The organism is Mesorhizobium sp. M0140 (genome assembly GCF_040322475.1).
Lineage (GTDB): Bacteria > Pseudomonadota > Alphaproteobacteria > Rhizobiales > Rhizobiaceae > Mesorhizobium.
This window is the reverse complement of record NZ_JAMYTM010000034.1, coordinates 1-57,377: the sequence shown is the minus strand read 5'-3', so window position 1 is coordinate 57,377 and position 57,377 is coordinate 1. Positions and strand designations below refer to the sequence as shown.

Genomic DNA, 57,377 nt, shown 5'->3' with positions numbered 1-57,377 from the left:
GACATCCTGCGCATCGCCGTCGCCCAGCTCAATCCGACTGTCGGCGACATATCAGGCAATCTCGCCAAGGCCCGCGAGGCGAGGGCGGATGCCGCACGTCAAGGCGCCGATCTCGTGCTCTATACCGAGCTTTTCCTCGCCGGCTATCCGCCGGAGGATCTGGTGCTGAAGCCGGCCTTTTTGAAAGCCTGCGAAAAGGCGGCACAGGATTTTGCCGCCGACACCGCGGATGGAGGTCCCGGCGTCATCATCGGCACGCCGTTGAAGCGCAAGAGCGGCACGCACAATTCGATCGTCTTCGCCGATGGCGGCAAGATCATCGCGGAACGTTACAAGCTCGATCTGCCTAACTACGGCGAGTTCGACGAGAAGCGCGTCTTCCAGGCCGGACCCGAGATCCAGGGGCCGGTCAATTTCCGCGGCGTGCGCATCGGAGTTCCGATCTGCGAGGACATCTGGGGCGATGTCGATATCTGCGAGTCGCTGGCCGAAAGCGGGGCGGAAATCCTGCTGGTGCCGAACGGCTCGCCCTACTACCGCGCCAAGATCGATGTCCGCCACCAGGTCGTCATCCGCCAGGTCATCGAATGCGGGCTGCCGATGATCTATGCCAACCAGCTTGGCGGCCAGGACGAGCTGATCTTCGACGGCGCCTCGTTTGCCATTGGCGCCGACAAGACGCTTGCCTTCCAGATGAGCCAGTTCGAGGAAGCGGTCGACGTCACTACATGGAAACGCCAGGGCGATCACTGGGTCTGTTCCGAAGGGCCGATGTCGAAAATTCCGGACCGGGAGGAGGCCGACTATCGCGCCTGCATGCTAGGCCTGCGGGACTACGTCAACAAGAACGGCTTCAAGAATGTGGTGCTTGGTCTGTCCGGCGGCATCGATTCGGCGATCTGCGCGGCGCTCGCCGTCGATGCGCTCGGCGAGGAACGCCTGCGCGCGGTGATGATGCCCTACCGCTACACCTCGAAGGACTCGCTGAAAGATGCCGAGGATTGCGCGCGGGCGCTCGGCTGCCGCTACGACATCGTGCCGATCTTCGAGCCGGTCGAAGGGTTTCTGCACGCGCTGACGCAGATGTTCGAAGGCACCAAGGAAGGCATCACCGAAGAGAATCTGCAGAGCCGCGCGCGCGGCACCATCCTGATGGCGATCTCCAACAAGTTCGGCTCGATGGTCGTCACCACCGGCAACAAGAGCGAGATGTCGGTCGGCTACGCTACGCTCTATGGCGACATGAATGGCGGCTTCAATCCGATCAAGGATCTCTACAAGATGCAGGTCTACGCGCTGTCGCGCTGGCGCAACAGCCACGTGCCGCCGGGCGCGCTTGGCCCCTCGGGCGAGGTGATCCCGAAAAACATCATCGACAAGGCGCCATCGGCGGAATTGCGCGAGAACCAGACCGACCAGGATTCGCTGCCGCCCTATCCGGTGCTGGACGATATTCTCGAATGCCTGGTTGAGAACGAGATGGGTGTCGACGATATCGTCGCGCGCGGCCATGACCGGGCGACAGCGACGCGCATCGAGCACCTGCTCTACATCGCAGAATACAAGCGACGGCAGGCGGCGCCGGGCGTGAAGATCACCAAAAAGAATTTTGGCCGCGACCGCCGCTATCCCATCACCAATCGTTTCAGGGATCGCAGCTAAGTACCGAAAGCGCGCGGCGGTGCGGCCGGAGACAGCCATGCCCGATTGTGAAATCAGCTTCGACATGTCACGGATCGGTTTCCGTGCGACATCGGACCTGTTGATGGCAAGCTATTGGGGCGCCGGACGCACTGACGAAGTCCATCGCCGCGCCTTTGCCAATTCACTGTGCGTCGGTGCCTATGTCGATGGCAAGCAAGTCGGCTTCGGCCGCGCGATCACCGACCGCACGGTATTCGCCTATCTCGCCGATATCATCGTCTGGCCGGAGAACCGCGGGCAGGGCATAGGCAGCCGGCTCGTCCAGGCCCTGATCGACCATCCGGAGGTCAGGACCGTTTTCCATTGGAGCCTGTCGACCAGCGATGCCCATGGCATGTATGAAAAGCTCGGGTTCAAGCCATCAACCGATGGCCGCTACATGCGCTTCGATCGCGTTTCTGAATGAGGCGCGGCTTGCCCGCCATTGTTGCAAAATAATCGCAGTGGTTGGACCAGATACGCTTTTGGCGTCAGCCCGTCTTGGCGATGCATCGGAGCGTCTCTATAAGGACCCCTCCGCAATTGTCTTGCGGGAGGTCCGAATGGCAGTATTTCACATGGTAATGCGAGGCCGCGAAGCCTAGGTCTCATCCGGCGCTCAGCGAAGGTTTGCCCTTCGTGCTGATGCCGGATCGAGCACAGGCTTATGCCGATGCCGGTCGCCGCCCGATTATGGGCGAGACGCCAAATATGCCACTCCGCTTTCCGGGCACTCATTGGCCCCTTGCGCGGCTTCTTCAATTTTCGACCTACCGGGATCGGGCTCGTTTGTGCCCGAATGACATCATGGCTCGTTTTAAGATCGATTTGCGCGCGAGCGCCTTTCGCAGCGTTCTTGGCTTCACGCTCACCCATTGGCGGCGCCAGCCCTGGCGGCTCTCGCTCATCATGGGCAGCTTCCTGCTGTCGACGCTGGCCGATGTGCTGACGCCGCTCTACTCCGGCCGGCTGGTCGACGCCGTCGCCAGCAGCGCCGGCGCCGACGCGATTGCCTGGAATGCCGCGCTGATGGCGTTCTCGATGCTGATGGCGTTGGCGCTGGCCGGCGTCGTGTTGCGCAACCTTGCGTTCATGGGGATCGTCGAGTTGACGTTGAAGATGATGGCCGACATCGCCGCCGATGCTTTCCATCGCGTCCAGCGCTTTTCCACCGACTGGCATGCCAACAGCTTTGCCGGCTCGACCGTGCGCAAGGTGACGCGCGGCATGTGGGCGCTCGACCTGCTCAACGACACCATCCTCATCGCGCTGCTGCCGTCGGTCGTCATGCTGGTCGGCTCGACGTTGCTGCTCGGCTGGTTCTGGCCGTTGATGGGTGCGGTCGTTGCTGCCGGTTCGGTGTTGTTCATCACGGTGACGGCGCTGCTGTCGCTTGGCTATGTCGCGCCGGCGGCAAGGCTCGCCAACACCTGGGATACCCGCCTCGGCGGCTCGCTGGCCGACGCGGTCAGCTGCAACGCCGTGGTCAAGGGCTTTGGCGCCGAGGAGCGCGAAGAACGCCGACTGGCCAAGGTCGTCGCCAAATGGCGTGCGCGCACACGGCGCACCTGGGTGCGCGGTACCATCAACGGCACCACGCAAGGGGTGCTGCTGCTGGTCATGCGCGCCGCGGTGATCGGCCTGGCGCTGATGCTGTGGTCGTGGGGGCAGGCGAGCGCCGGCGATGTTGCCTTCGTGCTGACCTCGCTCTTCGTGCTGCAGGGCTATCTCAGGGATATCGGCACGCATATCCGCAATCTGCAGCGCTCCATCAACGATATGGAAGAGCTGGTCGATTTCCAGTCCGAACCGCTCGGCATCGAGGACCGGCCCGGTGCCAAGCCGATCCGGATCACCGAAGGACGGATCAGCTTTGACAACGTCACCTTTCACTATGGCCATCACCGATCGGCGCTTTACCGCGACTTTTCGGTCGACATCGCGCCGGGTGAGCGCGTCGGGCTGGTCGGCCATTCCGGGTCGGGCAAGACGACCTTCGTCAAGCTTATCCAGCGGCTCTATGATGTGAATGCGGGGGAAATCCTGGTCGACGGCCAGGACATCTCGCAGGTGGCGCAAGCCTCGTTGCGCGGGCAGATCGCCATCGTCCAGCAGGAGCCGATCCTGTTCCACCGGTCGCTGGCCGAAAACATCGCCTATGCCAGGCCGAGTGCGACGCAGGAGGAGATCGAGCATGCCGCGAAGCTGGCGAGTGCGCATGACTTCATCACCAACCTGCCGAAGGGCTATGGCACGCTGGTCGGCGAACGCGGCGTGAAACTGTCGGGCGGCGAGCGCCAGCGCGTGGCGATCGCGCGCGCCTTCCTTGCCGATGCGCGTATCCTGATCCTCGACGAGGCGACATCGAGCCTCGATTCGGAGTCGGAGGTGCTGATCCAGCAGGCGATGGAGCGGCTGATGGTCGGCCGCACGACGCTGGTCATCGCGCACCGGCTTTCGACGGTGAGGGCGCTGGACCGCCTGCTGGTCTTCGATCGCGGCAACATCGTCGAGGAAGGCTCGCATGACGAACTGATCCGGCTGAAAGGCGGCATCTACCGTCGCCTGTTCGAACGCCAGGCGCTCGAGCTGACCAAGGGACTTGTGAGCTGACCTGAGGCGGCCTCCAGCTTCGGCCGGAGGCCGCCTCTGTCCGGCACGGTCAGCGGACTGGAGCAGGGCATGCGATCGCAGGGCCGCGGCCAACCCGCCGATCAGCGCCGTGATTCTGGCCGACTTGATTTGCCTGTGAAGTCCTGTCCGGATAGTAAGTCTTGAGACCTCTGTTCATCATACCGACCGAGATACGTTGTTTCTACCATTGGTTGATATATATCCGATGGAGGGCAACCTACGGACGTTCTTCACGATGCATCTTTCTGCAAATGCCGAGGAGAAGTTGGCTGCGCCGTCAGTGCTGGAATCTCAGCATGGCTTGGTTCGGCCGCTCGCCGCCGAAGATCTCGAGCGCGTCGCCGCACTCTTCCTGACGAAGTTTCGCCGGCGCCGCCGTCACCTCGTCGATCGCGCGATCGCGGAGACGGCCGCGTATATGAGAGAGATTTATCTCGACCCTGTCGGCCACTCCGGGGAAAGCAACGCTCTTGTCCAGATCAACCGGCACGGTCGTCTGGGTGGGTTCCTCGGCGTTCTGAAAGCCCGCTACGAGCTCAATGGAGCGGCATTGAATGCGGCGATCATCGGGCCGCTCATGGCCGACCCCGGCACCGATGACGGCTCGGCCGGTCCCCAATTGCTGCGTGCCTTGCATCAAGGCGAATTCGATCTGCAGCTGACCGATTCGGCCAACCGGACATCCTTGGCCTTCGCGCGCCCGATGAAGTATCAACTCCTTCCGGTGCATTGTCTGGGATGGACATATGTTTTCCGGCCGGCGGCGATGGCCGCCGCCGCACTGCACCGTAAATGGCCTGGCCTGCCTCGCCTTGTACTCGATCCATGCGCGAGAGCATTCGATGCTCTTGCGAAGAAAAGGTTCGAGCCACCGGTCCTCCATTCATCGTCGCATCGCACCCATCGTGAGCCGATCGATGCCGTTCAATTTGCCGAGAAGCTGCCGACCCTCCTGTCTGGTTACGCTCTTCGGCCGAGTTGGAAGGATGGGGAGCTGCCACGACTGCTTGCGCTGGCGGCCGAGAAGCGGGCCGACGGCCCCCTTCATTTCGGTGGGACCTACGACGAAACGGGCAAAATGCTCGGTTGTTATGCCTTTTATGGTCAAGCCGGCGACATGGCGAACCTGTTGCAGATCCAGGCATCCGGATCGCACTGGGGCGCGACGCTGGATGCGCTTGTCGCCGCCGCATGGGAGATGGGCTGCGTGGGTATCACCGGACAGACGCAGACCAGATTCATACCTCAACTCTTTGGCTACAAGAATGTCTTCTTCCGCTATGCCGGGGGAACGATGGTCCGCTCGCGGATCGCCGAGGTCACGGAAGCGGTCCGCTCCGGCGACATCTTTATCGGTGGATTGGTGGGCGACCGCTGGACCCGCCTCAGTTCCGATGATTTCGGCCGCTGATCGCCTTCAACCGGCAGGATTGCGAACTCGGGTAACGGGTTCCTTCGCCGGCGCGTAGGCTGACGGAGCATTAAACGAAAAAACCGCCTGTGCGGCGGGTCACTGGCGCAAATCAGAACCATACCCAAATATGTATCATAGCTGAGGGCACCGAGTCAAGAAAAAATTCCTATCGTGAAAAGCTGCCGGCACAAAATGGGCACCGCCGGCCTGGGCGCCGTCGGAGGCGTCCACCGTCCGGTCTTTTCATTCCAGCCGCCATGTTCTATGTCTGCCGGCCAGCGCGGGGGCGCGTCTTGTCAACCACAAAAGCATCCGGTACGCCCCGTTCATGACAGTTACCGTTCGTTTCGCCCCGTCGCCGACCGGCCGCATTCACATCGGCAATGCGCGCACGGCTCTGTTCAACTGGCTGTTCGCCATGAACAACAAGGGCCGATTCATCCAGCGCTTCGACGACACCGACATTGCGCGCTCGAAGCAGGAGTTTTCCGACGCCATCCTCTACGACCTGCATTGGTTGGGCATTTTTCCCGACGCCACCGAGTACCAGTCGCGGCGCTTCGAAATCTATGACGCCGCGGTCGAGAGGTTGAAGGCGGCAGGCGTTCTCTATGCCTGCTATGAAACGCCGGAGGAACTCGATCTCAGGCGCAAGGTGCGCCGCACGCGCGGCCTGCCGCCGGTCTATGGCCGCGAGGCGTTGACCCTGACGCACGAGCAGATCGCCGAATACCAGGCCGATGGCCGCCAGCCGCACTGGCGGTTTCTCCTCCCCAATTTCTCAGGCGATCCACAACAGCCGGAACGCACCGAAATCCACTGGAACGACCTGGTGCGCGGCGAGGAAACCGTCGATCTGGCCTCGCTTTCCGATCCGGTCCTGATACGCGAGGACGGCACCTATCTCTACACGCTGCCTTCTGTCGTCGACGACATCGAGATGGGCGTCAGCCATATCATCCGGGGCGACGACCACGTCACCAACACCGGCGTGCAGATCGCCCTGTTCCAGGCGCTGGCTGCCGAGCCGCCACTGTTCGGCCACCATAATCTCCTGACCACCGCATCGGGCGAGGGCTTGTCGAAGCGCACCGGCGCACTCTCCATCGAGAGCCTGCGCGAGGACGGCATCGAGCCGATGGCCGTCACATCATTGGCCGTCCTGGTAGGCACTTCGGAGAATGTCGCGGCGGTGCCGACGATGGGCGAACTCGCCGAACGCTTCGATCCGGCGGCGACATCGAAATCCGCCGCCAAGTTCGATCCGGACGAGCTGTTCGTGCTCAACCGGTCGCTGCTGCACCACATGCCGTTCGCCGAGGCACAAGACCGTCTGATCGTGCTCGGCGTCTCCGGCGATCAGGCCGAACCGTTCTGGCTGGCGGTGCGCGGCAATCTCGACAGGCTGGCCGATGCGGTCAACTGGTGGCGTATCCTGCGTGAAGGACCGCAGGAGAAGCCGGAATTTTCCGATGACGACCGCGATTTCCTTCGACAGGCCTTCGATCTGCTGCCGGAGGAACCTTGGACCGCGACGATCTGGAAGGACTGGACGGGCAACATCAGGGAAGCGACCGGCCGCAAGGGCAAGGCGTTGTTCATGCCGCTCAGAACAGCCCTTACCGGACTGCCTTCGGGGCCGGAGCTTGCAGATCTATTGCCGCTGATGGGTCGGGAAGGAACGTTGGCCCGACGACCCTGACCTTCCGCTGTTCCGGCGGCAAGGCTGATATCGGCGACGTCACCGGCTTGGCGGAAACCCGCTTGATCGTCTCGCGGTCGAGCCCGCCTTCCTGATTGGCCAGCGTTTCGGGATCGGCACCTGGATCCGGTTTGGAGATCGGCACCGGAATGAACGGTGCGGAGTCCGTCTCGGGTTGCAACTGTTCCGGATTCGGCGGATTGCCGGCGATGATCTGAAAACCCTGCGCGGCGGCGTTGCAGCCGCAAGCCGGCGGCCGCGATATATCGGGCTGCTTGTAGAGATAGGCGGTCGGCAATTCGCTGTAGGGCCGGCCGGTGACAGATGACGTCATTGAGGCCGAATCGTCGCCCATGCCGCGCGAGTAGAAAACCTGCATTTCGGTGCCGGGGCAGCTCGATTCGCAATTCTTCTGGTCACGTTCGAAATCGCCAGCCGAGGCTGAGTTCGACATCGGGAAGAAGTAGCCGTCGCAGGTGCGCACACAGGAGGTGTGGAACTCACCGCCGACGCTCGGAAAATCGGGTATGCCGGGCTGGTTGAGCACCCGGCGGACATTGCGCTCCTCGCCTGGATCGCCGGGCGGGCTAGGCTCATCAAGCATATCGAGTTGCTGGCTGTTGCCGCCAAAAAGCTGATTGAACAGGTTTGCGCTGCCGCCGTCGCGGTTGGCTTCCTGCAAAGGCGTCCGCCGAGGCGCTACGATGTCGTCGCGGCAGCCCTTGGCGTCAAGCGCCGCCAGGATGCGTCCGCGGTCGCGGCGAGAGCCGCCGCCAGCCAGCCGCTCGCGCTTGTTCTGCAAGGCGTCGAGATTGGCATTCATGCGGTCGATCGTGGCGTTTAGCCCGGCGCATTGATTGAGGTTGCGGCCAAACAGCGAAAAACCGCACCCGGCCCGGCTCGCCTGGCTGCGAGCCTTCGAAATCTGCTCATGTTGCCTGGCAATTGCGGAATCGTATTTCCGGACTAGCGCCGGACCGCCGCCGCGCGAGGACGCGGCTAGATCGGCTTCCAGCTGGCGGCAGACCCGCGAAGCAGCCTGTGGCTCGGCCACCCCCCAGGTTGCGGACAACAGGAGGCCAAGCAGCACGGCAGCATGCGCCTGCTTCCACCCTCCGCTTGCCATCCGCCCAAACTCCGCCTGCCAAATCCCGACTGTTAGCCCCGCAAGGCTACCGTGTTCGCGGTTAACTGCAGTTTACCGCGAAATCCGTGTTCAGCCCAGATTGACGACCGCCTGTGCCTTGTGGGCGGCTTCGACCACGGCAAGCGCCGTCATGTTGACAACGCCGCGCGAGGTGACCGACGGCGTCAATATGTGCGCCGGCATGTCGGTGCCGAGCAGGATCGGCCCGACGTGTAGCGCATCCGTCATGGTTCTGAGCGCCGTCAGCGTGATGTTGGCCGAATCGAGGTTGGGGAACACCAGCAAATTGGCTTCGCCCTTCAGCCTCGAATGGGGATACACGCGCTGGCGCAGGTGCTCCGACAGAGCAGTGTCCGCATGCATCTCGCCATCGCATTCAAGGTCAGGCGCGATGCGCGCCAGGATCGCCGCTGCTTGCCGCATCTTCAGGGCACTGGGCGAATCGCGCGAGCCGAAATCGGAATGCGACAAGAGCGCTGCCTTAGGCTCGATGCCGAAGCGCTGGATTTCTTCCGCCGCCAGCACGGTCATTTCGGCGATTTCTTCCGCCGTCGGGTCGACGGAGACGTGGGTGTCGGTCAGGAAGATGATGCCGCGCTGCGAGATCAGCATGGAAAGCGTCGACAGGTCGTGGTCCTTGATGCCGGCGCGGGGGCCGATGATCAAGGTGACGTTGCGCAGGTGCCGCTCGAAGCGTCCTTCTAGTCCACAGACCATGGCGTCGGCATCGCCGCGTTTCAGCGCAAGTGCTGCGATCACCGTGTTGTCGGTGCGGACCATGGTGCGCGCGGCTTCCGTCGTGACGCCACGCCGGCCGGCGAGTTCGATCAAAAGGTCGACATAATGGCGATAGCGCGGATCGTCTTCCGGGTTGATCAGGCCGAAATCGACACCGGGCTTGATGCGCAAGCCGTAGCGCTTCAGGCGCACCTCGATGACGTGCGGGCGGCCGATCAGGATCGGCTCGGCGATGCCTTCTTCGAGCACCACCTGGGCGGCGCGCAACACGCGCTCATCCTCGCCGTCGGCATAGATGACGCGCTTGGCGGTCGACGCCTTGGCGGAGGAGAACACCGGCTTCATCACCAGGCCGGAGCGGAAGACGAAGCGGTTCAGCTTGTCGATATAGGCGGCGAAGTCGGTGATCGGCCTTGTCGCGACGCCGGTGTCGCAGGCTGCCTTGGCGACCGCGGGCGCTATGCGCAGGATCAGGCGCGGATCGAACGGCGAAGGAATCAGGAATTCAGGGCCGAAGATCGGCGTCTCGCCGGAATAGGCGCGGGCAGCGACGTCCGAAGGTTCCTCGCGGGCAAGGGCTGCGATGGCGCGGACCGCCGCCATCTTCATCTCCTCGTTGATAGCGCTGGCACCACAGTCGAGCGCGCCGCGAAAAATGTAAGGAAAACAAAGTACGTTGTTGACCTGATTGGGAAAATCGGAACGGCCTGTGCAGATCATCGCATCGGGGCGGGCGGCGCGTGCCGCCTCCGGCATGATCTCCGGATTGGGGTTGGCCAGCGCCAGGATCAGCGGCTTCGGTGCCATGTGCTGGAGCAGTTCCGGCTTCAGCACGCCTGCCGCCGACAAGCCGAGGAAGACATCGGCGCCCGATATGACGTCGGCCAGCGTGCGCGCCTCGGTGTCCTTCACATAAGGGTCTTTCCAGCGGTCCATCTCGTCGGTCCGCCCTTTGTAGGCAACGCCGAAACGGTCGGTGACCCAGATGTTTTCGACCTTGGCGCCGAGCGAGACCAGCAGGTTGAGACAAGCAAGGGCGGCAGCCCCGGCGCCGGAGGTGACGATCTTGATTTCAGATATGGTTTTTCCGGCGAATTCCAGCCCGTTGAGCACGGCGGCGGCGACGATGATGGCGGTGCCGTGCTGGTCGTCGTGAAACACCGGTATCTTCATGCGCGCCTTCAGCTGTTCCTCGACCTCGAAGCATTCCGGTGCCTTGATGTCCTCGAGGTTGATGCCGCCGAAGGTCGGCTCCAGCGCCGAGATCGTCTCGACCATGCGCTCAATACCGGGCGCGTCGATCTCTATGTCGAAGACATCGATGCCGGCGAACTTCTTGAACAGGACGGCCTTGCCTTCCATGACCGGTTTGGAGGCCAGCGGGCCGATATTGCCGAGGCCGAGAACGGCCGATCCGTTGGTGACGACGCCGACCAGATTGGCGCGCGCGGTATAATCGGCGGCGGTCGCCGGGTCGTCGCGGATTTCCAGGCAAGGGGCGGCGACGCCAGGCGAATAGGCGAGCGCGAGGTCGCGCTGATTGCCGAGCGGCTTGGTCGCCTGTATCTCGAGTTTTCCCGGCCTTGGGTGCTTGTGGAAGTAGAGGGCGGCTTCGTCGAGGTCCGAACGTGCCGTCTTTTTGCTCTCGCCTTCCATGCGGCCGCTCCCTCGAATTCTGGCTGGAGATTCCCTTTTAGCATGCAGCCGTGGTTTTTCGCGACGCTAATTGACGCGCCGAGAGCTTTACCCGGCGGCGCGTCGAAAGCCACAATTAATCAGATGCTTATCTTGATTTTCTGACAGACGATTCCTGCAGTTTCACGGACAAGTTGATCAGAATGCGCTGACGTAGAGACCACCATCGACCGGTATGTTCTGCCCGGTCAGATAGCCGGCATGGACCGAGCACAGGAAGGCGCAGATCTGGCCGAATTCCTCCGGCGTACCGAGCCGCTTGGCCGGAACGTCGGCGCTGATGCGGGTCTTGCGCGCGGCTGCGGCCTCAGGGCTTTCGACACTGCCGGCTTCATGCGGGCCGCGCAGCCGGTCGGTGTCGAGCTTGCCCGGCAAAAGACTGTTGATGGTCACGTTGCGGTCGATCACCGTTCTGGCCACGCCGGCAAGAAACGAGGTCAGGCCGGCGCGCGCGCCGGACGAGAGATCAAGGCCGGGAATGGGCACATAGACCGACAGCGAGGTGATGTTGACGATGCGGCCGAAGCCGCGCGCCGCCATGCCGTCGAGGACAGCCTGGACCAGCTCGATCGGCGTCACCATGTTCTGGGTAACGCCTTCGAGGATCTTTTCGCGATCAAGCGTACGGAAATCGCGAAGCGGCGGGCCGCCATTGTTGTTGACGAGGATGTCCGGCTCGGGGCAAGCTGCGAGCAGCGCCTTCTGCACCTCCGGCTTCGAAACGTCGCCAACGACTTCCGTCACCGTGACGCCATAGCGCTCGCGCAACTCAGCGGCGGTTTTCGCCACCAGTTCGGCGTTGCGCCCGTTGACCACGACATCGCAGCCGGCCTCGGCCAGCGCCATGGCGCAACCGAGCCCAAGTCCCTTGCTCGAAGCGCAGACGATGGCCTTCTTTCCGCGGATACCAAGATCCATGACGATTTCTCCTGTGATTTGGCCGGCAAGCTAGTCCTTCGGCTGGACCAATCGCAACCGTCATACGGTTGTTGCATGAATCGGGGCATAGGCTCGCGAAAGCAACGGTGAAATCGCGATGTCCGGCCAAGAGCCCCGCACTTTCCGCAGCATGTTCATTTCCGACGTCCATCTGGGCTCGAAGGCGGCCAAGGCCGAGTTCCTGATCGATTTCCTTCGATATCACGATGCCGATATCATCTATCTGGTGGGCGACATCGTCGACGGCTGGCGGCTGCGACGGAGCTGGCATTGGCCGCAAAGCCACAATGACGTCGTGCAGAAACTGCTGCGCAAGGCGCGCAAGGGCGCCAACATCACCTACATCGCCGGCAACCATGACGAGTTCGCCCGCCAGTTCCAGGGCGTGCATTTCGGCGGCATCGTCGTCGCCGACAGCGCCATCCACGAGACCGCCGACGGCAAGCGCCTGCTCGTCATCCATGGCGACCAGTTCGACACCGTCGTCCACAATGCGCGCTGGCTCGCCTATCTCGGCGACCATGCCTATGACGCGGCCATGCTGGTCAATCGCGTGGTGACGCGGCTGCGGCAACTGCTCGGCCTGCCGTATTGGTCGTTTTCGTCCTGGGCCAAGCACAACGTCAAGAAGGCGGTGAACTTCATCGGCTCGTTCCAGACCATGCTTGCGGACGAGGCGCGCCGCTCGCATGTCGACGGCGTCATCTGCGGCCACATCCATCATGCCGTCATCGAGAATTTTGGCGATGTCCAGTACATCAACACCGGCGACTGGGTGGAAAGTTGTACGGCCGTGGTCGAGCATTTTGACGGCCGCATGGAAATCCTGACCTGGGCGCAGGTGCTGCCCGAAGCGCCGGACGAGCCCTTTATCCCGTTGCTCATCGAAGATCGGGTAGGGCAGGCGGCATAGTCCGAAGTCTTTTCGGGCTTCGGAATCAATCAATTAGTCCAAACGGTTTCGCCCGGTTTTCGTCCGTGTTAAGGGATCGACACGCGTTGCCGTCCGGTCGAATACAGCGCGATTGGATCGATTCATGGCCCTGCCGCAGCTCTCGCCCGAACAACTCGTCAAGCCGCGCCATTTCGAACTGCGCATGAGCCTGATCTTCGCGACGCTGTACGTGCCGCTCGGAACGCATTTGCCTTATTTTCCACTGTGGCTGCAGGCCAAGGGTTTTCACGCCGAGCAGATCGCCGTCATTCTGGCGGCGCCGATGTTCCTGCGCGTGGTGACGACGCCGTTACTGACCGCGCTGGCCGACCGTGCCAGGGACCGCGCCGATGTCTATGTCGCGCTGATGGCTGCATCACTGCTCTTGTCGGCAGGTTATTTCCTGCCGCCGACCTATGCGATGGTGCTGGCGGTCTCATTGGCGCTGACCATTGTCTGGACGCCGCATTCGCCGATCGCCGATTCGCTGGCGCTTTCGGGTGTCCGCCGCTTCGGTTCGAACTACACAAGCATGCGCAAATGGGGCTCGATCTCCTATCTATGCGCCAATGTCGCCGGCGGCTTCATTCTGTCGGCAACCGGCTCGCAGGCCGTTCCGGTTGTCATTCTGGCGGCGTTTGCCGCGGCCCTTGCCGCCGGCCTGCTGGCGCCGCGTCTAGGCCGTCCGCGGCGCGCCTCACCGCTGTCGGCCGCCGACATCCAGCATTCGGCGCCGAAGCTTCTCAACCCGTATTTCCTGTATTTTTCCGTCGGCGTCGGCGTCATCACCGCCAGCCACGCATTCCTCTACGGTTTCGTCTCCATCTATTGGAAATCGATCGGCATCAGTGATTCGGTTGTCGGTCTCTTATGGGCTTGGGGTGTGGTGTCGGAAGTCTGCATGTTCATGATGTTCACCCGCTTTTTTGACCGGTTCTCCGTCGTGTCGATCATGGTGATGGCGGGTATCGGCTCCATCGTGCGCTGGATCGCCTTTCCGCTGGTCTGGCCGCTCGGCCTCGGCATTCCCGGTTTCTTCGGTGTCCAGTCGCTGCACTCGGTCTCGGTGGCGCTTGGGCTGATCGGCCTGCAGAAGATGATCGGCGAAACCGTCTCCGAGGAGCGGACAGGTGCCGCGCAAGGCATTGCCTATTTCTCCAACGGCTTCTTCATGGCGGTGGTGACGCTGGCGTCCGGCCCGCTCTACGACCGTCTCGGCGTGGACGGCTTCTTTGCCATGATCCCGATCGCCTTGATCGGGCTGGTGCTCATCGGGCTTGCTGCGCGCTCAGCCCCACAGCGCCACATCGGGCGGTGACACCAGCGATCCCTGGTAGATAAGGCCCGGTACCCGGTCGCGGGCAAGCAGCAGCGGACCGTCGAGGTCGACGAAATCGGCATGCTGGGCAAGCAGCACCGCTGGCGCCATCGCCAGTGACGTGCCGACCATGCAGCCGACCATCACGCCGAAACCGAGTTCGCGGGCGCGATCGCGCAGCACCAGTGCCGCAGTCAGGCCTCCCGACTTGTCGAGCTTGATGTTGACGGCATCGTAGAGACCGACAAGCGCTTCGAGATTCTCAGCCTCATGCACGCTTTCATCGGCGCAGATCGGCACGGGATGGGCGATATGGCGCAGGATCTCGTCACGACCGGCCGGCAGCGGCTGTTCGATCAGCGCGATGCCTTGTTCGGCGGCAAAGGCGAGGTTCGCAACGATGTTGTCGTCGCTCCAGCCCTCATTGGCGTCGAGGATGATGCGGCTGTCTGGCGCTGCCTGCCTGACCGCGCGGATGCGGGCAATGTCGTTGTCGCCACCGATCTTGACCTTGAGCAGCGGCCGCGCGGCATTGGCGCGGGCCTGCGCCGCCATCGCCTCCGGCTCGCCCAGCGACAGCGTGTAGGCGGTTTCGAGCGCCTGCAAGGGAAGAGCACCTATCGCGACTGCTACCGAGGTTCCGCTGAGCTTTGCCTCCAGATCCCACAGGGCGCAGTCTATGGCGTTGCGGGCGGCTCCGGCCGGCATAGCATCGAGCAAGGCTGTCCGGCTGATGCCAGCGGCGATTCGGCCGCGCATGGCCTCGATCGCGTCGCGCACGCCCTCCATGGTCTCGCCATAGCGCTTGTAGGGGACACATTCGCCGCGGCCGAAGTGGCCGCCGTCGCCGATCGTGCAGGAGATCACCTCGGCTTCGGTCTTGGAACCGCGCGAAATGGTGAAGGTTCCGGCGATGGGAAAACGCTCGGCCTCGACCGAAATGACACGCGCCATATTTTTCTGCTCCTGCTATGCGACAACCGTTGTCGGCAAATCGACAGGTCAGACCCGTCAGGCTAAACAGGACGCCATGTTGACCATCGGCAAGCGCGACGCAAGCGGCACGACCGCAGGGGAGGCTGACCACGAACCGCGCGTGGCGATCGGCGAGGAGGATGGCGTTCTTGGCTGCGCTTTCTCCGGAATCTGGACCACAAGGACCGTCGCGCTCATCGACGCCGACATGCGCAAGATCGAAAAGCGAAGCGGCTTCAAAACCTTGGCGCTCGATGTTTCCAAGATCGAGAAGATGGACACCGCCGGCGCCTGGCTGATCGACCGGCTGGTCAGCGCCTTCGAGAAGAAGGGCGTCGAGATCCAGATGCAAGGCCAGAGCGAGATCGCTTCGATCCTGCTCGAAGCTGTCGGCGAGGCCGTGCGGCGCGAACCCGAATCCGGCCCGGCGCGACCGCCCAACATCGTCATTCGCGCGCTGGAGGCGGTTGGCCGCCGGGTCTACGAGATGCGCGACGATTTTCTCGCCTCGATGAACATCCTCGGCGCCACCATCCGTGGCGCGCAGATGAAGCTCGGCCGTGGCCATGCCGTCAACCCGGCGGCGATTTTCAACCAGATCGACCGCATGGGCGTCGGCGCCATTCCGGTGGTGGTGCTGATGTCGGCGATCGTCGGCGCCATCGTTGCCCAGCAAGGCGCCTATCAGCTCAGCTATTTCGGCGCCGATATCTTCGTCGTCGATCTGGTCGGCGTGCTGATCCTGCGCGAGCTTGGCGTGCTGATGACGGCGATCATGATCGCCGGCCGCTCCGGCAGTGCGATCACCGCCGAGATCGGCTCGATGAAGATGCGCGAGGAGGTCGACGCGCTGAAGGTCATCGGGCTCAACCCGATCGGCGTCCTGGTCTTTCCGCGGCTCGTGGCGCTGGTCATCGCCTTGCCGTGCCTGACCATCATCGCCAATTTCGCCGCACTCGGCGGCGGCATACTGGCTGCCTGGCTCTATTCCGACATCCCGCCCGCCGCCTTCATCGACCGGCTGCGCGTCGCCATCGATCTCAGCACCATCTTTGCCGGCCTGATCAAGGCGCCGTTCATGGCCATGATCATCGGCACGATTGCCTCGGTCGAAGGCATGAAGGTCGGCGGCAGCGCCGAATCGCTCGGCCAGCATGTTACCGCTTCGGTTGTGAAGTCGATCTTCGTCGTCATCATCCTCGACGGACTTTTCGCCATGTTCTACGCAGCGATCGAGTTCTGAGATGAAGCTGCGAAACAGGAAAAGGGCAGGCGCATTGGCTGAGGACGCGGGTGAGGGCGACATCGTGCTATCCGCGCATGACATCAGCGTGTCCTTCGCCGACAAGCTTATCCTCGACAGACTGTCGCTCGACATAAGGCGCGGCGAAATCCTTGGATTTGTCGGCGCCTCGGGTGCTGGTAAATCCGTTCTGCTGCGCACCATTCTCGGCCTGACGCGCAAGCAGTCGGGTACGATCAAGCTGTTCGGCGTCGATATCGAGAAAGCTGATGATGCGGAGCGTCTGCGCATCGACATGCGGCTTGGCGTGCTGTTCCAGCACGGCGCGCTGTTCTCGGCGCTGACAGTGCTGGAAAACGTCCAGGTGCCGATGCGCGAATATCTCGACCTGCCGCGAAAGCTGATGGACGAACTGGCGATGCTCAAGATCGAGCTGGTCGGGCTGCCGCCCGATGCAGCGCAGAAATTCCCGTCCGAACTGTCCGGCGGCATGATCAAGCGCGCCGCGCTGGCCCGGGCGCTCGCGCTCGATCCCGACATCGTCTTCCTCGACGAGCCGACATCGGGCCTCGATCCGATCAGCGCGGCGGAGTTCGACGAGCTGGTGGTCAAGCTGCGCGATACGATGGATCTGACCGTCTACATGGTGACGCACGATCTCGACACGCTGTTCACCGCTTGCGACCGGGTGGCCGTGCTCGGCAAGAAAAAAGTGCTGGTCGAAGGCACCATCGGCGACATGCTGAAGAGCGAGGAACCGTGGGTAAAGTCCTATTTCCGCGGAAAACGCGCCCGGCAACTTGATCTTGCGGCGCGCGCATAGCCATAAGTGGGACAATGGAAACCAGAGCCAACTACGTCATTGTCGGCATCTTCACGCTGGCCGCGATCCTGGCGGCGTTTGCCTTCGTCTACTGGACGGCGGCCATCGGCGACAAGGGCGAGACGACGTTGCTGCGCGTGCGCATTCCGGGCTCTGCGTCCGGGCTTGGCCGCGGCAGTTTCGTGCTGTTCAACGGGGTCAAGGTCGGCGACGTCAAGCGCGTCTATATCGACGTCGACAATCCGACGGTTGCCATCGCCGATACCGAGATCGACCGCATGACGCCGATCACCAAATCGACGCAAGCCGATATCGGGCTTGCCGGCCTGACCGGGCAGGCCAACATCGAGCTCAAGGGCGCCGACCCCAAGGAAGTGAAACTCCTCGACCAGGCGGAAAAGGAAGGCAAGGTCGCCGAGATCGTCGCCAACCCGTCGGCGGTGACCAACCTCTTGCAGACGGCGCAGAATATCTTCACCCGCGCCGACAAGGTGCTGACCGAGCTCGAAGGCTTCACCAGGGACGTTCGCGGGCCGCTGACGCAGACCGTCCAGAATGTCCAGACCTTCTCCGATGCGCTGGCCAAGAATTCGGACGGCATCGACAAGTTCCTGTCCGCCGCCAGCACGCTGGCGGATGAGCTGAAAGGCGTTTCCGGCAAACTCGACGGCACGCTGAAAGCAGCCGAAGGCCTTCTCAACGCCGTCGACAAGGACAAGATCAAGAGCATCGTCGCCAATGTCGACGCGGTAACCGGTAACCTCAAGGAGACGTCGAAACAGCTCGACGGCGTGATCAAGAACGTCGATACGGCCCTGGGGTCGGTCAACGATTTTACCAAACGGACGCAAGGCACGCTGGCCAAGGTCGACAACGTGCTCGACGGTATCGATCCCGCACAAGTGCGCTCGGCGCTCGCCAACATCCAAAAGGCCAGCGAGAGCGCCGACAAGGCCGCCGCCGACATCGCTGAGGTTACCCACAAGTTCGCCAACCGGGCCGACGACATCGACCAGACGATCAAGGATGCAAAGCAGCTCGCGCAACGGCTCAACGATGCCTCGGTGCGCGTCGATGGCATTCTTGCCAAGGTCGATACCTTGCTCGGGTCGGGCCAGGCCGACGGCGTGATGGCGGATGCCAGGGCGACGCTGAAGTCGTTCAAGCAGGTTGCCGACACGCTGAATGCCCGCCTTGGCGTCATCACCGACAATCTGGCGCGCTTCTCGGGACAGGGGCTTTCGAATGTCGAGGCTTTGGTGCAGGACAGCCGCCGTTCGATCAGCCGCATCGAAGAGGCGGTGACCGATCTCAGCCGCAATCCGCAGCGCATCCTTTCGGGTGGCGACGGCGAGGTTCGGCAATTCGATGGCAGGGCGCGGCGTTGACTTCGGCGACGGCGCGCCCCAGAAACATGAGCCGCGAAAGCGGGTCGATCTTACGATCCGGGGACAACGGGGATCGCGCGTGAAGTCTGTGTGGGTGAAAACGGGCGGGTTGACTTCGGCTGCGGCACTGCTTGCCTTGACGTTGGCCGGCTGCGCGGCGTTGGGCGGCAAGCCCGCGCCGCTCGATACGTTCGAGTTGTCGGCGCCTTCGGTCGACGCGCATGGCCACAGCCGCCGGCAGATCCTGATCGCGCAGCCGTCGGCGCTCAAGGCGCTGGACAGCCAGAACATCGTCATCAAGCCGTCGGATCGCTCGATCCAGTATCTCAAGGGCGCGCAATGGGCCGACCGGCTGCCGCTGATCGTGCAGGCGCGGCTGGCCGAGACGTTCCAGCGCTCGGGCAGCTTTGCCGGCGTCGGCAAGCCGGGCGAGGGCCTGGCGATCGACTATCAGGTGATCGTCGAAATCCGGTCCTTCGAGGTGCGCGTCGAAGGCGGCGAGCATGCCGAGGTCGACCTGTTCGTGCGCATCCTGAACGATCGCAACGGCGAGGTCCGTGCCTCCAAGAGCTTCACCGCAGCCGCACCCGTCTCGGGCAGCGGCAATCCTGCCTATGTCAGCGCGCTCGACAAGGCGTTCGGCGACGCCGCCGGGCAGATCGTGAGCTGGACGGATTCGGTGATCTGAGCGCGGGGGCGCCGGAATCCCACAAAGCTTCATCCCCCCAGGCTTCTCTACCTACAAGCGGTCGAAGATTTCCGGGCGGAGCTTTCCGGTCTTCATCAGGTACTGCAGGGTATAGGTGACGGACAGCGCGTCACCGAGCGCGTCGTGCCCCTGCAATGGCGGGTGTTCGACGCCGTAGTAATCGGCGAGCTTGTTGCTCGGCGTTCTCGCCAGATCCTCGATCGGCATTCCGGCCGCGATCAGCAGCTTGACGGCATTGTCAAACCGGGTGGCCGGGACCGGAGGCTGAATGCCCGCGACATAGCAACTGATGGCGATCATGTTCAATTCGTCCTTGCCCCAGGACCAGAATCGCGACCCGTCGGAAAAACGATCGACGTCGGCGAGCGCATCTCCTAGCGCCACGCCTTCGGTCTCCAGATCTTCCTCGGTGATGCCGGTCAGTTTGGTGACGAACGGGTCGAGGGCGTATCTCTGACCAAACCGGTCGACCGGTCTGATATAGGCCTTGTGTGTGCCGAGCAGGGGGAAGTCGCCTTCAAGTCCAAGCCTGACCGCGCCGATCTGCGCGATCACCGGGTCGGGGTCGTGTGCCGCGCACCAGAATCGGCGTTGCGAGCCCTCCAGGCAAAGAAACTCGCAGTCGAATATGATTGCCGTCTTCACGATCACACCCTTCGAGCGTCAGGGCAGCGGGTATTGTCGGTGGACTTCAGTGCGTCGGAAATCCGACTTGGGCAAGTCCCGAACGCGTCGATCGGCTTGCAAACGTGCTGCGGGCAGGTTCGGCGCGTGCCGGAGGTTCAGCACAGTCACAGGCGGGACCATGGCCCCGCCTGTTCAATTCCTGTCTCAATGCAGGCGGCCGCTCGCATGGGCCAGCATGGTGTAGACCTTGCCGGTGTCCGACGTCAGGTAGGTCTGCGCCATGATGTTGTCACGGTCGTTGCGCGAGACATCCTTGAGCAGCTTCTCGAAATCGTCGCAGTAGCGGTCGACGGCGGCGCGGAACTCGGCCTCGGCCTGATACTTGCGACGAATCTCGTCGAACGTCTGCTGTCCCTTCAGCGTGTAGAGCCGCCGCGTGAACACGTCACGCTCGCCGCGTCGGTAGCGGTTCCACAGCTCGATCGAAGCATCGTGGTCGATGGCACGTGCGATATCGACGGAGAGCGAGTTCAGCGATTCCACGACATGCAGGGGCGAGCGCTGGGCAGGGGTAGCGCGCTGCGCTTCCACGGGGGCCGTAGGGCCTGCCGACCTGAGGTCCTCATCGTTCGATGCCGCGGTAAGCAGATCGCGCACCCATCCGCCCTGAGGCGTGCGGGCGCTGGCATCGCCGCGCGGACGCGGTGCCGCCTCGCCAGGACGCTCAAGGTCGAGCGTGCCTCGCAATGCAGGGCCGCCCAAGGGCGCCTGAGGCGTGCGCAGGTCCGGCTGCGGTGCCGGTGCGCGGCGCGGCGGCTCGGCAGCGCGTGCGGCCGGCGCTTGCGGCGCCGGGCGCAGGTTGCGTGGTTCTGATCCGTCACCGCCGCCGCGGCCGGACTTGGCCACGATGTCCGAAAGCTCCTTGAGGGCGTTGATCTGCTCGGAAACGGCGCGGCGGATGGCCGAGGTCGATTCCTTTGCCTCTTCCGGCATTTCGATGACGCCCTTCTTGAGCTCGGCCCGGGTCAGGTCGAGTTCGCTCTTGATCGAGCCCGCGGTGCGCCGCATCTCTTCGGTCGCATCGGCAAAGCGCTTGGTTGCCGAATCGACGACGTCGGTGATGGCATTGCGGATCTTGTCGGCCGACTCCATCGTCTTGCCTTCGGCGTTCTGCAGCGTCTGGCCGACGAGATTTTCGAACGAGCGCATGACCCTTTCGAGATCTTCCGACTTCTTGACCAGGCCGACGGCGAGGTCTTCGAGCGACGATTGCCTCTCGAGCGTGTGTTCGAGATTGCTCTGGGCCGAGCTCAGCAGGTCCGAAGCGCTGGACAGCAGGCGGCTGTGTTCGTCGAACTTGGTGGCGATCGACGCCACCTCGCGCAAGGTGGACGACGACAGTTCCGTCAGCCTTGTCGTGTTCGAATCGACCAGTCGCGCCGAGCTGGCGAAGGTCTGCGCGGCTTTCTCGGTGGTGGCGGCGAAGCTTTGCGTGCTGCCGCTCAGGCGTTCATCGACCTGGCCGAGATTGACCGCGGCCTGCTCGATCAGCTGGCCGAGCTGCGAACTAGACTTGGTCATCCGGCCGATGAGATCGGCGACGCTGTCGGACAGCGACGAGCGGGCGCCCTCGACCGCCGACAAGGTTTCGGCGGTGCGGTTCGCGAGTGCGTCGACAAGCGCGGCATTCTCGCTGCGCAGCTTCTCGGTGGCGCGTTCGGTGACCTCTTCCATGCTCTTTTGCAGGTCCGAGCCGCCCTGGGCGAAACGCTCGACCAAGGGCCGTGCGGTTTCGTCGAGGATCTTCGACATTTCGGCCGAACGTGCGGCGAGCATGGTGTTGAGTTCGCGGGTGTTGGCGCCGATCGTCTTGGCGGCATCGTTGGTGCTCTGGCCGATATGCTGGCCGACCGCGGTGAAGGTCTCGGCGATCACATTGGCGCGCGAGACGAGTTGCGCCTCGGCATTCGACACCTGCTCGTTGAGCTTCTGGCCCATCGTCTCGGCTGTGAAGGCGAGGCGGTTCTCGACGCCTGAGACCTGCTCTTCGACACGGGCGGCCGCGGCCGCGGCGCTCGAGGCGAGCCGCTCGTCGGCGCCGGCAAGCGCCTGCTCGATTTCGCGGGCGTGCACGGCCATGTCCTGGCCGGTCCGCCTGGCGCGTTCGGCGACCCTTTGCTCGGTATCGGCAAAGGCACCGACGATGGTCTCGGCATGCTCGCCGATCGTGGTGGTGCTGCTGGCGATGCGCGACACCAGGCGCTGATCCGCGTCGTCGAAGATACGGCCGATTTCCGAAGCACGGCTCGACAGCGCTTCCGAACCTTCGGCGATGCGCGAGACGAGCTGCTGGTCGGCGGCATCGAAGATGCGGCCAAGGTCCGATGCGCGTGCGGCAAGCGCTTCGGCCGATTCGCCGATGCGCATGCCGAGCCGCTGGTCGGCGCCTTCGAAGTTGCGCAGGATGTCGCCGGCGCGCGCGGCCAGCGACTGGGCCGTTTCGATGGCGCGGGCGACCAGCTTCTGGTCGGCGGCATCGAACGTGCCTGCAATCTCGCTTGCACGAGCTGCCAGATGATCGGCGGTGTCCTGAGCCCGGGCGGTCAGCTGATCGGCGGTTTCCTGGGCGCGGGCGGCGAGCTTCTGGTCCGCCGCTTCGAAGGTGCCGGCGATCTCGCTTGCGCGAGCAGCCAGTTGATCGGCGGTTTCATGGGCGCGGGCCAGCAGCGAGCTGGACGTGTCGTCCGCACGGGCAAGCAAGGCGCTCGACGTATCTTCCGCACGGGCGTGCAGGCGACGGTCTGCATCCTCGAAGGTGCGGGCGATGTCTTCGGCCCGCGCCAAAAGGGCGGCGGAGGTCTGCTCGGCGCGCTCGGCGATCTTGCGGTCGGCGTCGCTGAACGCGGCACCGGCCTGCTCGTGCAGGGTGCTGGTGACTTCCAGCACCTTCTCGCGCAGGGCGCCGGCGACAAACACGGCGCTCTTCTCGAGGACGGCGCGGACGTTGTCGACGCCTGTCGAGAGCGCACGCTCCATGGTGCCGGCGCGCTCCTCGATGATGCCGGTCTGACGGCTGAACGCCTGCTCGATCTTCTCGACATCTCCCGCAATCGCGGCAGAGATGTCCGAGCTTCTGGCGGCGATCTGGTCGATGTGGCCCGACAGCGAGCGGTCGACGTCCTTGCGGGTCTCGGCGAGCTTGCCGAGATCGTCTTCCAGCGCGCGGGTCAGCATATTGCGGCCTTCGGACAGCTTGCCGACATGTCCGGCGATGACGTCGTCGATATCGCTGCGGCTTTCGGTCAGCTTCTGCAGGTCAGCTTCGAGGGCGCGTTTGAGAATGTCGCGGCCCTCGGCCAGTTTCTCGACCTGGCCCGCGACCAGGCCGTCGATGCTGGAGCGGCTTTCGGCCAGCTTGGCCAGATCGGCTTCCAGCGCACGCTTGAGAACATCGCGGCCTTCGGCGAGCTTCTCGACCTGGCCGGCGACCAGGCCATCGATGCTGGAGCGGCTCTCGGCCAGCTTGGCGAGATCGTCCTCGAGCGCCTTCGACAGGGTCGAGCGCTCCTGGACAAGCCTTTCCGCGTGGCTGTTGACGAGGCCGCCGACATTTTCGAGGTCGGCTTCAAGCGCTTTCGACAGCGTTGAACGATCCTGGACGAGCCTTTCGGAATGGCTGTTGACCAGGCCGTTGACGCTTTCGAGATCGGCCTCGAGTGCCCGGGCGAACTGTGCCCGGTCATCGACCAGCTTCTGCGACTGGTCGGCAATGGTGCCCTTGATTGCATTGAGGTCGGATTCAAGGGCACGCCGCAGGATGTCGCGACCCTCGGACAACTTCTCGACCTGACCGGCAACCAGCCCGTCGATGCTGGAGCGGCTGTCGGCCAGCTTGGCGAGATCGTCCTCAAGGGCCCTGGACAGGGCGGAGCGGTCTTGGACAAGCTTGTTCATGTGATCGGCGATGACGCTGTTCACATTCTGCAGGTCGGCTTCCAGGACCCGGGAAAGCTGACCGCGGTCCTCGGCCAGCTTTTCCGACTGACTTGAGATAACGCCCTTGATCGTGTTCAGGTCGGATTCCAGGGCGCGCTTGAGAATGTCGCGGCCTTCGGCCAGCTTTTCGACCTGACCGGCGACCAGACCGTCGATGCTCGAGCGGCTCTCGGCCAGCTTGGCAAGGTCGGCTTCGAGCGTCTGCGACAGCAGGCCGCGGTCCTCGGCCAACCGTCCCGAATGGCTTTCGATCAGGCCGCGTATGCCGGACAGATCATTGTCGAGCGAATGGGAAAGCTGCGTGCGGTCTTCCGCCAGTTTGGCGGAATGGGTTTCGATGAGGCTCTTGATGCCGACGATGTCGTTTTCCAACGCCCTGGCGAGCACGGCGCGGCCTTCGGCGATCTTTTCCACCTGACCGGCGACCAGACCGTCAATGTCGGCGCGGCTGTCGGACAGTTTGCCGAGGTCGGCTTCCAAGGCGCGCGACAGGATGTTGCGGCCCTCGGCGAGCTTGCCGACATGGCCAGCGACCATTTCATCAATGATCGTACGGGCTTGCACCAGTTTACCGGAGTCTTCGTTTAGGGCAGTGGAGAGCCTGTTGCGGCCTTCTTCCAACCTTTCGAGATGGCTGCCGAGCGACGCATCGATGGCCGCCCGCGATTCATTGACCTTGCGCAGATCCTCTTCGAGAGCGCGCGAGATCAGGCTGCGGCCTTCGGCCAGCTTCTGCACCTGGTTGGTCACCGCCGCATCGATGCCGGCGCGGCCCTCGGCGAACTTCGCCAGGTCGGCCTCCATGGCCGCGGCCATGCGTTCGCGGCTTTCGGACAGTTTCCTGCTGTGGTTCTCGACAGCTTCCTCGATGCCGACGCGGGCGTCGGCGAGCCGCTGGATGTCGCTGTCGAACGAACGCGACACGACGTGGCGGGCGGCTTCCATGCGTCCGGCGAAGTCGCTGGCGCGGGCTTCGAGCATGGAGGAGGTCGAGGTGACGATGTCGGCCATGTCGGCGCCGATCTGGGTCTTGCCCTGATCGATCATCGCCGACAGCGTGTCCTTGCTCTCGGCGAAGGTGTGCGCGATTTCACGGGCGCGCTCGACCAGCGTTTCGTTGATCTGGCGGGCGCGGGCCTCGAGTGCCGCATTGAGCTTCTGCGTTCCGGTGTCGAGCGCCTCGGCGCGGGTCTGGAACTCGCTGATCAGTGCCTGGCCGCGTTCGGCGAGCGTGCGCTCGATGCCGTTGAGGCTGGCCTCGAATTCGGAATTGAGGGTGCGTGCGGCGCCGCCGAGCAGTGACACCATGCCGGTGGTGCGATCGTCCAGCAGATCGGTCAAGGACCGCGTCAGGCCGTCCGTGGTGTCCGTCAGCTTGGCAATGCGGGTGTCGAGCAGGCTGGCGAAGGCCTCGCCCGAGGTCGACAGCCGGTCGGTGATCGAATCGAGCCGGCCTTCTACCGAATCGAAGATCGACATCGAGCTTTCGTTGATGCGGTCGATGAGCGTGTCGCCGGAATTGGTGATCGTCATCGACAATTTGGTCGATGCATTGAGGATCGAGTCGCGGATGATGTCGGAGGCGGCGCCGATCTCGTCCTTCAGCGTCTCATGCGCGCCGGTGATCGAGGCGCGGACGCGCTCGGCATGGGTGACGACGGCTTCGCGCTCGCTGCCGAGCCCGTCGACCAGCGAACGGATGCGGGATTCATTCTCGGAATAGGAGCGTTCGATCTGGTTGACTTCGCTGTGGACAAGCGTTTCCAGTTCGACGGCGCGGGCAAGTGTGCGTTCGATGCCTTCGCCCATGGCCGCGACCTCGCGACGAACGGCCTGGCCGATCATCATGACGCGATCCTGGGCAAGGTTTTCCGGCTCGGTCAGGCGGAAGGCCACTTCGGTCATGGACTGTGCGGCGATGCGCATTTCCTGGGCGCGGCGAATCATGGCGGCGAAGGCCCAGAACAGGATGACGGGCACGATGGCCGCGACGGCGAGGCCGATCAGTTCCGGACGGGCAAGGAACTGGTCGAGCGTACGGATTCTCCAGATGCTCGGTCCGAAAAGCAGATTGGCCAAACCGCCGGCGCCGGCGAACCAGGCGAGCGAAACGAAGGCGACGACCCAGTAAATGGTGTTCGAGGCACGCCTGTTGAGGCTGTGCAGAAGCGTCTTGTAGTCCTTCTGGCGATCGTCATTGGCCGGCGCGAAACCCGCGGGCTGGGCGCCATTGCGCGGTTCCACGGGGCGCAATTCGGCAGGCTTGGCCTTGGGCGCGGGTTTCGCGGCGTGGTTCTGATTGACCACAGGCTCCGGGTTTTGTTCCGGCTTATGATTGCGTCCCTCGCGCGCCAGCTCGTCGGCCGCCTGGGATATCTGAGCTTCCAGATCCTCCATCGAAGCCGCGATGTCGAGGTCGCCGCTGCCGATCTCGTTGCTGAGGTCGAGATCGAGCGCCTTTTCCAGTTCCCTGGCCACGTCGCTGTCGAGAGTTCTCGTCGTCGTTGGTTTCTTTGCCATGCCTTCGCTACCCTGTACTAGCTGCCGCGGGCTTATAATTCTGTTTGTCTTGCCCCGCGCAGGAGGCTGAAAATGGACCCCTCGTATCGTAATGACACAGGGGGGTAAAGAAAACATGCATTCCGCGGGATACGTAAAACTTTAAATATAAGGTTAACGGAACTGTGATTTGGGCGCCGCTTTGGCAACATTTTTCCCGGCCATTCATTAACCCGTTGTCCATTGGATTCGCCTAGGTTTTTGGGCGAATCGAAGAAACGGAGTTCGAGTTTATGCGTGGCGAAAGCGGCATTGCCTTCTCAATGCCCGGGGGCGACGTATCCGGACCAAGGCGGTCACGGCCGGTCGATTTGGCACACCTTGCCCGCCAGACGATGGGCGACCGCAGCCTTGAGCAAGAGGTGCTGGCGCTGTTTGTACAGCAGGCGCTGTCCGTGCGCGACAGAATAGTCGACGCCGACATCAAGGACCGGCTTCTGCTCGCCCATGGATTAAAGGGTTCGGCACGGGGCGTCGGCGCCTTTGCCATCGCCGATTGCGCCACCGAGATCGAGCACCGGCCGGAAGACGGCCAGACGCTCAAGCGGCTTGGCACGCTGATCGACGAAGTGCGCGATTTCATCGCCGCCATCAACCGCTGAATCCGCGCCGAACCCGATTTGCGGAAAAACGTCATCGGGCGGCGCTTTCATGCGGCAGTTGACTTGTCAGCCGGAGTGATTATCTCGGCTGGAACTCCCTTCAGGTGACAAATGACCAAGCTGACTTTCATTGCCCATGACGGCACGCATTTCGACATGGACGCCGAGAACGGCTCTACGGTCATGGAAAACGCGATCCGCAACGCCGTGCCCGGGATCGAAGCCGAATGCGGCGGTGCCTGCGCCTGTGCCACCTGTCACGTCTATGTCGACGAAGCCTGGACGGCTGAAGTCGGCGAGCCGGAAGCGATGGAAGAGGACATGCTGGACTTCGCCTACGACGTCCAGCCCAACTCGCGCCTGTCATGCCAGATCAAGGTCCGCGATGCGCTTGACGGCCTGGTTGTCCGCGTGCCCGCCCGCCAGGGATAAGCGCAGGATCTTTGCCAACTGATTTTTCCCGCTGCGGCTTGGCAGCGGAGCATTGGTCATGCAGTGTCCTGCTCTCTTCGCAGCGAGGCACATCGCATGACCGAGACCACCAGGACAGACGTGCTTATTGTCGGGGCAGGGCCGGTCGGCCTGTTTGCCGTGTTCGAGCTCGGCTTGTTCGACATGAAGTGCCACCTGATCGACATTCTGGATCGGCCGGGCGGCCAGTGCGCGGAGCTCTATCCGGAAAAGCCGATCTACGACATTCCAGGCTGGCCTTCGATCTCGGCGCAGGGGCTGGTCGACAAATTGCTCGAGCAGATCGCGCCGTTCAAGCCTGATTTCAGCTACAACCGAATGGTTTCCAGCCTGGAAAAACTGGAGGACGGCAGTTTTCGCGTCACCACCGACGAAAATGAGGTGTTCGAGGCCAAGGTGGTGGTGATTGCCGCCGGCGGCGGCTCCTTCCAGCCCAAGCGTCCGCCGATCCCCGGCATAGAGCCCTATGAAGGCAAGAGTGTCTTCTATTCGGTGCGCCGGATGGAGGATTTTCGCGGCCATGACCTCGTTATCGTCGGCGGCGGCGACTCGGCACTCGACTGGACGCTGAACCTGCAGCCAGTGGCAAAGAGCGTGACGCTGGTGCACCGGCGGCCCGAGTTCCGTGCCGCCCCCGACAGCGTCAACAAGATGTATGCCATGCAGGAAATGAGGCAGCTGGAATTCCAGGTCGGGCAGGTGACCGGATTGACCGGTGCCGACGGCCAACTGTCATCGGCCACCATCAAGGGACCGGACGGCGATGTCGAGGTGCCTTGCACGCGCATGCTGCCGTTCTTCGGCCTGACCATGAAGCTCGGACCGATCGCGGAATGGGGTCTCAACCTTCACGAGAACCTTATTCCGGTCGATACCGAGAAGTTCCAGACATCGGTGCCTGGTATCTTCGCGGTCGGCGACATCAACTGGTATCCGGGCAAGCTGAAGCTGATCCTGTCGGGCTTCCACGAAGTGGCGCTGATGGCGCAGGCCGCCAAGCGCATCATCAGCCCCGGCGAGCGCATCGTTTTCCAGTACACGACCTCCTCGACCAGCCTGCAGAAGAAGCTCGGCGTCTCCGGCTGAAGCTTACTCGGCGAGGATGGGCGCCGCATTGTCGGCGTAACCGCGAAGCTCCTTTTCGGGCATCAGCGTCAGCGTGATCAGCCCCAGCAGCAATGTAGCGGCGGCGACGGCAAAGATCATCACGAACGGCTCGACCGTCGCGCTATGGCCCACGATCCGCACGCCTTCACCGGCAAGCGGCAGGCCGTAGCCCAGAGCGACCGCGCCGAGCATCGCGACACCAAGCGCACTGCCAAGCGAACGCAGGAATGTCAGCACGCCCGTCGCGACGCCGAGATGCACGCGATCGACGGCGTTCTGGACCGACACGGTGGTGACCGGAAACGTCGTTCCGGTTCCAAACCCGATGCAGATCGTCAAGACCTCTACCTCCAGCAGCGTTGCATATCCTGCGACGACGGCCAGCAGGCAGAGGCACAGCATGCTGAAGACGACGCCCACCATTGCAATGCGCTTGTAGTGGGTGAAATGCGGTATCATGCGCCCGCTGAATGCCGCGCCGCCGACGGTCCCCAGCAGAAGCCCAAGCATCGCGATGCCCGACTCTGCTGCCGACAGGCCGAGCACCGCCTGAAGATAGACGGGCAGGTACACAGCCATGCCGACGCTTGCGGCCTGAAGCAGGAACATCGAAAGCGTGCCTGCCAGAACGATTGGATTGCCAAGCACTTCAAGCGAGATGAGCGGCTCGGCGGCTCGCATAAGCCGCAAGGCAAAAGCGCCCCAGAAAATCGCCGAACCGCAGAGAACGCCGATGACTTCAAGCGAAATCCAGGGATAGGCGCTGCCGCCCCAGTTCAATGCGAGCAGCAGCAGCGCCGTGGCAATGATCAGAAGCAACGCGCCCAGGGCGTCGATACGATGGCGCTTTGCGGCAACGGGCAGTTTCTTGAGCGGCTTGTTGATGATCGCCATCGCAAGAACACCAAGCGGAATGTTGATCCAGAAGATCAGTGACCAGTGCAGGTGCTCGGCGAAAGTGCCGCCGAGCAACGGACCGGCAACGCTGGCGACGGCCCATGTGCCGGAGAACCAGGCGGCATAGCGTGCCCGCTCGCGCGGCGGAACGAGATCGCCGACGACGGTCTGCGTCAAAGCGAACAAGCCGCCGCCGCCGGCGCCCTGGATCGCCCGCCCGACAACCAGCACAAACATGTTGGGAGCCATCGCACTGACCAGCGATCCCGCCAAAAAGATCAGGATCGCGGCATAGACGGTTGGCCGGCGTCCGTAGACATCGGAAATCTTGCCGTAGAGCGGGGCCACGGCGGTAGCGGTCAGGAGATAACCGGTGACGATCCATGGCAGATAGTGTGCGTTTCCGAGCGCATGCCCGATGGTCGGCATGGCCGGCGCGACAATGGTCTGATCGAGTGCCGCCAACAGCATCGACAACAGCACGCCGCCGATAATGGCGTTCTTTTCGCTCTCTGTTATCGGCGTGCCGGTTTCCGCCATCGTTTTGTTATCGACAGCCTGGTCCATGATCGTTCATCCATAAGCTTGCGATTTGACCGGCGCTGTTCAGCCGTTCCGGTTTCTCGACCGTTCGGATCGCATTGGTGTTTTATGCTCGCGTCTGGCGAGCCTGATATATGTCGTCCCATATAGGCCGGTTTCGACAGCGGCTCGAAAGTTTTTCGAATCTGGCACTACGCTTCGGCGAATTTGGCTTCAGTTCGGGTGCGTTCAGGCCGGCGGCAGTCGGCCGTTGCCGATGCGCTCCATGCGGTAGCGCAGCAGCCGCAGGATGCGGCTTTCGAAATTGACGCTTTCGACGCGGTCGAACTGAAGCTGGGCGCGGTCGTGCCTGGCCAGGACAGCCGCGGTGATCGCGGCCGCCTTGGCCTTGGCGGCGTCGCAGTTCTTTTGCGGGTAGGTGGCCTTCAAGGCCTCTTCGAGTTCGCCGCCATGGTTCTTGGCGATTTCGACATGGCGCTCCTCATGGCGCTTGATGTCGGCGGACAGCGTATCCCAGAACAGCCTGACATCGGCATCGGCCTTGCGCGGGCGGCGCCACTCGGGAAGGATCACCTTCACCTTGACGGTCACCACCGCGTCGGCGATTCGGCAGGAACTCGGTGTCTGCGCATAGCTGATACGGGTGGTGAAGGCCATTTGCGTGGCGCCCGGGTGCCGGGTGCCGGTGCTTTTCACCTCCGGCCCGCGTTTGGAGAGTTGTGCCTCGATGTCGTCGAGCGTGCTGCCGCCGATGGCGAAATAGCTGTACGTCTTGACGAGATTGGCGGCAGCCGCCGGAAGCGGGGTCATGGCGAGCAGCAGCGCGCAAGCCAAGGATTGTTTCACGCACAGGGACGGTTTTTTCATGCCAAGCATGGATCGTTTCATCATGTTGCCTCTTCGACCACCTTGCTTTACGGCCGTTGCCGGCGCAATGAAATTGATCCGCCAGGGATCACACATGATTGATGAACTCCATGGTCGATGAGCAATGACGGCCAGGCGATGGCAGTTGGCGCATGGACGCCATCTCGACCTTGGCGGCAAGGCCGTGGTCGTCGGCATCCTCAATGTCACGCCCGACAGCTTTTCCGATGGCGGCCAGTTCGACGCCCCTGAAAAGGCGCTGGCCCAGGCGCGCCGCATGATCGGGGAAGGGGCACTGGTCGTCGATGTCGGCGGAGAATCGACGCGCCCAGGTGCTGCCGCGGTATCGGCCAGTCAGGAACAGGACCGCATCCTGCCTGTGATCGAAGCGCTGGCGGGCGTGAGTGAGGTGCTGATTTCGGTCGACACCTATCGCGCCGACACGGCGCGGCTGGCGGTTGCCGCCGGCGCTCATATCGTCAACGATGTATGGGGTTTGCAGCGCGAGCCCGATATTGCGCGTGTCGCCGCCGACACCGGCGCCGGGCTTGTCATCATGCATACCGGGCGGGATCGCCAGAAACTGCCGGATGTGATTGCCGATCAATTGACGTTCCTGCGAAAGTCGCTGGAAATCGTCCGCCAGAACGGCATCGCCGACGATCATATCGTGCTCGATCCCGGTTTCGGATTCGCCAAGGAGACGGCGAAGGAAAATCTCGACCTAATGGCACGCTTTTCGGAATTGCATGCACTCGGCTTGCCGCTGATGGTCGGTACGTCGCGAAAACGCTTCATCGGCACGGTCACCGGCCGTGATGCCGCCGACAGAGGGGTCGGAACAGCGGCGACCAGCGTTATATTGAGGCTCCAGGGCGCCGATCTGTTTCGCGTCCACGATGTCGCATTCAACGTGGACGCTTTGGCGCTTGCGGATGCTATGCTGGCGCGTCAGACGGACCGGGCGAGAAACTGAGCGATGTATGTCATCCGCATGAAGAACTGCGCTTTCTTTGCCCGGCACGGCGTGCTGGACGAGGAGGAAAGGCTCGGCCAGCGCTTCTATGTCGATGCCGTTCTCACCGTCGATCCGGGCCGGGCGCTTGCCGAGGATTCCATCGAGGATACGGTCCATTACGGCATTGCATTCACCGTCATTGAAAAGATCATCACCGGGCAGCGCCGTTTTCTGATCGAGTCGCTGGCGCTCGAAGTGGCCCGTGCGCTGACGGCGCGTTTTCCGCAGATAAAGAAAGCCGAGATCACGGTGCGCAAGCCGAACGCACCGGTGCCCGGCGTGCTCGATTATGTCGAGGTGACCGTTGTCTGGCCCGAATAGTACCGTTTATCTCAGCCTTGGCGGCAATCTTGGCGATCCGGCGAAATCCATGGGCGCGGCGCTGCGAATGCTGGATGCCGACGCGGATACGCGCGTCACCGGCGTCTCGTCGCTTTATCGCACGCCGCCCTGGGGCAAGCTCGATCAGCCGGATTTTCTCAATGCGGCCGCCGAGATTTCCACCGTGCTTGCACCGCGTGCCTTGCTCGACCTCTGCCTCGATGCGGAGCGCAAGCTGAAGCGGGTGCGCGAGGAGCGCTGGGGGCCGCGGCTGATCGACATCGACATTCTGGTGTTCGGCGACCGCGTCATCCACGAGACCGGGCTGGAGGTGCCGCATCCGCGCATGCTGGAGCGCGCCTTCGTGCTGGCGCCGCTGGCCGAGATCGCGCCCAGCCTGGTTGTCAGCGGCCGCAGCATCACCGACCGCCTGGTCGCCGTCGATACCTCAGGCATCGAGCGATTGTCGTCCGGCCGGGATTGGTGGCTGGCCTGAGGTCCGGACGAGGCAGTAGCCGGATCTTCAGCCAGAGAAGCCGCCACCATCCAGGAACGCCTGCTCCTGCACCGTGGTTTCGCGGCCAAGCATCTTGTTTCGATGCGGAAAACGGCCGAAATGCTGAATGATATCGCGGTGTTCGACAGCGTATTTCAGGTAGGGCTCGGCCCTGGCCTGCGTCAGCTCGACCGAAATGTCCTGGTCGGCCAGCAGTTCCGAATGCTCGTACGGCAGGTAGAGGAAAACGCGGAGTTCTTCCTCGAGTGCCAGGTCATGGCCGGCCGCGACCGCCCTCTCTGCGAAATATCTGGCGAGCGGATCGGTCGCGTACATATGGCCGGTGCCGCGAAAACAGTTCCGCGGAAACTGATCGAGCAGGATCATCAGCGCCAGCGCGCCTTCGGCATGTTCCAGCCAGTCGTCGCATTCACGCCGAGCGGCGGCATAGTGCAGGCCGAGAAAGCGGTCGCGGAACTCGGCATCGAATGCTTCGTTCTTCTCGAACCAGGCATCCTCGCCGGCATCGCGCCAGAATTTGGTGACCGATAGGGCCCGGCTGTCCAATTCCATGCATAGTTCCTTGCTCAATCGGCGGGTTCGGACTTGTGCAGCACACCCGCGGTTTCTTCATTGAGTGCCTGACCAGGCCGGCGCGGCGTGGAGAGCGGTGTCGGAATCGGCGTGCCGATATTGCCTCTCAGGAAGCGCTGTCCGGCGCGAATGCCTTCGGCAAGCTGGGTTTCGAAGCGATCGGTGTCGCGGCGCCTGACGTCTTCGATCGTTTCAGCCACGTCTTCGGGGTCGACGCCCAGCGATTCCAGTGCCGAGCCACCGAAAACAAGTGCGGATTCGAAGGTTTCGCGCAGTTGGTAGTCGACGCCGGCACGAATGAGCTGCAGCGCCGTTCCACGGTCGAATGCGCGGGCCAGCACTGTGAGCAGTGGGAATTCGGCCTTGATCAGCTGGGCGATGCGAACACCCACATCGGCCTTGTCGACGCAGATCAGCACGGCGCGCGCCCGGCCGGCACCGGCGGCATGCAGGATGTCCAGTCGCGTGCCGTCGCCATAGTAGACCTTGAAGCCGAAATCGGCCGCCGCCTGGATCATTTCGACATCATTGTCGATGATCGAGACGTCGATGCCGCGCAGCAGCAGCGGCTGGCTCGCGATCTGGCCGAAGCGGCCGAAGCCGATGACCAGCACGCTGCCGGTCAGGCCATCGGCGACATCGACGCCGTCGAGCGACTGCTCGTCGCGCGGCGTCAGATAGCGCAAGGCGATGATCGCCAGCGGCGTCAGCACCATGGAGATGATGACGATCGCCGTCAGCGTCGCGTTGGCGTTGCCGTCGATGATGCCGACCGCCGCGGCCGCCGAGTAGAGGACAAAGGCGAATTCGCCGCCTTGTGCCATGAAGACCGCGCGCTCCAGCGCTTCGCGGTGGCCTGATTTCAGGATGCGGGCGACGATGTAGATACCGAACGCCTTCATCACCATGTAGGCGACGACATAGACGGCGATCAGCCGCCAGTTCGCCGCGACCACATGCAGGTCGAGCGACATGCCCACCGCGAGAAAGAACAGACCGAGCAGGATGCCGCGGAAGGGTTCGATGTCAGCTTCGAGCTGATGGCGGAAGGTCGATTCGGACAAAAGCACGCCGGCCAGGAAGGCACCCATCGCCATCGACAGGCCGCTGAGCTGCATGGCGAGGGCGGATCCGAGAACGACCAGGAGCGCTGCCGCCGTCATCACCTCGCGGGCACGGGCATCCGCCAGGATGCGGAAGAACGGATTGAGCAGATAGCGGCCTGCCACCACCAGGCCGACGATCGCGGCGAGCCCGATGCCGACCTCGGTCAGCCGCTCCGACAGGCTGGTGTCGGCCCCACCGGGCGCCAGGAACGCGATCAGGGCCAGCAGCGGTACGATGGCTAGGTCTTCAAACAGCAGGACCGATACGATGCGCTGGCCTTTCGGGGCGGCGATTTCACCGCGTTCCTCGAGAAGTTGCATGACGATCGCTGTCGAAGTCAGCACGAAGCCGGCGCCGGCGACGAAGGATTGTGCGATCGGAAACCCTCCAGCCATGCCGACACCGGTCAGCAGCAGCGCGCAGACGCCGACCTGCAGGGCGCCGAGGCCGAATATCTCACGGCGCAGGCCCCAGAGCCGCGATGGCTGCATTTCCAGCCCGATGATGAACAGGAACATCACAACGCCGAGTTCGGCGACATGAAGAATGGCTTCCGATTCGGAAAAGACGCCGAGGCCGAACGGGCCGATCACCACGCCGGCGGCCAGATAGCCGAGGATCGAGCCGAGGCCCATGCGCTTGAAAATGGGAACGGCGACGACACCGGCAGCAAGCAGCGCCACCACCTGAACCAGATCACTGCCCGATGCTTCCGCCGCCATGCCTCTTGTCCCTGTGTCTCACAGCACTCCTTGCATGCAGTTGGAGCGGGAGGCAAGGCGAGAAATCTGCCGGGAAAGGTAGGGTGCCGTTGCAGCGATTCCCCTGGTGGAACAACGGTCCCCGCTTGCCTGTCGGACGTTCGGCATCTATATCTCGTATATGCCTGACTATTCGTCCCGGCCGTCTTCGACGCCACATATCCCGATGGATGCGCTCAGCGAAGTTTTACAAGACTTTCGCTTGAGTGGTGTCAACTATGGTCGCTGCGAGCTCCGGCACCCATGGAGCATAGACTTTCCGCAACAACAGCTGCTTCGGTTTCACTTTGTCGGCCAGGGCCCGTGCTGGATTCATACTGAATCGCAAGGCTGGCAGGAGTTGCGCGATGGCGATCTGGTGCTGCTGCCGCAAGGCATCGCCCATCGGCTGGCCAGCGCGCCGGACGTTGCAGGGGACTCGCTCGAAGGTTGCCAGGTGATCAAGTTGGGGGGCAACGTCTGCGAAGTGGTACGGCAAGGAACGGGAGCGACGAGCACCCTTTTCTGCGGCTCCATGGCCTTGGACTCCTATGCGCTCAACCCATTGATCACGTTGATGCCGCCTGTCATCAAGGGTTGCGACGTGGCCGGCAATGACCCGGTCGTCGGTCCTTTGCTGGCGGCCATGACGGTGGAGGCCTCGCAACCGCAGATGGGCAGCGCCACGATTCTGTCGCGTATGGCCGACTTGCTAACGGCCCGGCTCATACGCTGCTGGGTCAATTGCAACGGAGCCTCGACCACCGGTTGGCTCGCAGCCATCCGCGACCCCCATATAGGCCGCGCTTTGGCGGCCATGCACCGCGACCCCGGCCACAACTGGACGCTGGGAAGCCTGGCCGGCGTGGCAGGCCAATCGCGTTCGATTTTCGCCGAGCGTTTCAGTGCGGTATTGGGAGAGGGTGCCGCACACTATCTCGCCCGCCTGCGTATGCAGCTTGCCCGCGAATTGCTGGGCCAAAACGGCTTGTCGGTTGCCGAAGTCGCTACCCGTTTGGGCTATGATTCCGAGGCATCCTTCGCGCGCGCGTTCAAGCGCATCACCAATGTCTCGCCTGGCGTTGTGCGTCGCACAATTCCCGGACGAATGGATATGAATTTCGGATTCTAAGATACATATCATCCGAGCGGACTCGCCTATTTAAGACCTCCAAGCTTTGGAGATCTTTCCGTGACTGACACAACATTACAGCTTGAAGACGCCGCGATTAGCCTTGATGCCGATGCACCAGCCGCGTGGAGCGCAGCCACTTGGTTCGCGGTCATTTCATTGGCGGCCACCAGCTTTGCCCTGGTGTCTGCCGAATTCCTGCCCGCAGGTCTGCTGACGCCAATGGCACGCGATCTCGGCATCAGCGAGGGGACGGCCGGCCAGGTCGTCACCGCCACCGCTTCCGTCGGCGCCGTGACGGCCATGTTGAGCAATGTTCTCATCGGCCGCTTGAACCGCAAGGCGGTGCTGGTTGGTCTCAGCGCCCTTGCGGTCGGTTCCAATATCCTGGCGGCGCTGGCGACCGATTTCTGGCTGTTGCTGTTGGGCCGGGCCGGGCTGGGCATCGCTCTCAGCGCTTTCTGGGCACTTTCGGTCGCCGTCGTGGCGAGGCTGGTTGGCGCCAATGCGACAGGTCGGGGCATGGCGATCGTCACCCTCGGCGTCTCGCTTGCCACCATTGCCGCACCGTCGATGGGCGCGCTGATCAGTGACTGGATAGGGTGGCGCAGTGCCATGGCCATGACGGCGGGGCTGGCCGCGCTTGCCATGCTGCTGCAGTTTCTCAGCCTGCCGACCTTGCCTGCAACGGCAAGCAACAGCCTTGCAGATGTATTTCGGCTGACCCGGCGGCGCGGCATCCAACTCGGCATGCTGGCTATTGTTTTGCTGATGACGGGGCATTTTGCCGGCTCGGTCTATGTGCGTCCCTTCCTCGAACAGGTGACACTCCTTACAACCGGACCGATTGCCCTGGCTCTGCTCGGGTTTGGCATCGCTGCCGTGATCGGTAATGTTGCCGGCGGCCGCATGGCCGACACCAACATCCACATGGCCCTCGCAGTCACCGCAGCGTTGATGGCGGTTGCGGCACTTACTTTGGTGCTTTGGGGCTCGCATATCGGCGTTGCCTTCGGCTTCGTTACGCTGTGGGGTTTCGCCTTTGGCATGGCGCCGGTGGTGCTGCCGACCAATATGTCGCGCGCGGCGCCTGATGCGCTGGAGGCAGCGGGCAGCCTGATGGTCACCTCTTTCCAAATTGCCATCACCATCGGCGCGGTTGTCGGCGGCTATGTCGTGGACACCTATGGCGCGACTGGGCCTTTGACTCTGACTGCTATCCTTGCCGCATCGACCGCCGTCTTGGCGCTGCTGCAGCCGCGCAGCTGAACTTTGCTGCCGCTGATAAAATAGCCTGAATCCGGGCCGCCGCCGATGTTGCAGGCGCGATACACAAGTTGAGGCCGGGAACACGTTGCACCTTGCCGCAATCGAAGGCTAAGGACGCTCGGCTTCGGCCATTGGAGGGTGATCGACGATCAAGTCGCGCCCTTTTTGAGGAGATGACTGACATGAAGAAGTTTTTGTTTGTTGCCGTCGGCCTGGCGGTGCTTGCCGGTTCGGCTTGCTCGAAGGCGCCCGAGTGCACGGCGGAAATCGCGACCAAGAAGGCGCAGGACATGGCTGCAGCACTTCAGGAAGCGATTACCAAGGACCCGTCCAAAGCGGCTGATCTGACGGCCAAGGTCCAGGCGGTGACAACCAAGTATCAGGGCGCTACGACATTGGCCGACGCCTGCAAGGCCTATGACGAACTGACGGCCACGATCAAAGGCTAACGCCCTGATTCGATTGGATCAAACGAGGCGGCGACCGTTGGGTCGCCGCCTTTTCTTTTGAATTGTTCAGTTCGGCGCGATGGAGCCGACTTCGACCGCGTCGACGCGCTTCAGGCTCATGCCGATCACCGGCACCAGCTGGTCGTCGACGCGCACGGCAATAGTCACCGTCATCGAATTGTCGTCAGGGATGCGAGCCTGCATGACGCCGCGCAGCTGGTTGCGGTTGATGGTGAAGACCACCTTGCGGGGATCGACGACGTTGCCGCCGATGATGTCGAGGCCGGAACCGGTCGCGCCACCCATGAAGCTGCCCTTGTAGCCCTCACGGCCCTTGCGCTCGATCTTGGCCGACATCGGTTGGGTGAACATGCCGACCCGACAGCCGCCGTCGAGCGACATGCCGACCTTGCCGTCGGGCGTCGAGCCGGTGAAGCTGCAGTTGAACTTCGTGCCTTTGTATTTGCCGGCGACGATTTCGCCGGGACCGATCCACTTGCCTTCGGCGGACTGGAAGAACTGCTTGTCCGGCTCCGCCGCAGAGGCCACTCCGGCAATGCCGACGACTGCCGTAATCACCGTTGCCAAGGGCAGGACGCTGGATAGAATTACGCTTTTCATCGACGACACCCGGCAACAAAGATGCTGTTTGGAACCCGTCTGACCATGAACAAGATTGGTTAATGCTTCGTCACCGCGGGGCCGCCGCAAAGCAGTCCGGTAACAATTCCGAAGATCCAGACACTTCAGCCCGGCTCACTTGCCGGATGGGGTCGTTTCACCGTCTTTCCTGGTTGCGAACGATGTCAGCGCCGAGAGGAAGTCGCCCAATCCGGGACGCTTGGCGGCGCTGAAGGGCAGGGGTCGCGCCGTCTCCATCGCGGCGATGCCGATGCGCGCCGTCATCATGCCGTTGACGACGCCCTCGCCAAGCTTGGCCGAAAGGCGCGCGGCCAGGCCGTGGCCGACGATCTGCTGGACGAAACTGTCACCGACCGCGATCGAGCCGGTAACCGCCAGATGCGCCAGCACGCTGCGCGCCAGGCGGAAGAAACCCAGCGTTCCGGGCCGTCCGCCATAGAGTTCCGACAGGCGGCGAATGAGCCGCCCCGCCTCGAACACCACATAGGCCACATCGACCAGTGCGCGGGGACTGACCGCCGTCACCAGCGAAACGCGTTTGGCGGCTTCGAGAATCATCACCTTCGCCCTGGCATCGAGTGGTCCGAGAATTTCAGCCTCGGCCAGACGCACGAGATTGCCGCCGTCGATGATTTCGCCGCGCAGTTCGGCCAACGTGCGCCGGCCGGCCGCGGTTTCGGGTTTGGCCGCGACAAAGGCCGACAATTCGTCGACGACCGATCGTGCCGCCTTGGGATCGTCGCGGGCGATCGCGTCGAGCGCACGCTTCTGCAGCTTTTCGACCTCGGCGAGGCGGGCGATCGCCAGGAATTCGCGAATCAGGATAACCACAAGCGCCAGCACGGCAATGGCGGCCATGCCCGCCGCCAGCCAGCCCAGCCATTCGGCGCGCGCGAAGAGGTCGCGTATGAGTTGGTCGGTCCATAGGCCGACCGCCAGCGAAACCAGCACGCCAAAGGCGCCGAAGAAGATGCTGCCGAGCAGCGAACGCTTCCTGGGGGCGATGGCCGGCGGCGGCTCCGCGGCAATGATGTCAGGCTCGTCGAAGACATCGACTTCCGCCGGGATGACCATCGCGACATCGGCCTTCATCGCGCGGGGTTTGCGCTGGGCATCGGCCTGGGCACGGCGCGCCTGCGGCGCCTCTTGCCTTGGTTCGGCTTCCGGCTCGATGCGGAACGCTGCCGGCTTGCGGGGCGCAGTCATGCCAGATGATCTCCGATCAGGAACTGCAAGGCACGGTCGAGCCTGATATGCGGCAGCGACAGGGTGATACCTTCGGCCGTGCGTTCTAGCTTTGGGGGACGGAAACGGACGAAGCGGATTGCAGGGTCCGCGGCATCCTGCTTGTGATCGGCTCCCGAAAGATCAAAAACCGCATCAATTTTCTCCGGTAAATCACCGGGAAATATGGCTGTTTCAGTCTTTCCATCGAAGGTTGCGCCATTGATCTTCTCGCCGGCGATCGGCGTGCCGATAATGACTGGCAACGTCTCTCGGCCTTGCTTGACGGTGCCTTCGCGCGTCGCGCGCACCGCCGCCATGGCGACCACATCGACATCGGCGCCGGTGAAATTCGCCCGTGCCACGGCGCGGTCGGCAAGCCGCCGCACGATCGCCTGCAGCCGGTCATGGCTTTCGTGATGCAGATGGTCGGCCTTGGTCGCGGCAACCAGGATGCGGTCGATGCGCCGCGAGAACAGATCGGTGAGGAAGCTGCCCCGGCCGGGTCGGAAACAGCTGAGGATCTCGGTTACCGCGCGTTCCAGGTCGGCCATGGCGCCGGGGCCGGCGTTCAGCGCCTGCATGGCGTCGATCAGCACGATCTGGCGATCGAGGCGGGTGATGTGTTCGCGGAAGAAGGGTTTGACGACATGCGTCTTGTAGGCCTCATAGCGCCTGTCCATCATGGCGTGCAGCGACCCCGGGCGCGGACGCCTGTCGCCGATCCCGGCCAAGGGCGCGAAGGTCAGTGCCGGCGAGCCTTCGAGATCGCCCGGCATCAGGAAGCGGCCGGGCGGCAAGGTCGAAAGCGCCCGCTCGTCGAGCTTGCAGGCCTTCAGATAGGCGGCGAAGCTTTCGGCCAGGCGGCGCGCCGTCATCTCGTCGGCATCGGCGTTCGGGTCGACCCCGGCTGACAGCGCCCGCCAACTCTGCGAAAGATCCTCGCGCACCGGCAGAACGGCCATTTCGAAGGCTTCGTGCGAAAAATCGGCAAAGGATTTGCCGAGCAGCGGCAGATCGAGCAGCCATTCGCCGGGATAGTCGACGATATCGACCGACAATCTGCCGGAGGAAAACATGCGGCTCCAGCCGGAAGCCGATTCATATTCGATGGTCAGCCGCAGTTCCGAAATGGCACGCGTCGAATCGGGCCAGGCGCGGTCGTTGACCAGGGCGGCGATGTGGTCCTCGTACTGGAAACGCGGCACCGCGTCGTCGGGCTGCTGCTCGAGGAAGGCGCGGGCGATGCGCCCAGATTTCTGCGCCTCGAACAGCGGCAGGCGGCCGCCATGGATCAAATTGTGGACAAGGGCCGATATGAACACCGTTTTGCCGGCGCGGGACAATCCCGTCACGCCGAGGCGCAGCGATGGGGAAAAAAGCCCGGTGGCGCGGCCCGACAGCGTGTCGAGGGCAATCCTCGCCTCGTCGGTGAAGGTGGTCAGCGATGATGCCAAAATTTGCTCTCTCGGACTTCGGTCCGTCCGATATAGGCTCTGCAACCTGGCTTTGAAATGGCTTCAGAGATCGGCCGGCGTCAGGAACGCTTCGAGATAACCGGTGCCTTGGGCGGCGCCGGCAAGATCGCCGTCGAAGCGGACGGCCGCCAGGCCCGCGGTCGGGAACCCATGGTTCAGCGTGGCCCGCGCGGTCTCGTCGCCGTCGCCCGAAACTGCCATGGTGAGGTCTTCCATCATCGGGTTGTGGCCAATGACCAGCAATGAGCCTGATCCGCCATTGTCGCGGATAAGGTGGAGGTACCCGGCCGCGTCCGCGCTGTAGAGCGCGTCGAAGAACAGAACCCGGCCGGTGTCGGTCTGGCCGGCCAGGCCTTCCAGCATCTCCTTGGCGCGCTTGGCATTGGAGCAGAGCGTCCGGTCCGGAACATAGAGGCGGGAGCGCATGGCGGCCCCCACCATTTCGGCATCGGCGCGGCCGGAGGCATCGAGCGGGCGATCGAAATCCCGCATGCCGGGCAGTGCCCAGCCAGCCTTTGCATGTCGCAACAGATAAAGCCTGCTCACCCAACCTCCGAATGCTGAAGCCTCCCGGGATTAGCCACGAGAACGGCGTTGCGCACAATGGCCCGTGCTCTTCAACACGGCGAATCACCCAATGCTGCTTGCTGCAAAGGTCTCTTGCGTATCGGCCCCCGGGGTCACGGCAATCTCGGAAAGCATGTGCCACCGGATCGAACGTGTCTCGGCGAATTTTGTACCAAAGCGACCGTACGCGGCCGCAGAGACGCGTGACGGGTACTTTAACAATTGCGTGAGACAGCGGCCGATTGCGCTTGTGCAGGCGTCGGACGACGAATATATAGGCGCCAAAATTGGGGCAGTTTGGGTGAGTCGAATGAACGACATCGTTACCGCCGATTACGTACCCTCCGAAGACGAGCCGTTCATGAACGAGCGGCAGAAATCCTACTTCCGCTCAAAGCTCGTCACCTGGAAGAATGACATATTGCGCGAAGCGCGCGAAACACTGGAAATCCTGCAGCAAGAGAACGCCAACCACCCCGATCTGGCCGATCGCGCCTCTTCGGAAACCGACCGCGCCATCGAACTCAGGGCCCGCGACCGTCAGCGCAAGCTCATTGCAAAGATCGACTCCGCCCTGCAGCGCATCGACGAAGGCACTTACGGCTATTGCGAAGAGACCGGCGAGCCGATCGCGCTGAAGCGGCTCGATGCGCGTCCGATCGCGACATTGTCGATCGAAGCGCAGGAGCGGCATGAGCGCCGCGAAAAAGTCTATCGCGACGACTGAGGTCAAGGCCGGCGGCGCACGGCCGGCTGTCATCGAACGAACTCGATTCTGAAATGGCCGGTTTTCCGGCCATTTTATTGGTGCGGCATCCACCGCTCAGGGCGGGCGAAGGCAGTAAACCCTTGATATTTGGCGCTTCGGACGAGGTGGTTCGGCAGTAGACCAGTAGACCGGCGACGATGTTTTCCGCGGGGATAGCGACCCGGCGGTTGCTCATCTCTTCTGACTGGAGAGTTCGCCGAGAAGCTTGGTCATCTCGTCGTCGAGCGACTGCGGCGCCGCCGGCTTGCCCACCGGGCCGCCCGAACGGGGCTGATCCAGCGACACTTCGAGTTCCCTCATCAGCGTGTCGTCGATGCTGTCCTGCACCGGCTGCGGTGGTGGCGGCGCGTGCCGGGCGGTGTTGGCGTTGGCGGAGCCGTAGGCAGGCAACGGCGTGACATTGGTCGGCTGATAGCTTTGCGTTGCCGGCTTCGGTGCAGGTGCCGGCGGCGCTGTTGTACGCGGGCGGGCGGGTGGCGTCGTGTTCACCGGCTGTGGAGCGGGAGCCTGTCTCGCCGGCGGCGGAGCGGGTTGCGGCGGACGCGGTCTTGCCGGGGCCGCGGCGGCCGGAACCGGCTGCAAGCCGCCATCTCCGGTCAATGCCGGCCGGCGTAGCGCCGAAAGTCGGATATCGCGCTCGACGACGACGTCGGTCGGGCCGCCGATCAGAAGCAGGTGCTCGATATCGTCACGGCGTATCAGTACCAGCCGGCGATGGCTGTCGACGGCGGTGGCATCCATGACGGCCAGTCGCGTCTTGCGGTTCCGGCCACCGGCGACGAAGGTTCCGAATGTCAGGTTGCGCACCAGCTTGATGATAACGAGAACGATAACCAGCAGGACAAGCGCTGCAAACGTCCACAACAATGCTGCGGCATAACCGGGACCTGCCACGCTATCGAGCCATTGCATTGGGTTCCCCTGATCGCCCTTGGAAGTGACGAGACACTAGACCGTTGCAGCGGGCCACCGCAAGTTGCGTTTCACGCTGGTGAACAGCTAGAAAAACTCCGAAGCCCGGAAGACATCATTTTTATCCGACATTTGCCGCCCAGGCCTTTTCCGGACTAGGAGAATGTGATTCAACCCGCTAGGGGCGGGTGTCGGAACACCGGAATTCACGAGCAGGGGGCACATGGCCAAGGAAGCGCGCGGCGATTTCTATCCGGTACCGATCGTCGACCAGAATACGCGACCCGGCGCGGTCACCCGGCTTATCATTTTCATCGTCGTTCTGACGGGGGCGGCGATCGTCTTCGGGCTTTTCCGCGAGCGCCTCGGCGATCCTTTCCTGCTCGGCATGCTCGGCGTGCTGGCGATGATCGGCGTCGGCTTCCTGTTCGCGACGGCGATCGGCTTCGTGCAGGTCACGCCACGCTCGACAGGCGACGAACTGTCGAAATCCTTCGTCGATTCGATGTCGCAGGGGCTTCTCGTCACCGACACCAAGGGCCGCGTCGTCTACGCCAATCGCGCCTATGCGGATATGACCGGAGCATCGTCCGCTGCCGACCTGAAGACCGTCGAGGGATTGCTCTCGGATGTCCCCGAAGCCTCGGTGACGATCTATCGCCTGGCATCCGGCCTGCGCGACGGCCAGCCGGGCGACGGCGAGTTTAGGCTCGCACAGTCCATTCGGCCCGGTGCCGAGCCTGGCGCCCGCTGGTACCGGGCACGCGCCCGCGCCTTCAGCGTTCCAGGCCAGCGGCTGCCGATGCTGGCCTGGCAGCTTGCCGACATCTCGCAGGAGCGGGCCGAGCAGGAGCGCTTCTTCCTCGATCTGCAGAAGGCGATCGATCATCTCGACCACGCGCCGGCCGGCTTCTTTTCGGCCGACCAGGAGGGCCGCGTCACCTATATCAACGCCACGCTCGCCGAATGGCTGGGCATCGACCTCACCAGCTTCACGCCCGGCGCCGTGTCTCTGTCGGAGATCGTGGCTGGCGACGGCATGGCGCTGGTCCGCTCGGTCAAGGCCGACCCCGGCACCACACGCAACGCGGTGATAGATCTCGACCTGACGACCACGACGGGCGAAGCGCTGCCGGTGCGCTTCATGCACCGCGTTTCGGCCAGCCGCGAAGGATTGAACGGGCCGACACGCACGATCGTGCTCAACCGCACGCAAGGCGAGGATGCCTCTGCCGATTTGCGGGCTTCGGAAGTGCGCTTCACCCGCTTCTTCAACTCGACACCGATGGCGATCGCCGGCGTCGACCACAATGGGCGCATCCTGCGTACCAATGCGCCGTTCCTGTCGCTGTTTTCGTCTGTCGTCGATCGCGACGCCGTCGACCGTCGCGTAAGGCTCGACACGGTGATCCACGAACGCGACCGGCCGGCCTTCGCGGCTGCCTTCGAGAAAGCGCAGCAGCGGCAGGCCGACATCGAGCCGATCGACACGCTTTTGCCTGGCAACGACGAACGGCACATCCGCTTCTACGTCAACGCCGTCGCCGACGGCACCGGCGGCGAGGGGGCCGAGGAGTCGGCCATCGTCTACGCCGTCGAGACAACGGAGCAAAAAGCGCTCGAAGGGCAGATGGCGCAAAGCCAGAAGATGCAGGCGGTCGGCCAGCTTGCCGGCGGCATCGCGCATGATTTCAACAATGTGCTGACCGCCATCATCATGGCGTCCGACCTTTTGTTGACCAACCACCGTCCGTCGGACCCCTCCTTCCCCGACATCATGAACATCAAGCAGAACGCCAACCGGGCGGCTTCGCTGGTGCGGCAGCTTCTGGCCTTCTCGCGCAAGCAGACGTTGCGGCCGGAAGTGCTCAATCTGACCGACGTGCTCGCCGATCTCAGGATGCTGCTCGCCCGCCTGGTCGGCAACGACATCAAGCTGAAGGTCGACCATGGCCGCGACCTGTGGCCGGTCAAGGTCGATATCGGGCAGTTCGAGCAGGTGGTGGTCAACCTTGCGGTCAACGCGCGCGACGCAATGCCGGCGGGCGGCGATCTCACCGTGCGCACCCGCAATGTGACCGCCGAGGAGTGCAAGGCCTTTTCCTACCGCGAACTCGCCCCGGCGGACTATGTCGTGGTCGAAGTCGAGGACACCGGCAGCGGCATCGCGCCCGACGTGCTGAAGAAGATTTTCGAGCCTTTCTTCACCACCAAGGAAGTCGGCAAGGGCACCGGCCTTGGCCTGTCGATGGTCTACGGCATCATCAAGCAGACCGGCGGCTTCATCTTCTGCGATTCCGAAGTCGGCAAAGGCTCGACTTTCCGCATTTTCCTGCCGCGTCACATCGCCGAAGCGAAAAAAGCAGGCGAGCCCGGCGATGCGCCGGCAGCGCCGGCAAAGGTCGCCGATCCGGCCAAGGATCTGTCGGGCTCGGCCACGGTGCTGCTCGTCGAGGACGAGGATGCCGTGCGCATGGGCGGCATGCGGGCGCTGACCTCGCGTGGCTACACCGTGCACGAGGCATCGTCGGGCGTCGAGGCGCTGGAAGTGTTCGAGGCGCTGGGCGGCAAGGTCGATATCGTCGTTTCCGACGTGGTCATGCCGGAAATGGACGGACCGACACTGCTTGGTGAATTGCGCAAGCGCCAGCCGGACATCAAGTTCGTCTTCGTGTCCGGCTACGCCGAGGACGCATTCGCCAGAAACCTCCCGGCAGATGCGCATTTCGGCTTTCTGCCCAAGCCGTTTTCGCTCAAGCAACTGGCGACGATCGTCAAGGACGTGCTGGAGTCTTAGAGCCTTTCCCATGTTCCTCCTTGCACAACGCCGTGACAACGCCATGATTGCGGGTGAAACGGCAGGAAGGCTTAGGGGAGCAACTTGTGACGCCGCACAACGAAGCGGACAAGGACGACTACGCCGACACGGTGTTGTTGCCGGGTGATCCGCAGCGTGCCGAGTGGATGGCGCAAACGTTCCTGGAAGCGCCGCGCTGCATCAATCGCCGCCGCGGCACGCTTGGCTTCACCGGGCTGTTTCGTGGCAAGTCCATCAGCATTCAGGCGACGGGCATCGGCGTTTCATCATTTCTGATCTATGCGCATGAACTGCTGGACCATTATGGCGCCCGGACCTTGATCCGCACCGGCACCTGCGGCAGCCTGACCGCAAAGGCAAAACTGCGCAGCCTTGTCATCTCACAATCGGCACAGGCGGAAAGCGCCCAGAGCGGCCAGGTTTTCGGCCTTTATGGACCCGCTGGCCCCGACCCGGCGCTCCTCGCATCGTCACTGGCCAAGGCGGTAGAATTCGGCATCGACCATCATGCCGGCCTGACGGTGTGCAGCGACATCTTCTATCACCCGGAAGGGCGCGCCCGTTTTGCCGTTGCGCGGGCGGAAGGAGCCCTGGCCGTGGATATGGAAACCAGCGCGCTCTATCGCATATCGGAGCATTTCGGAGCGCGTGCGCTGTCGATGTGTGTCGTGGTCGACAACATCGAGACCGGCGAACAGACCGACTATTCCGAGCGCCAGGAATTGTTCGCAGACATGAGCCGTCTGGCGCTCGCTGTCGCAGCAGAGAGCTAGAGTACGGGTCTACCGGGTCAGCCCCTTGCGTACGGCAGCGACATCGTCAGAGGAGACCGCCGGGGCGGCGTTGCCCCAGCTGGCGCGCACATAGGTCAGGACGTCGGCGACCTCCTGGTCCTTCAGGCGCCAGGCCAGGGAGGGCATGGCGGGCGTAGTCGGTGCATCAGCCGTGTGCACGGCCTGGCTGCCGGCAAGGACGAGCCGGGCCAATGTTTCGGAACTGCCCTGCGCGACGATCGAATTGCCGGCAAGGGAAGGGAAAAGCACGCCTGACCCGGCACCATCTCCACCATGGCAAGCCGAGCAATTGTCGCGATAGATTGCCTCGCCCGTTGCCATCCGTGTCGCGTCAGGCTTTGCCGGTTGGACGCTGTCGACATCCGAGCCCAGGCTCTTGAGGTAGACTGCAACCGCCTTGAGATCGGGATCGGTCATTTTCGACGTGGAGTTCTCGATGGCCTCCGCCATCGGACCTGATGCAATCGAATGCGCGTTGACGCCGGTCTTGAGGTATTGGACCAGATCCTCCTGAGACCATTTTCCAAGGCCCGATTGCGCGTTGTTGGTGATGTCGGGGGCAAACCAGCCTTGCAGGGAGGCACCTTGCAGGAACTCGCTGTCCTTGTCGGCGCCAAGGAAAGATTTGGGCGAGTGGCAGGTGCCGCAATGTCCTGCGCCCTGGACGATATAGGCGCCGCGATTCCACTCCGCCGACTTGGAGGAATCCGGCTGAAAGCTTGCCTCGGTAAAGTTGAGGACATTCCAGCCCAGCATCGCCAGCCGGATGTTCAACGGGAAGGGCAGCTGATTGGCCTCGACCTTATTCGATACCGGTTCAACCGTCGTCAGATAGGCCCACAGGTCGGAAATGTCCCGATCGTTCATCCTGGTATAGGCGGGGTAGGGCATTGCGGGGTAGAGCCGCACGCCATTGTGGCCGACGCCTGACTTCATCATGCTGCGGAAATCGGCTTCCGACCAATTGCCGATGCCCGTTTCGCCGTCGGGGGTTATGTTGGGCGGGACAAGCATGCCGAACGGCGTCTCGAGCGGCAGTCCGCCAGCCAGCGGTTTGCCCCCGGCCTGCGTATGACAGCCTGCGCAGTCGCCGAGCACGGCCTGATACTGTCCACGTATGATCTGGTCCGCCTGGTCGGCACTCCGTGCCGGGCCCGCGTTGAGGGCCGCGGCGCCGATGGCGAGCGTGAAAACGAGCTTGTTCATGCCTGCACCAGGGGTGCACCGGGATTGCGCAGATATTGATTGCGGATGGCATCGGCGGCACGGAAGGCGAGCGCGCCGACGGTTCCTGTCGGGTTCTTGCCGGCATTCTGCGGGAAGGCCGACGCGCCGATGACGAAGACATTGGGGACGTCCCAGCTTTGGAGGAAGGTGTTGACCGCGCTCTTCTTCGGGTCCGTTCCCATGATGGCGCCGCCCGTATTGTGGGTGCTCTGGTAGGGGACGCTGTCCCAGCCCTTCTTGCGGCGGCCGACGGCGTACTGCTTGCCGCCGAGCGCCTTGGCGATTTCCTCCATCCGGTCGCAGACATAGTTCGACATGCGAATGTCGTTGTCGGGAAAATCAAACGTCATGCGCATCAGCGGACGACCGAAACGGTCCTTGTAGGTCGGGTCGAGGTCGAGGTAGTTGTTGCGCGTCGCGTAGCTGCTTCCCTGGGACGAGTAGCCAAGCGTGCTCTTGTAACCCTCGACCGTTGCCTTCTTCCAGGCGCTGCCCCATTTCGGCGTGCCGGGCAAGGTCGGCCTGGTTCCGATCGGGCGCCCGTTGGTGGGAATGCAGTTGATGCCCGCGCCGCCGACGAAGTCCAGCGCGCCGTGGTCGAACGCGTCACCATTGTAATCGTCGATCGTCTGACCGAGCGCGCCGGCGGCGATGAACGGGTTGAAGTTCTTGTCGTCGAAGAACACCTGCACGCCGGCATTTGTCTGGTAGCAGTAATTGCGCCCAACCGTTCCTTCGCCACTGCCGGGATCGTAGATCTTGCCGATACCGGACAGCATCATCAGCCGGGCATTGTGCAGGCCGTAGGCGCACAGCAGCACCAGATCGGCCGGCTGGAAATATTCCTCGCCTGACGTGTCGACATAGGTGACGCCGCGCGCCGACTTGCCTCCGGGAGCCAGATCGACATGCAGAACCTCGCTGTCGGTGCGAACCTCGAAATTCGACTTCTTCATCAGCACGGGAAGGACGGTGGTCTGGGCGCTCGACTTCGAATAGTTGGCACAGCCGAAGCGTTCGCAGAACCCGCAATAGGTGCATTGACCCATGGCGATGCCGAGCGGGTTGACATAGGCCCGCGACATGTTGGCGGATGGGGTCGGGAAGGGATGCAGGCCGATCGACCGGCCAACCTCGGCGAACAGGGTTGGCGCGTAGGTCATCTGCATCGGCGGGTTCGGATAATCCCGCGACCTTGGATCCTCGAACGGATTGCCGCCTTCCTGCAACTGCCCCTTGATATTGCCGGCCTTGCCCGAGATGCCTGCCAGATACTCGAACTGGTCGTAATAGGTCTCCATCTCCGCGCCGGTCACGCCCCAGTCCTCGACCTGGAGATCGGCGATTCTCGATGCACCATATTTCTTCGTCAGATTGGTCTTTATCTGAAAGTCCGAATCCCAGAACCGCCAGGTGTGGCCGTTCCAGTGGACGCCGGCGCCGCCGACGCCGTTGCCGGGGAGAAAGGAGCCGAAATCGCGCATCGGCAGCGCCTTCTGCGAGGGGTCATTGCGCACCGTCATGGTTTCCACGGTCGGCTGCAGGAAGAGGTCGCGCCGGATGCTGTAGCGCAACTCGTCCTGCGCATAGCCGATGTTGAAATCGGTTGCCGTGTCGCGCCAGGGGCCGCGCTCTATGGCCACCACGTCCAGGCCCTGATCGGTCAATTCGTGGGCCAGAATGGATCCCGTCCAGCCGAGGCCGACGATCACGACGTCTTTGCGAGGCAGTATCTTGGTCATGATCAGGCGCCTTTGCCGAGCCATTCGGGACGCCCGATGATCGAGACAGGCGGCTGCGGATATGGCTGATTGTGTTTGCTGACATGGTCGCGGTAGTCGTAGCGGGCACCTGGAAAACCAAGCATGCGCCACGAGACCATGTCCTTGTTGCCGCCATAGACGGGGTCGGCAAAAAACCCTTCCATGGTGTTCTGCAGCAGAAGCCCGAAGAAACCGGGACCCTTGACGCCATTGGGCAGGTCGACTTTCCCGGCCTCCATTGCCGTCAGGAAGGCATCCTGTTCGGCCGATGCGAGCTCGACGAATGTCTTGCCGTCCCGCTGTTTCAGGAAGGCGTCGATGGCGGCAAGCCCGGTGCGGTAACGCTGCGCCGGATTGGCCTCGCCCTGATAGCCCTGGGTGGAGTCCAGGCAGAAACGGGCCTTGCGTGTAAAGCCGGCTCGACACTCCGACCCCCCCCATCAACTGCCTGTCGATATAGACGGCGCAACCGGCTTCCTTGCCGCCCATGCTGAGCTCGTCGGCCGGAATGATGCGGTCGACGATCGCCTCGACAAGGGCTGCTTCCTGGGCTGAGAAAAAGTGCCAGCCGCCGGCCACGACCTGCGCGGGTGGATCGGATGCCATTGGCGTCCAGGGCAAAGTGCCCGAGAACGATCGCGCAAAACCGGCCGATGTCGCGGTTGCCGTAAATATTGCGACCGAGGACAGGAAAAGACGCCGATTCATTCGAACAGGATTGCGATGGTTCATATTAGGAATCTCGAAAATAAGAGAACGCACCCGGGAAGTGACGCCCAAGTAATCATGACAACGATAGTTAGTTTAATCCGCAGATCGAATGCCGATAGACTGCGAGATGAAAATGACCTCGTCAACCACATCACAAAATCGTTAGCGAGGGTTCGGTCGACTGCCGATCGGGTCTGGGTGTGTTGTTGAAGCCGGATGGCTGCCCGGAAGTCGGGCCACGATCCCGCGAAGCATCCGGCCTACCTGCCCGGATCCTGGACCGATAGAAACAGCGTCGTGCCATCAGGCATGAATCAGGAACCAGCCACTGACCGGGTGGCGTTCGAGGTCGCGGTCAATGCCAGGCCCTACCGCGACGCATCACCAGGCTCTCAAGGTCCCTTGATCATACTTGCTCAGCTGGCAAGCAGGCTAATGAGTTTACGACCTGGACGACACCTTGTAGACTGAACACCATGGCGCTCAAACGGATGGACAACATAGGAATCGTCGTCGATGACCTTGAAGAGACGATTGGTTTCTTTGGCGAGCTCGGCCTTGAGCTCGAAGGGCGGGCAACGATCGAAGGAGAATGGGCCGGACGTGTCACGGGACTGGGCGATCAGCGCGTCGAGATTGCCATGATGCGGACGCCGGACGGCCACAGCCGGCTCGAACTGTCCCGTTTCCTCACGCCGCCTGTCGTCGCCGATCACCGCAACGCCCCGGTAAACGCCCTGGGCTACCTCCGCGTCATGTTCACTGTGGACGACATTGACGGGACGCTCGAAAGGCTCCGCAATCGCGGTGCGCGGCTCGAAGGCGAAGTCGTCCAGTATAGAGACGTGTATCGGCTATGTTACATTCGAGGGCCTGGAGGGCTTCTCATCGGGCTCGCCCAAGAACTCAGCTGAGCGCAATACGCTAAGCGGCCTCCCGCTTCGGCACCATCTGCTCATTCATCCCTGGCCGATGGCCGCGCAGATAGAGCGCGCAGGTGGTGCGCAGCATCGACGCAAAGTTCGGGATGGCGCCGTTGATCTCTATGGCTTCGTCATAGAGCTTGGAGATGAATTTCGGCGTCGTCAGGTTCTGGTTCTCGGCGATCTCGTCGAGCAACGCCCAGAATGTTCCTTCAAGCTGGATGCTGGTCGAGTGGCCGTCGATGCGAATCGACCGGTTGATCTGGCGATAGCCTTCGGGATCCTGGCCCGCAAACACCCTGCACATCCGACAAACCTCCCATGATTGTTGGTCTTGGGTGGACGGGCGTGCAGTTTGATACTGCTTGACCTGTCCCCACATGCATTCTCGGGTAAAATCGCCGCCACGGCAATCGGACTTTTGTCCTTGTTGGCGATGGAGGACGGTTCACGGCTTCGGGCGTGGTAACCGGCTGCCACCACCTTTTGTCCGTGCCGCGCATAATCGTCTCCACACCAGAGCGGAGACTGATTTGGCCAAGGCGATCCACAGCATGATCCGGGTTCTCGAAGAGGCCCGGTCCGTCGATTTCTACAGAAACGCCTTCGGGCTCGATGTCGCCGACAGGCTGGATTTCGAGACATTCACGCTCCTTTACCTCAGCAATGCCGAGGCAGGGTTCGAGCTCGAACTGACCGTGAACAAGGATCGGCAGGAGCCTTACGGGCTCGGCGACGGCTACGGTCACCTTGCGGTCTCGGTCGCCGATCTCGACGGCGAACATGATCGTCTCGGTGCGCTTGGCCTCAATCCGAAGAAGATCGTCGAGTTCAACCGCGACGGGTCGCTGATCGCGCGTTTCTTCTTCATCGAGGACCCCGACGGCTACAAGATCGAGGTTCTGCAACGCACAGGTCGCTTTCAATAGGAGACATTGCAGCCGCACCGGCAGGTAGCGCCAGCAACGGCACTCTCAAGGGTGCAAATAGCAAGCAGGGAGGAATAAAAATGGTCACGATCTATGACGCGAAGCCTGGGCTTTCCCGTCGAGAGCTTCTCAGACGCGGCGGCATCGGCGCGCTGCTCGTCATCTCCGGCAGCGCCGTCATCAGCCCCGAACATGCCTGGGGGCTCGAGACATCGGCACTCAAGCCCGAAACCATGGCGACACTGATCCAGATGGCGCGTGACATCTATCCGCACGATCAGGTTCCGGACAAATATTACGCCATTGCCGTGAAAGGTCATGACGAGCAGGCCGGCAAGGACGCCGCCTACAAGGCGATGCTCGAGGACGGCATCGCCGACCTCGACAAGAAGTCCGGTGGCGGCGGCTATCGCGGCCTTGGCTGGGAGGAGCAGCGGGTCGCCGTGCTGAAGCAAATCGAGGTGACGCCATTCTTCCAGGCCATCAGAGGCGGCCTCGTCGTCAGCCTCTACAACCAGAAAGAGGTGTGGCCGATCTTCGGTTACGAGGGCGAGTCCTATTCCAAGGGCGGCTACATCGCGCGCGGTTTCGACGACATCGAGTGGCTCTGAGCCCCGTCGTTCCTGAACCCGCAAACAGAAATCATGGGAGGAAACCATGGCAGCTTCATTTGATCTGAACAACGACGGCGTGGTCGTCATCATCGGCTCGGGCGCCGGCGGCGGCACGCTCGGCAACGAACTCGCCCAGAAGGGTGTCGACGTCGTCATCCTGGAAGCCGGCGCGCGCCACGAATACGAAGACTTCATCAATGACGAGTGGGGTTCGTTCAGCCAGCTCGCCTGGACGGACAAGCGCACCACGTCGGGTGACTGGCGTGTGGCCAAGGACTTTCCCAACCTGCCGGCCTGGATCGTCAAGTCGGTCGGCGGTTCGACCACGCATTGGGCCGGAGCTTCGCTGCGCATCCAGGAGCATGAGTTCAAGACGCTGTCGACCTACGGCAAATTGGAAGGCGCCAACCTGCTCGATTGGCCGATCACGCTGGCCGAGCTGGAGCCCTACTATGCCAAGGCTGAAGCCAAGATGGGCGTCACCGGCACCAATGACTGGCCGCGGCTGCCGGGCAACAACAATTTCAAGGTGCTGAAGGCCGGCGCCGACAAGCTCGGCTATAAGGAATGCCACACCGGCAACATGGCGATCAATTCGGTCGATCGTGACGACCGCATGTCTTGCCAGCAGACCGGCTTCTGCTTCCAGGGCTGCAAATGGGGCGCCAAATGGTCGACGCTCTACACCGAGATCCCCAAGGGCGAGGCGACAGGCCATCTCGAAGTCAGGCCGAACGCCATGGCGATCAAGATCAACCACGACGCTAGCGGAAAGGTGACCGGCGTCGTCTACGCCGACAAGGACGGCAAGCTGCAGGAGCAGAAGGCGCGCATCGTCGCGGTTGCCGGCAATTCGATCGAGAGCCCGCGGCTGCTGCTCAATTCGGCATCGGGAAAATTCCCCGATGGGCTTGCCAACTCGTCGGGTCAGGTCGGCAAGAACTACATGCGTCACACCACCGGCTCGGTCTATGCCATCTTCGACAGACCGGTGCACATGTATCGCGGCACGACCATGGCCGGCATCATCCGCGACGAGGCGCGGCATGATCCATCGCGCGGTTTCGTGGGTGGTTACGAGTTCGAGACGCTGTCGCTCGGCCTGCCGTTCATGGCGGCGTTCCTCGATCCGGGTGCCTGGGGGCGCTCGTTCACCGCCGCACTCGATCATTACGACCACATGGCCGGCCTGTGGATCGTCGGTGAGGACATGCCGCGTGCGGAGAACCGCATCACGCTGCATACCGACGAAAAGGACGCGCACGGCATGCCGATCGCCGACGTGCATTTCGACGACCATCCGAACGACACCGCGATGCGCAACCACGCCTACAAGCAGGCTACGGCACTTTACGATGCGGTCGGCGCCACCCGCACCTTCCCGACGCCGCCCTATCCGTCGACCCACAATCTCGGCACCAACCGGATGAGCGAGAAAGCGGAAGACGGCGTCGTCAACAAGCACGGCCAGGCGCACGACATCAAGAACCTGTTCGTGTCCGACGGCAGCCAGTTCACCACCGGGGCCGCCGAAAACCCGACCCTGACGATCGTGTCGCTCGCGATCCGCCAAGCCGACTACATCGCCGCGCAGATGTCGGCAAAGACGATCTAGTCAAATCCTCCCGACAGACTGCTGGCGCGGAACCCGCAAGGCTCCGCGCCTTTTTTCCTTGCCGCCTCATTGCTTGGTGCAGGTCGAGGCGGTGAAGGCGCCGTCGGGCTGCTTCATGATGATGTCGAAGGAAGGCGCGGTTTCACCGTCCAGCGTCGCCTGGGTCAGCGACAGTGAATTGCCGCCGGCGGTATATCCGCCCAGCGGCCCCAGCCACGAGATCACGCCGTTTGCGTCCATTTGGTAGTTATAGCCCTGCCGCGCGGTGCCGAAGACGCCGAGGCTGGTGTAGACGGGGCCGCTGTAGACGTTCCCCTTGATGGTGATGTCGCCGAGGCTGAGGAACATGCCAAGCAGGTACACTTCGCAATGATAGGCGCCGTCAGGCATCTTGCCGTCGCTGAAATCGGCTCGCGCTGCCCCGGTTGCTGCCGTCAGAAGTACTATGCCGATGAAAATACGTAAAATACCTGTAACCATGACGTCGCTCGCTTGAAGAGCGAGCTTGCCCTATTTTTGCACCGCGCCGCAACATCGGTCGCCTGAGGCACTGGTGAGATCAAAATCTAGGCAGATTGGGCAAATGATCGAAAAATAGGCAGCAGCTGCGCAAGCTGCGCAAATTTCCCTCAATCGATTTCTGGCCACCTCTCTTTGTTTTGTAAGCTCTATATTCCAAGGTGCTGATATCTCTAATTTATTTGTGCCCTTTCGGGATTGCCAGAGCGGTTGGCATGGGGGTTGCTTTGTAGTGTTGCGGTGCAATCAACCAGCTTGGGAGTCCGTCATATGAGGGGTAATTTCTCGACAATAACAAAAATGTTTTCGGCGAGCGTGGTCGCCGCCGGCCTGTTGATCTCCGCTCCGGCGAAGGCCGCCGACGACACGATCAAGGTCGGCATTCTCCATTCGCTGTCGGGGACCATGGCGATTTCGGAGACGACGCTGAAGGACGCCATGCTGATGCTCATCGACGAGCAGAACGCCAAGGGCGGCCTGCTCGGCAAGAAGCTCGAGGCGGTCGTTGTCGATCCGGCTTCCAACTGGCCGCTGTTTGCCGAAAAGGCGCGCGAGCTGATCTCCAAGGACAAGGTCGCGGCGGTGTTCGGCTGCTGGACCTCGGTGTCGCGCAAATCGGTGCTGCCGGTGTTCTCGGAACTCGACAACATCCTGTTCTACCCCGTCCAGTATGAGGGCGAGGAAAGTGAGCGCAACGTGTTCTACACCGGTGCGGCGCCAAACCAGCAGGCCATTCCGGCCGTCGACTATCTGATGAGCGAGGATGGCGGTTCGGTGAAGCGCTGGGTGCTGGAAGGCACCGACTACGTCTATCCGCGCACCACCAACAAGATCCTCGAAGCCTATCTGAAGGCCAAGGGCGTGGCTGCGGAAGACATCATGGTCAATTACACGCCGTTCGGCTTCTCCGACTGGCAGACCGAGGTTTCGGCGATCAAGAAGTTCGGTTCGGCCGGCAAGAAGACCGCCGTCGTCTCGACCGTCAACGGCGACGCCAACGTGCCGTTCTACAAGGAACTCGGCAACCAAGGCATCAAGGCCGAGGACATTCCGGTCATGGCCTTCTCGGTCGGCGAGGAAGAGCTTGCCGGTCTCGACACCGCGCCGCTGGTCGGCCATCTCGCTGCCTGGAACTATTTCGAGAGCATCGATACGCCCGAGAACAAGAAGTTCATCGCCGACTGGCACAAGTTCATCAAGAACGACAAGCGCACCACCAACGACCCGATGGAGGCCCATTATATCGGCTTCAACATGTGGGTGAAGGCGGTCGAGAAGGCCGGCACCACCGATCCGGACAAGGTCATCGACGCCATGATCGGCGTCTCGGTGCCGAACCTGACCGGCGGCTATTCGACGATGATGCCGAACCACCACATCACCAAGCCGGTGCTGATCGGCGAAATCCAGGCCGACGGCCAGTTCGAAACCGTGTCGCGCACGCCGGGCCTGGTGATGGGCGACGAATGGTCCGACTATCTGCCTGATTCCAAGGACCTGATCTCCGATTGGCGCGCGCCTCTGTCCTGCGGCAACTTCAATGTTGCCACCGGCAAGTGCGGCGGCAAGGGCACGAACTGATCCCTCCCAGGGCTGACCTAGTCAGACCGCGCGCGTGCCGGCCGGGGGCACCCCCCGCCCGCCCCCCCCCTAAAACATGAAAGGGTTACCCAGGACCCGGATCCCAGTTTGGTCGTGTTGTTTGGTGGGGGGTGTGAGGGGGGGGCCACAGTCG

At 62.8% G+C, this 57,377-nt stretch carries 48 protein-coding genes and 1 pseudogene (1 of these 49 running past the window's edge); 28 read left to right on the top strand and 21 right to left on the bottom strand.

All coding sequences use genetic code 11. The features are described from left to right. The 5 genes from NKJ37_RS26600 to gltX form a co-directional block, all read left to right on the top strand. Nucleotides 1-1,662, top strand: the 3' portion of a protein-coding gene (locus NKJ37_RS26600) for an NAD+ synthase (protein ID WP_023810566.1). It extends 15 nt beyond the left edge of the window; only the last 1,662 of its 1,677 coding nucleotides appear in the window; its start codon lies off the left edge, out of view; the stop codon is at nucleotides 1,660-1,662. A gap of 37 nt (nucleotides 1,663-1,699) precedes the next feature. Next, a complete protein-coding gene (locus NKJ37_RS26595; protein WP_352612797.1) occupies nucleotides 1,700-2,110 on the top strand; it encodes a GNAT family N-acetyltransferase in 411 nt (136 codons plus the stop codon). A 380-nt stretch (nucleotides 2,111-2,490) separates the two neighbouring features. After that, nucleotides 2,491-4,296 carry an ABC transporter ATP-binding protein gene (locus NKJ37_RS26590; protein ID WP_352612798.1) on the top strand — a complete coding sequence of 602 codons (1,806 nt, stop codon included), beginning with the start codon at nucleotides 2,491-2,493 and terminating at the stop codon, nucleotides 4,294-4,296. Between the two features lie 226 nt (nucleotides 4,297-4,522). Beyond that, entirely contained in the window at nucleotides 4,523-5,728 is a 1,206-nt protein-coding gene (locus tag NKJ37_RS26585; protein WP_352612799.1) for a hypothetical protein, read from the top strand. Nucleotides 5,729-6,059: 331 nt separating this feature from the next. Then, nucleotides 6,060-7,433 carry a glutamate--tRNA ligase gene (gene gltX, locus NKJ37_RS26580; RefSeq protein ID WP_352775667.1) on the top strand — a complete coding sequence of 458 codons (1,374 nt, stop codon included), beginning with the start codon at nucleotides 6,060-6,062 and terminating at the stop codon, nucleotides 7,431-7,433. Here gltX and NKJ37_RS26575 read toward each other — a convergent pair. The 3 genes from NKJ37_RS26575 to NKJ37_RS26565 form a co-directional block, all read right to left on the bottom strand. Then, complete coding sequence (locus NKJ37_RS26575) at nucleotides 7,351-8,559, bottom strand: DUF2865 domain-containing protein (protein ID WP_352775665.1); 1,209 nt, start codon at nucleotides 8,557-8,559, stop codon at nucleotides 7,351-7,353. The genes gltX and NKJ37_RS26575 overlap by 83 nt on opposite strands. Before the next feature lie 90 nt (nucleotides 8,560-8,649). Next, nucleotides 8,650-10,974: an NADP-dependent malic enzyme gene (locus NKJ37_RS26570; protein WP_352775663.1), complete on the bottom strand. Its 2,325-nt coding sequence runs from the start codon at nucleotides 10,972-10,974 to the stop codon at nucleotides 8,650-8,652. A 177-nt stretch (nucleotides 10,975-11,151) separates the two neighbouring features. After that, nucleotides 11,152-11,931, bottom strand: coding sequence for an SDR family oxidoreductase (locus tag NKJ37_RS26565; RefSeq protein WP_023810574.1), 780 nt, complete (start codon nucleotides 11,929-11,931; stop codon nucleotides 11,152-11,154). 118 nt (nucleotides 11,932-12,049) lie between these two features. On the opposite strand from NKJ37_RS26565, the gene NKJ37_RS26560 reads away from it, so the two are divergent. Together NKJ37_RS26560 and NKJ37_RS26555 are read left to right on the top strand one after the other, a co-directional pair. Beyond that, the gene (locus tag NKJ37_RS26560) at nucleotides 12,050-12,865 is read left to right on the top strand and encodes a UDP-2,3-diacylglucosamine diphosphatase (protein WP_023810575.1); all 816 of its coding nucleotides are present in this window, start codon (nucleotides 12,050-12,052) and stop codon (nucleotides 12,863-12,865) included. Between the two features lie 124 nt (nucleotides 12,866-12,989). Then, nucleotides 12,990-14,204 (top strand): MFS transporter, encoded by a 1,215-nt coding sequence (locus NKJ37_RS26555; RefSeq protein ID WP_128303559.1) that lies wholly within the window; start codon nucleotides 12,990-12,992, stop codon nucleotides 14,202-14,204. Here the strand turns inward: NKJ37_RS26555 and dgcA are convergent. Next, nucleotides 14,175-15,158 carry an N-acetyl-D-Glu racemase DgcA gene (dgcA, locus tag NKJ37_RS26550; RefSeq protein WP_023810577.1) on the bottom strand — a complete coding sequence of 328 codons (984 nt, stop codon included), beginning with the start codon at nucleotides 15,156-15,158 and terminating at the stop codon, nucleotides 14,175-14,177. The two genes, NKJ37_RS26555 and dgcA, sit on opposite strands and share 30 nt — an antisense overlap. A 76-nt stretch (nucleotides 15,159-15,234) precedes the next feature. Between dgcA and NKJ37_RS26545 the strand changes: the two genes are divergently transcribed. The 4 genes from NKJ37_RS26545 (at nucleotide 15,235) to NKJ37_RS26530 (ending at nucleotide 19,321) form a co-directional block, all read left to right on the top strand. Next, nucleotides 15,235-16,422, top strand: a complete 1,188-nt coding sequence (locus tag NKJ37_RS26545; RefSeq protein WP_023810578.1) for an MlaE family ABC transporter permease — start codon at nucleotides 15,235-15,237, stop codon at nucleotides 16,420-16,422. A 1-nt stretch (nucleotide 16,423) separates the two neighbouring features. After that, nucleotides 16,424-17,245, top strand: a complete 822-nt coding sequence (locus NKJ37_RS26540; protein WP_128303560.1) for an ABC transporter ATP-binding protein — start codon at nucleotides 16,424-16,426, stop codon at nucleotides 17,243-17,245. 14 nt (nucleotides 17,246-17,259) lie between these two features. After that, nucleotides 17,260-18,633, top strand: a complete 1,374-nt coding sequence (locus NKJ37_RS26535) for an MlaD family protein (RefSeq protein WP_352612804.1) — start codon at nucleotides 17,260-17,262, stop codon at nucleotides 18,631-18,633. A gap of 79 nt (nucleotides 18,634-18,712) precedes the next feature. Next, nucleotides 18,713-19,321: an ABC-type transport auxiliary lipoprotein family protein gene (locus NKJ37_RS26530; RefSeq protein WP_502895168.1), complete on the top strand. Its 609-nt coding sequence runs from the start codon at nucleotides 18,713-18,715 to the stop codon at nucleotides 19,319-19,321. Nucleotides 19,322-19,372: 51 nt separating this feature from the next. Here NKJ37_RS26530 and NKJ37_RS26525 read toward each other — a convergent pair whose 3' ends face one another. Both NKJ37_RS26525 and NKJ37_RS26520 read right to left on the bottom strand, forming a co-directional pair. Further along, nucleotides 19,373-19,987: a 3'-5' exonuclease gene (locus NKJ37_RS26525; RefSeq protein ID WP_352612805.1), complete on the bottom strand. Its 615-nt coding sequence runs from the start codon at nucleotides 19,985-19,987 to the stop codon at nucleotides 19,373-19,375. Between the two features lie 186 nt (nucleotides 19,988-20,173). Then, a complete protein-coding gene (locus NKJ37_RS26520; RefSeq protein ID WP_352775660.1) occupies nucleotides 20,174-26,485 on the bottom strand; it encodes a kinesin in 6,312 nt (2,103 codons plus the stop codon). A gap of 272 nt (nucleotides 26,486-26,757) precedes the next feature. Between NKJ37_RS26520 and NKJ37_RS26515 the strand changes: the two genes are divergently transcribed. The 3 genes from NKJ37_RS26515 to NKJ37_RS26505 all read left to right on the top strand — a co-directional run bounded on the left by NKJ37_RS26515 (nucleotide 26,758) and on the right by NKJ37_RS26505 (nucleotide 28,683). Beyond that, nucleotides 26,758-27,126, top strand: a complete 369-nt coding sequence (locus NKJ37_RS26515) for an Hpt domain-containing protein (RefSeq protein ID WP_023813039.1) — start codon at nucleotides 26,758-26,760, stop codon at nucleotides 27,124-27,126. Between the two features lie 111 nt (nucleotides 27,127-27,237). Then, entirely contained in the window at nucleotides 27,238-27,558 is a 321-nt protein-coding gene (locus tag NKJ37_RS26510) for a 2Fe-2S iron-sulfur cluster-binding protein (protein ID WP_013531878.1), read from the top strand. Between the two features lie 96 nt (nucleotides 27,559-27,654). Beyond that, nucleotides 27,655-28,683, top strand: coding sequence for an NAD(P)/FAD-dependent oxidoreductase (locus NKJ37_RS26505; RefSeq protein ID WP_023813038.1), 1,029 nt, complete (start codon nucleotides 27,655-27,657; stop codon nucleotides 28,681-28,683). 3 nt (nucleotides 28,684-28,686) lie between these two features. Here NKJ37_RS26505 and NKJ37_RS26500 read toward each other — a convergent pair whose 3' ends face one another. Both NKJ37_RS26500 and NKJ37_RS26495 read right to left on the bottom strand, forming a co-directional pair. Next, nucleotides 28,687-30,168 carry an MDR family MFS transporter gene (locus tag NKJ37_RS26500; RefSeq protein ID WP_352775658.1) on the bottom strand — a complete coding sequence of 494 codons (1,482 nt, stop codon included), beginning with the start codon at nucleotides 30,166-30,168 and terminating at the stop codon, nucleotides 28,687-28,689. Nucleotides 30,169-30,372: 204 nt separating this feature from the next. Then, the gene (locus NKJ37_RS26495; RefSeq protein WP_352440309.1) at nucleotides 30,373-31,032 is read right to left on the bottom strand and encodes a DUF922 domain-containing Zn-dependent protease; all 660 of its coding nucleotides are present in this window, start codon (nucleotides 31,030-31,032) and stop codon (nucleotides 30,373-30,375) included. A gap of 103 nt (nucleotides 31,033-31,135) precedes the next feature. On the opposite strand from NKJ37_RS26495, the gene folP reads away from it, so the two are divergent. Genes folP through folK form a run of 3 tightly spaced genes read left to right on the top strand, consistent with a single transcriptional unit; the run spans nucleotide 31,136 to nucleotide 32,846 of the window. Then, nucleotides 31,136-31,987 (top strand): dihydropteroate synthase, encoded by an 852-nt coding sequence (folP, locus tag NKJ37_RS26490; protein ID WP_352552995.1) that lies wholly within the window; start codon nucleotides 31,136-31,138, stop codon nucleotides 31,985-31,987. Nucleotides 31,988-31,990: 3 nt separating this feature from the next. Next, the gene (gene folB / locus NKJ37_RS26485; RefSeq protein WP_023813034.1) at nucleotides 31,991-32,350 is read left to right on the top strand and encodes a dihydroneopterin aldolase; all 360 of its coding nucleotides are present in this window, start codon (nucleotides 31,991-31,993) and stop codon (nucleotides 32,348-32,350) included. Next, complete coding sequence (folK, locus tag NKJ37_RS26480) at nucleotides 32,334-32,846, top strand: 2-amino-4-hydroxy-6-hydroxymethyldihydropteridine diphosphokinase (RefSeq protein WP_023813033.1); 513 nt, start codon at nucleotides 32,334-32,336, stop codon at nucleotides 32,844-32,846. Before folB ends, folK begins: the two co-directional genes overlap by 17 nt. A 27-nt stretch (nucleotides 32,847-32,873) precedes the next feature. On the opposite strand, the gene NKJ37_RS26475 is transcribed toward folK, so the two are convergent. Both NKJ37_RS26475 and NKJ37_RS26470 read right to left on the bottom strand, forming a co-directional pair. After that, entirely contained in the window at nucleotides 32,874-33,419 is a 546-nt protein-coding gene (locus tag NKJ37_RS26475; RefSeq protein ID WP_023813032.1) for a DUF924 family protein, read from the bottom strand. A 14-nt stretch (nucleotides 33,420-33,433) separates the two neighbouring features. Beyond that, nucleotides 33,434-35,269, bottom strand: coding sequence for a monovalent cation:proton antiporter-2 (CPA2) family protein (locus NKJ37_RS26470; protein WP_352775655.1), 1,836 nt, complete (start codon nucleotides 35,267-35,269; stop codon nucleotides 33,434-33,436). 160 nt (nucleotides 35,270-35,429) lie between these two features. On the opposite strand from NKJ37_RS26470, the gene NKJ37_RS26465 reads away from it, so the two are divergent. The 3 genes from NKJ37_RS26465 (at nucleotide 35,430) to NKJ37_RS26455 (ending at nucleotide 38,137) form a co-directional block, all read left to right on the top strand. Next, nucleotides 35,430-36,419, top strand: a complete 990-nt coding sequence (locus NKJ37_RS26465) for an AraC family transcriptional regulator (protein ID WP_023813030.1) — start codon at nucleotides 35,430-35,432, stop codon at nucleotides 36,417-36,419. Nucleotides 36,420-36,479: 60 nt separating this feature from the next. After that, complete coding sequence (locus tag NKJ37_RS26460; RefSeq protein WP_352775652.1) at nucleotides 36,480-37,688, top strand: MFS transporter; 1,209 nt, start codon at nucleotides 36,480-36,482, stop codon at nucleotides 37,686-37,688. A gap of 182 nt (nucleotides 37,689-37,870) precedes the next feature. Then, on the top strand, nucleotides 37,871-38,137 hold the full coding sequence (locus tag NKJ37_RS26455) for a hypothetical protein (RefSeq protein WP_027036746.1): 267 nt from the start codon (nucleotides 37,871-37,873) through the stop codon (nucleotides 38,135-38,137). Nucleotides 38,138-38,203: 66 nt separating this feature from the next. Here NKJ37_RS26455 and NKJ37_RS26450 read toward each other — a convergent pair whose 3' ends face one another. From NKJ37_RS26450 to NKJ37_RS26435, 4 genes are all read right to left on the bottom strand, one after another. Then, nucleotides 38,204-38,758 carry a hypothetical protein gene (locus NKJ37_RS26450; protein WP_127295926.1) on the bottom strand — a complete coding sequence of 185 codons (555 nt, stop codon included), beginning with the start codon at nucleotides 38,756-38,758 and terminating at the stop codon, nucleotides 38,204-38,206. 135 nt (nucleotides 38,759-38,893) lie between these two features. Then, entirely contained in the window at nucleotides 38,894-39,985 is a 1,092-nt protein-coding gene (locus NKJ37_RS26445; protein WP_352775649.1) for a YcjF family protein, read from the bottom strand. Beyond that, on the bottom strand, nucleotides 39,982-41,460 hold the full coding sequence (locus tag NKJ37_RS26440) for a YcjX family GTP-binding protein (protein ID WP_352612810.1): 1,479 nt from the start codon (nucleotides 41,458-41,460) through the stop codon (nucleotides 39,982-39,984). Before NKJ37_RS26440 ends, NKJ37_RS26445 begins: the two co-directional genes overlap by 4 nt. A 63-nt stretch (nucleotides 41,461-41,523) precedes the next feature. Then, nucleotides 41,524-42,027: a SixA phosphatase family protein gene (locus NKJ37_RS26435; protein ID WP_352775647.1), complete on the bottom strand. Its 504-nt coding sequence runs from the start codon at nucleotides 42,025-42,027 to the stop codon at nucleotides 41,524-41,526. Between the two features lie 331 nt (nucleotides 42,028-42,358). Between NKJ37_RS26435 and dksA the strand changes: the two genes are divergently transcribed. After that, nucleotides 42,359-42,775, top strand: a complete 417-nt coding sequence (gene dksA, locus NKJ37_RS26430; RefSeq protein WP_013531862.1) for an RNA polymerase-binding protein DksA — start codon at nucleotides 42,359-42,361, stop codon at nucleotides 42,773-42,775. 213 nt (nucleotides 42,776-42,988) lie between these two features. On the opposite strand, the gene NKJ37_RS26425 is transcribed toward dksA, so the two are convergent. Further along, nucleotides 42,989-43,729 (bottom strand): hypothetical protein, encoded by a 741-nt coding sequence (locus tag NKJ37_RS26425; RefSeq protein ID WP_352440300.1) that lies wholly within the window; start codon nucleotides 43,727-43,729, stop codon nucleotides 42,989-42,991. A 223-nt stretch (nucleotides 43,730-43,952) separates the two neighbouring features. Here NKJ37_RS26425 and cckA point away from each other — a divergent pair, with 223 nt between their 5' ends. Next, nucleotides 43,953-46,526, top strand: a complete 2,574-nt coding sequence (gene cckA / locus NKJ37_RS26420) for a cell cycle histidine kinase CckA (protein ID WP_023813021.1) — start codon at nucleotides 43,953-43,955, stop codon at nucleotides 46,524-46,526. 86 nt (nucleotides 46,527-46,612) lie between these two features. Continuing rightward, nucleotides 46,613-47,320: a purine-nucleoside phosphorylase gene (locus NKJ37_RS26415; protein ID WP_023813020.1), complete on the top strand. Its 708-nt coding sequence runs from the start codon at nucleotides 46,613-46,615 to the stop codon at nucleotides 47,318-47,320. 9 nt (nucleotides 47,321-47,329) lie between these two features. Here the strand turns inward: NKJ37_RS26415 and NKJ37_RS26410 are convergent, their stop codons facing one another. The 4 genes and pseudogenes from NKJ37_RS26410 to NKJ37_RS26395 form a co-directional block, all read right to left on the bottom strand. Beyond that, nucleotides 47,330-48,547, bottom strand: coding sequence for a cytochrome c (locus tag NKJ37_RS26410; protein ID WP_023813019.1), 1,218 nt, complete (start codon nucleotides 48,545-48,547; stop codon nucleotides 47,330-47,332). After that, complete coding sequence (locus NKJ37_RS26405; RefSeq protein WP_352775680.1) at nucleotides 48,544-50,310, bottom strand: GMC family oxidoreductase; 1,767 nt, start codon at nucleotides 50,308-50,310, stop codon at nucleotides 48,544-48,546. The genes NKJ37_RS26410 and NKJ37_RS26405 overlap by 4 nt, the downstream gene beginning before the upstream one ends. Before the next feature lie 2 nt (nucleotides 50,311-50,312). Further along, nucleotides 50,313-50,639, bottom strand: a complete 327-nt coding sequence (locus NKJ37_RS26400; protein WP_352775677.1) for a gluconate 2-dehydrogenase subunit 3 family protein — start codon at nucleotides 50,637-50,639, stop codon at nucleotides 50,313-50,315. Nucleotides 50,640-50,829: 190 nt separating this feature from the next. After that, nucleotides 50,830-50,937 (bottom strand): annotated as a pseudogene (locus tag NKJ37_RS26395) (gluconate 2-dehydrogenase subunit 3 family protein); the annotation flags it as partial. A gap of 581 nt (nucleotides 50,938-51,518) precedes the next feature. Here NKJ37_RS26395 and NKJ37_RS26390 point away from each other — a divergent pair. Beyond that, a complete protein-coding gene (locus NKJ37_RS26390) occupies nucleotides 51,519-51,956 on the top strand; it encodes a VOC family protein (RefSeq protein WP_023813016.1) in 438 nt (145 codons plus the stop codon). Between the two features lie 10 nt (nucleotides 51,957-51,966). Here NKJ37_RS26390 and NKJ37_RS26385 read toward each other — a convergent pair whose 3' ends face one another. Next, entirely contained in the window at nucleotides 51,967-52,272 is a 306-nt protein-coding gene (locus NKJ37_RS26385; RefSeq protein WP_352775644.1) for a ribbon-helix-helix domain-containing protein, read from the bottom strand. Nucleotides 52,273-52,498: 226 nt separating this feature from the next. Between NKJ37_RS26385 and NKJ37_RS26380 the strand changes: the two genes are divergently transcribed. From NKJ37_RS26380 to NKJ37_RS26370, 3 genes are all read left to right on the top strand, one after another. After that, nucleotides 52,499-52,894, top strand: a complete 396-nt coding sequence (locus NKJ37_RS26380; RefSeq protein WP_352440302.1) for a VOC family protein — start codon at nucleotides 52,499-52,501, stop codon at nucleotides 52,892-52,894. An 80-nt stretch (nucleotides 52,895-52,974) separates the two neighbouring features. Next, on the top strand, nucleotides 52,975-53,505 hold the full coding sequence (locus tag NKJ37_RS26375; RefSeq protein ID WP_352553014.1) for a gluconate 2-dehydrogenase subunit 3 family protein: 531 nt from the start codon (nucleotides 52,975-52,977) through the stop codon (nucleotides 53,503-53,505). 46 nt (nucleotides 53,506-53,551) lie between these two features. Further along, nucleotides 53,552-55,123 (top strand): GMC family oxidoreductase, encoded by a 1,572-nt coding sequence (locus NKJ37_RS26370; RefSeq protein WP_352732915.1) that lies wholly within the window; start codon nucleotides 53,552-53,554, stop codon nucleotides 55,121-55,123. 66 nt (nucleotides 55,124-55,189) lie between these two features. Here NKJ37_RS26370 and NKJ37_RS26365 read toward each other — a convergent pair whose 3' ends face one another. Further along, nucleotides 55,190-55,603, bottom strand: a complete 414-nt coding sequence (locus NKJ37_RS26365) for a hypothetical protein (protein ID WP_352775641.1) — start codon at nucleotides 55,601-55,603, stop codon at nucleotides 55,190-55,192. Nucleotides 55,604-55,942: 339 nt separating this feature from the next. On the opposite strand from NKJ37_RS26365, the gene urtA reads away from it, so the two are divergent. After that, on the top strand, nucleotides 55,943-57,223 hold the full coding sequence (gene urtA, locus NKJ37_RS26360; protein WP_245273273.1) for an urea ABC transporter substrate-binding protein: 1,281 nt from the start codon (nucleotides 55,943-55,945) through the stop codon (nucleotides 57,221-57,223). Nucleotides 57,224-57,377 lie beyond the last annotated feature (154 nt).

Excerpts from the sequence above, each read along its gene's own strand:
- urtA (WP_245273273.1), top strand. The coding sequence starts at position 55,943 with ATGTTTTCGGCGAGCGTGGTCGCCGCCGGCCTGTTGATCTCCGCTCCG.
- NKJ37_RS26590 (WP_352612798.1), top strand. The coding sequence starts at position 2,491 with ATGGCTCGTTTTAAGATCGATTTGCGCGCGAGCGCCTTTCGCAGCGTT.
- NKJ37_RS26445 (WP_352775649.1), bottom strand. The coding sequence starts at position 39,985 with ATGACTGCGCCCCGCAAGCCGGCAGCGTTCCGCATCGAGCCGGAAGCC.
- NKJ37_RS26585 (WP_352612799.1), top strand. The coding sequence starts at position 4,523 with ATGGAGGGCAACCTACGGACGTTCTTCACGATGCATCTTTCTGCAAAT.
- NKJ37_RS26465 (WP_023813030.1), top strand. The coding sequence starts at position 35,430 with ATGCCTGACTATTCGTCCCGGCCGTCTTCGACGCCACATATCCCGATG.
- NKJ37_RS26565 (WP_023810574.1), bottom strand. The coding sequence starts at position 11,931 with ATGGATCTTGGTATCCGCGGAAAGAAGGCCATCGTCTGCGCTTCGAGC.
- dgcA (WP_023810577.1), bottom strand. The coding sequence starts at position 15,158 with ATGGCGCGTGTCATTTCGGTCGAGGCCGAGCGTTTTCCCATCGCCGGA.
- NKJ37_RS26375 (WP_352553014.1), top strand. The coding sequence starts at position 52,975 with ATGGTCACGATCTATGACGCGAAGCCTGGGCTTTCCCGTCGAGAGCTT.
- NKJ37_RS26505 (WP_023813038.1), top strand. The coding sequence starts at position 27,655 with ATGACCGAGACCACCAGGACAGACGTGCTTATTGTCGGGGCAGGGCCG.
- NKJ37_RS26390 (WP_023813016.1), top strand. The coding sequence starts at position 51,519 with ATGGCGCTCAAACGGATGGACAACATAGGAATCGTCGTCGATGACCTT.
- folB (WP_023813034.1), top strand. The coding sequence starts at position 31,991 with ATGTATGTCATCCGCATGAAGAACTGCGCTTTCTTTGCCCGGCACGGC.
- dksA (WP_013531862.1), top strand. The coding sequence starts at position 42,359 with ATGAACGACATCGTTACCGCCGATTACGTACCCTCCGAAGACGAGCCG.
- NKJ37_RS26570 (WP_352775663.1), bottom strand. The coding sequence starts at position 10,974 with ATGGAAGGCGAGAGCAAAAAGACGGCACGTTCGGACCTCGACGAAGCC.
- NKJ37_RS26595 (WP_352612797.1), top strand. The coding sequence starts at position 1,700 with ATGCCCGATTGTGAAATCAGCTTCGACATGTCACGGATCGGTTTCCGT.
- NKJ37_RS26535 (WP_352612804.1), top strand. The coding sequence starts at position 17,260 with ATGGAAACCAGAGCCAACTACGTCATTGTCGGCATCTTCACGCTGGCC.
- NKJ37_RS26450 (WP_127295926.1), bottom strand. The coding sequence starts at position 38,758 with ATGAAAAGCGTAATTCTATCCAGCGTCCTGCCCTTGGCAACGGTGATT.
- NKJ37_RS26475 (WP_023813032.1), bottom strand. The coding sequence starts at position 33,419 with ATGGAATTGGACAGCCGGGCCCTATCGGTCACCAAATTCTGGCGCGAT.
- folP (WP_352552995.1), top strand. The coding sequence starts at position 31,136 with ATGACGGCCAGGCGATGGCAGTTGGCGCATGGACGCCATCTCGACCTT.
- NKJ37_RS26470 (WP_352775655.1), bottom strand. The coding sequence starts at position 35,269 with ATGGCGGCGGAAGCATCGGGCAGTGATCTGGTTCAGGTGGTGGCGCTG.
- NKJ37_RS26425 (WP_352440300.1), bottom strand. The coding sequence starts at position 43,729 with ATGCAATGGCTCGATAGCGTGGCAGGTCCCGGTTATGCCGCAGCATTG.
- NKJ37_RS26500 (WP_352775658.1), bottom strand. The coding sequence starts at position 30,168 with ATGGACCAGGCTGTCGATAACAAAACGATGGCGGAAACCGGCACGCCG.
- NKJ37_RS26545 (WP_023810578.1), top strand. The coding sequence starts at position 15,235 with ATGTTGACCATCGGCAAGCGCGACGCAAGCGGCACGACCGCAGGGGAG.
- NKJ37_RS26410 (WP_023813019.1), bottom strand. The coding sequence starts at position 48,547 with ATGAACAAGCTCGTTTTCACGCTCGCCATCGGCGCCGCGGCCCTCAAC.
- NKJ37_RS26385 (WP_352775644.1), bottom strand. The coding sequence starts at position 52,272 with ATGTGCAGGGTGTTTGCGGGCCAGGATCCCGAAGGCTATCGCCAGATC.
- NKJ37_RS26540 (WP_128303560.1), top strand. The coding sequence starts at position 16,424 with ATGAAGCTGCGAAACAGGAAAAGGGCAGGCGCATTGGCTGAGGACGCG.
- cckA (WP_023813021.1), top strand. The coding sequence starts at position 43,953 with ATGGCCAAGGAAGCGCGCGGCGATTTCTATCCGGTACCGATCGTCGAC.
- NKJ37_RS26365 (WP_352775641.1), bottom strand. The coding sequence starts at position 55,603 with ATGGTTACAGGTATTTTACGTATTTTCATCGGCATAGTACTTCTGACG.
- NKJ37_RS26575 (WP_352775665.1), bottom strand. The coding sequence starts at position 8,559 with ATGGCAAGCGGAGGGTGGAAGCAGGCGCATGCTGCCGTGCTGCTTGGC.
- NKJ37_RS26520 (WP_352775660.1), bottom strand. The coding sequence starts at position 26,485 with ATGGCAAAGAAACCAACGACGACGAGAACTCTCGACAGCGACGTGGCC.
- NKJ37_RS26405 (WP_352775680.1), bottom strand. The coding sequence starts at position 50,310 with ATGACCAAGATACTGCCTCGCAAAGACGTCGTGATCGTCGGCCTCGGC.
- NKJ37_RS26495 (WP_352440309.1), bottom strand. The coding sequence starts at position 31,032 with ATGAAACGATCCATGCTTGGCATGAAAAAACCGTCCCTGTGCGTGAAA.
- gltX (WP_352775667.1), top strand. The coding sequence starts at position 6,060 with ATGACAGTTACCGTTCGTTTCGCCCCGTCGCCGACCGGCCGCATTCAC.
- NKJ37_RS26555 (WP_128303559.1), top strand. The coding sequence starts at position 12,990 with ATGGCCCTGCCGCAGCTCTCGCCCGAACAACTCGTCAAGCCGCGCCAT.
- NKJ37_RS26370 (WP_352732915.1), top strand. The coding sequence starts at position 53,552 with ATGGCAGCTTCATTTGATCTGAACAACGACGGCGTGGTCGTCATCATC.
- NKJ37_RS26455 (WP_027036746.1), top strand. The coding sequence starts at position 37,871 with ATGAAGAAGTTTTTGTTTGTTGCCGTCGGCCTGGCGGTGCTTGCCGGT.
- NKJ37_RS26560 (WP_023810575.1), top strand. The coding sequence starts at position 12,050 with ATGTCCGGCCAAGAGCCCCGCACTTTCCGCAGCATGTTCATTTCCGAC.
- NKJ37_RS26510 (WP_013531878.1), top strand. The coding sequence starts at position 27,238 with ATGACCAAGCTGACTTTCATTGCCCATGACGGCACGCATTTCGACATG.
- NKJ37_RS26515 (WP_023813039.1), top strand. The coding sequence starts at position 26,758 with ATGCGTGGCGAAAGCGGCATTGCCTTCTCAATGCCCGGGGGCGACGTA.